This window comes from Ancylomarina longa (assembly GCF_003996985.1).
GTDB classification, from domain to species: domain Bacteria; phylum Bacteroidota; class Bacteroidia; order Bacteroidales; family Marinifilaceae; genus Ancylomarina_A; species Ancylomarina_A longa.
Genome location: NZ_RJJX01000007.1, coordinates 115,343 through 156,669 on the forward strand (window position 1 = coordinate 115,343; position 41,327 = coordinate 156,669).

Consider the following 41,327-nt stretch of genomic DNA (forward strand, 5'->3'; position numbering starts at 1 on the left):
TTAATGCTTATCGCATTAAACTTACATTTGTCCATACATGTACCACATTTGATACATTTAGCTGCATCAATAACGTGAGCTTCTTTTCGTTCACCAATAATACAATCAACCGGACAATTCCTGGCACATAAAGTACATCCAACACAAAGTTCCGGATCAATCACATACTGCATTAAAGCCTTACATTGACCAGCAGGACATTTATGATCTTCAACATGAGCAATATACTCATCATAGAAGTTTTCAATTGTAGAAAGCACAGGATTTGGAGAAGTCTGTCCCAACCCACAAAGAGAGGTATCTTTAATTACAGTACTTAAGTTTCTCAACAGGTCAAGATCCTCTTTAGTACCTTTTCCTTCGGTAATTTTATTAAGCAATTCGTAAAGACGCTTATTTCCAACACGACAAGGAGTACATTTACCACAAGATTCTTCAACCGTAAAATCCAAGTAGAATTTTGCCATAGATACCATACAATCGTCCTCATCCATAACAATCATACCACCCGATCCCATCATGGAACCCACAGCAATCAAATTATCAAAATCGATAGGTGTATCCAGATGTTTTTCGGTTAAGCAACCTCCAGAAGGACCTCCTGTTTGTACCGCTTTGAATTTTTTACCATCCTTGATGCCACCACCAATTTCATAGATCACTTCGCGTAGCGTTGTTCCCATTGGAACCTCAATCAAACCAACATTATTGATTTTTCCTGCCAAAGCAAATACTTTGGTTCCAGCAGATTTCTCCGTTCCAATTTTCTTAAACCAAGCAGCCCCTTTATTGATGATTACCGGAACATTAGCAAAGGTTTCTACATTATTTACATTGGTAGGCTTACCATTGTAACCTGATTCAGCAGGAAATGGAGGCTTTACAGTTGGTTCACCACGAAGACCTTCCATAGAATGGATTAGAGCTGTTTCTTCACCACACACAAATGCTCCCGCTCCGTAACGCATTTCAACATCAAAGCTAAAGCCCGCTCCAAGAATATCATTACCTAATAAACCATATTCACGAGCTTGCTTAATCGCAACCTTTAAGCGTTGAATGGCCAAAGGATATTCAGCACGAATATATATTACCCCCTTAGTTGCGCCCATAGTATAAGCACAAATTGCCATAGCCTCCAATACAGAATGTGGATCTCCCTCTAGGATGGAACGATCCATAAATGCACCTGGATCTCCCTCATCGGCATTACAAACCACATATTTTTGATCAGCTTTATTCTTAGAAGCAAATTCCCATTTTAAACCGGTTGGGAATCCTCCTCCTCCTCGTCCTCGAAGACCAGATGCTTTGATTTCATCTATCACCAATTGAGGAGTCATGTCGGTTAAACATTTTCCCAAAGCTGCATATCCATCACGAGAAATATATTCATCTATATTTTCAGGATTAATAAATCCACAATTCCGAAGTGCGATACGAATTTGCTTCTTGTAAAATTCCATATGCTTGGAATCGCTTACCACTTCTTTCTTTTCAGGATCCACATAAAGTAAACGCATCACCTTACGTCCTTTTACGATATGTTCGTCTATAATTTCTTCGGCATCTTCGGGTTTTACCTCCACATAGAAAGTGTTATCCGGTAAAATCTTAACAATTGGTCCTTTTTCACAGAATCCGAAGCAACCAGTCATCACAACTTGCACTTCATCTTCCAGACCTTTCGCTTTTAAAGCCTCCTGTAAATTATTCTGAATAGTCTCACTTGCAGAAGCACGACATCCGGTACCACCACAAATAAGAATATGCATTTTATACTTTTCCATAATTGTCGTTTCGTTTAGGTTTAGTTGTCAATAGTTTTGTAGTTCACCGGAATAATACCATCAACCAATTCACCGTTCTTAATGTATTTCTCAACAATTTCATCGGCTTTTTTGGTATCTACATCGCCAAAAACGATTGGTTCTTTACCAGGTAATTTCACTTCAATTGTAGGTTCTGCATAACAATAGCCCATACACCCAGTTTGGGTAACTACTGCTTGAATTCCTCTTTTGGCTGTTACGTCAATAAGGAAATCCATCACCTCCTTAGCACCAGAGGCAATTCCGCAAGTTGCCATAGCAACTTTAATCTGAACCAGACCTTCGGGATTGTTGCTTTTCTCCCTAAGATCCATCTTTGACTGCAGCTCTTCTTTTATTCTCTTCAGATCTGCAAGGGATTTAACTTTTGCCATAATCTCTAATTATTAAAGGTTAGAATTTATACTATATTATTATTGTGTTTAGGTTCTCTTTAATTAACTCTTTTAAATATTGCATGATATTCGGATCTGATACAGAAACCTCCTCCAGCACTTCCTTTATTTCTTTTGTATCAAAAATATATTCGCCTTTCTCCGTTCTATGTCGATAAATAAAATCCATTTCCGGATTTGCTCCAAGAAGCAAAACCATAGTTCCTGCAATATCACCCAAAACAGGTCTATCGATATGTGAAAGAGAAAAACAAACGTCCAATCTTGTTCCCTTTCCTTCTTCTGACCATATTTCCATATTACCACCGGTTTGTTCCGCATTTTGTTTCAGCAAGGACAAGCCAAGTCCTACTTTACGCGTAGTTCTTGTCGTAAAAAAAGGATCGCAAACTCTCTCCAATATTTCTGTCGACATGCCACATCCATTATCTTTAATCGTAATGGAATACAGATCCTCTTTTTGATTTTCATTTATATCCAATTCAACAAGTGATGCTTTAGCTCTCACCGAATTTTGGATAATATCCATGATATGCAACGATAAATCTTTCATTAAATAATTAGGTTTAAGCTTTACTCTATCTCTACCAATCTTTTATTCAAACCATGTAAGGCCATTCTTATTTCTGAAAAACTCAGGCTATCCAAATGAAACTTGCTAACAGCATCACCAATATTCTCTATATAATGAGCATCTGAACTTTGAATAAACGTATATGCATTCAAATACTTATTCTTTTTTAAAAATTCACGTTTTGTAATATGTCGTGAAATTTCCAATGCATCAACGTTTAAATCAGGAGGTAAAAAGCCCAACTGACTAATCACACTGTTTTGCATTTTATTGACATGAGCCGGAATAAACAAACCATTCAATTGATGAACCATTTTTTCAATATCATTTATTCCCTTCTTCAGTCCCGAAACCAATAAATTTTCAATTTCTTTAATGATCTCTTCCTTCTCGTTTACCATTACCTGATAGCCAAAATGCTTTATATCATTCGGTATATTTGGCAAATTCTCCTCCAAATAGTACTGAAATTCGGACAAGCATTCTTCATTTTCAAAAAAACACAAACAATGCACTTCCTCGCGAGTAGTTACCTCCGCTCCCATTAGAACCATAATCCCTTCTTTTTCTGCCAATTTCCTAATTAAAGGAGCATGTAAGGTTGAATTATGATCCGTTATTCCCAATATGTCAATAGCACGTTCCTTAGCTTTTCGAACAATATTTACCGGACTCATCTCCAAATCACCGCAAGGAGATAAGACTGTATGCGTGTGCAAATCTGCCCGGTAAACCTTCATGCCCTACTTCGTCCTTTTAATCAAATCATATATTTTTCCCGTCAGCTCAAATGTTTCTTCCTCCGAGGAAAGAATAGGAATTCCTTCCTCATTGCTCTGTGCCGCAGTATCCTCTTCTGGTTGGTATCCTTTTACTAAAATAATGGCAGCTAAATCCTTTAGTGAAGCAATTGCCATGATATTTTTATGCGTTTGTAAGGTGAGCCAAATCTGATTTTCGTTGGCATTTCCCATCACATCGCTAAGCAAGTCAGAAGTATATCCACCGACTATTTCGCGATTTAAGCCTGCGGCTCCACTACATATTTTTAAGCCCAATTGGTCTACAATATCCTGTACTTTCATATTCTATTTTCCCTTAATATTCTTCTTTTCAAATCGTTCTTTTCCCCAAGTCTTTTCGGATATATCAAAAGATTCCTGTGGCGAAATTAATTCTTCTTTCACGAGCATTTTTTGCAGAAAAACACATTGTGTCATCTTCGCCTTACCCTGAACAATATCTTCCGCCAAAGCCTGACAGCGAGGTGCTCCACATGCTCCACAATCGATTCCTGGAAGCACTCTCATTATACGATTTATTTTTTTCATTTTACCCATCGCCACCATCATATCTGTATCAAGGCTGACAATGGATCGGGGCTCAATATTTTTTATCGAGATATTATCCAATAAATAGGAACGGTACTTTTCAATTTCCCTTTCCTTTAAAATTTCTGGTCTATTTTTATGGTGATAAGCTGCACGCTTTCGAAGTCGCTCAATAGCTAAGAATCTATTCTCTGTAGCCAATACACCTCCGGCACAGGAATGATCACAAGCTCTCAATTCCAGAAAATCAACATCTGAGATTACCTCGTTTTCCAGTTTCTCCAGAACTTCTATCACATTGTGAATTTCATCAATAGCCAAACACCGACCGGAATACTGAGAAGCTTCCCCATTCGTAAGTGTCCAACCTATCATCCTCCTTGAAAGATGTCGTTTCAAAGGTACTTCCTTCGCTTTTTCTTTATTTTGTTTAATGCTCAACAGAACTTTATTATAGATAAAATCCATGTTAATAACGCCATCAATCAGCATTTCTTCTGTTCCAACAGGACTCTTTACCGCAGCAATCTTGGCAGCACAAGGAGTAACATAGAATATTCCAATTTCCTCGCGTTGGAAACCCTCATCCATCAATTTTTTACGATAGAATAAAGCAGAAATATCAATAACCGGTTTTAAATGTATGATATGGTCAACAAGTGCAGGGAATTTAACCTGTATCAAACGAACTATTGCTGGACAAAAACTAGATATAAAGGGGCGATTTTGGTAATTCTTGTGCATGTAATTTTTGGTGACATCTGTTAAGATATCTGCTGTTTCATCTACCTCGTACACATGAGTAAATCCCAGCTCTTTAATTACAGCATAGATTTGCTCCTCTTTTATTTCATCAGGAAATTGACCTAGTAAAACTGTTGGAAGTAAAGCTACTCTCTGTTTGTAATTGAATATTTTAGTGAAATCATCCTGTTCTACAAATATGGCATTTACCGGACATGCTTTCAAACATTCCCCACAGTCCACACAGGCATTCTTATTGATATTGGCAATTCCATTTTTCACACGAATAGCAGAAGTAGGACACACATTCATACAATGTGTACAACCAATACACACCTCTTCTACGACTTTTAATGCATGATAAAAATGAATCTTCTCCATCTTAGACTATTTCAAATAGTTAACAATTTCAACTATTGTACCTACATTCACTTTACTCGATATATTTAATTGATCTGAGTTCTTTTTAATATTCGGAAGTCCCATTCCAGCACCAAATCCCATTTCCCGAACCTTCGGCGTTGCAGTAGAATATCCTTCTTGCATTGCCTGATCAATATCCGGAATTCCCGGTCCCTTATCCTGTATTGTAACGCTCACTTTATCCGGAATTATTTCTACATTCATTTCCCCCTCGTAAGCATGTGCAACTACATTTACCTCTGCCTCGTAAAGAGAAACAACCGTCCTTTTAATTATTTTAGGATCAACATTCAATTGTTTCAATATCTTTTTCACCTCGCTGGAAGCTGTTCCCGCTTTAGAAAAATTCCCCCCTTCTATTTCAAATCTAAACTCCATATTAATATACTGGTTTTAAACCCAATTCATTTAGAGCTGCACAAGCACGAAACATCGAATATCCACACTCCAATAAAGCAATACCATGTTCACAAGCCAATTCTTGCATTTCTTTCGATGCTTTTTTATCCCTCACGAATATAATGTGCGATATATCCAACATCTCGGAAGTTCTGATAGTTTGCAAATTATTCATCCCTGTGATTAAAAGAAGATTTTCCGTATCAATTGTAAGAACATCACTCATTAAATCGGAAGCAAATCCAAATTCTAACTTGCGATCTAAATCACATTTACCGCAAACTATTCGTGCATTAAGTTTATTAACTATATCTGCTACCTTAACCATACCCATGAGTGAAATTATGTTTCTTTTTTATTTTTTTTAACGGCACTAAGATAGGTAATTGGAAATTATTAAGGAATGATAGATAAAGGAATAGCGTGATTTTTAAAGAATAAATAATTAATCTAAATAATATTGTACCCTCTAAGAATTCTAAATAAAAATAGCTATTATTTCTGCTGTCAATTATTCAAATGAAAAGCAATTATTTTTTATTCCTGGATTCAAAAAGTAAAAGTAAATTTTTACTTATATTCGTTTATTCAGAATACATACAACCCTCTTGATTAGAGGATTTTTTCTTTATTAGATGACAATAAAAAAGCAACATATACTTGTTATAATACAAGATTTAAAGTCCTTAAATGTGGCAATTAAACATGCTTTTAAATTAGCAGGTATTTTTAAATGCGAAGTAGCCTTCACTTTTTTTCAAAATCATGAAGAACAGCAATTAGACGAGAATACCATTGAATTAATTAAAAATGCTAACCCCAGTGATATATCGTATCAAATAGTTAGGACGGATACACCAAAACGGGGACTTAACAACCTTATACAACAATTAGAAGCAATCTTTATTCTAACTCAATTCCCTGTTCATAGAATCGATCGCTCCTACAAGCTCAATCCAATTTTTAAATGGTTATTTGATGCCAAAATTCCTACAATTCTACTAAGCAGAAATACCAAATTAGAATGTAATTACAAGAACATTATTATCCCTGTAAATTACCGTAAGGAATGTAAGGAAAAAATGATATGGGCTAGTTATTTTGGACGTTTTAATCAAGCGGTACTCCATCTAATTGCAGCAAGTGAACAATCGGAAGATTTAAGTAGAAAAATAAAGGCGACCCTACTCTTTACGAAGAAGATGTTTGAGCAATTTAAATTCGATTATAAGATCATCAAGAGTCAATCCAATAGTTTTTCACTGGAAAAAGAAGCCTATGAATTATCTTCCAGATTGGATTCTGACCTGATGGTACTGATGTTAAATCATCAGGAAGGATGGTTTAGCACCCATTTCGGACCACAGAAGTTGAAAAAATATTTATGCCAAAAGGAAAGTCCAATCCTGTTTATTAATCCCTTAAAGGATTACTTTTTACCCTGTAGTTAATAGAACACATCCCTTACAGTTTATTGGGAAATTTCACTTTATAGCATCTCTAAAATAGGCATAACAAAAAAAGGAATTACCTAATACGGCAATTCCTTTTTTTTATCTCATTAATAATAGAGCGTTATTTCACTAAATTCATTTCATCAAGCAAGTATCCTGCTCCGGCAAATTTGTCGATAATGAACAATGCATAACGAATATCCAAAGTTACATTTCTGCAAATATCAGGATCGTACATTAAATCCGACATTACGCCCTCCCATGCACGGTCGAAATTCAATCCGATTAATTCTCCGTTGGCATTAAGCACCGGACTACCTGAATTTCCACCGGTAGTGTGATTTGTTGCAATAAAACAAACAGGCATCTCTCCCTTTTCATTTGCATATTGTCCGAAATCTTTCTTCGCATATAAATCTCTCAGTTTTTGCGGAACATCGTAATCAAATATCTCCGGATTATCTTTTTCCATGATACCTTCCAGGGTAGTATAGTAGTCGTAATTGACAGCATCGCGAGCTTTAAAGCCTGCCACCTTACCATAGTGAACCCTTAAAGTAGAGTTAGCATCCGGATAAAAAACCTTATCCTTTTGCATCTGCATCAAACCAGCCATATACGAACGCTGTAATTTTTTAATCTCAGTATTTATTTTCTTATAAGATGGATAAATTTCTGAGTCGTAAAAGAAATTAATATTTCTTGCTAGAACAAAAATGGGATCTTTCGCCAATCTTTTGCCTGATGACAATTTATAATTATTGAGCAGCTGTTCTATTTTAGCTTGATTGGCAAACACCGATTTGCTTAATGCTTTTTCTGCATAAGCTTCGAAATCACCTTTATACTTCTCTTTAATAGCTAATATTTCCTTCGGAATATATTTTGCATCCAGATTAGCGCTATACATTTTTAGCATGGCAGCCAATAGCTTTTTATCGGTAGGCAAATTATAATTCTTAAAGAAAGTGGCAGTCGATTTCTTTAAGGTTTTAATCTCCTCATCGAAATTAGCCGTATCCTTTTTCGTGAAATCCACTAACTTCTTAAACTTATAGGCAAAACCAACAGTTTCCGATCCTCTGATTCCCGCTTCGATTGCATAATCGCGTGCAAGACTCACCGGACTAAGTTCCGCATACAAAGATTTCATTTTACCTAGAATACCTGCGTACTTTGCTTTCAATTCTTCTGAAGAATTTGCCCATGTCTCGAAATTTTTCTCCTGCGCGATTTTCTTTGCTATAGCATTTAAACGATGTAAGCCTTTGATTTCTCCTTGCCATCTCTTCCAGGAATTAGCAACACCAGCATATTTTGCTGAATATTGAATACGAACCAATGGAGAAACATCCATATCTGCACGCATCAAATCCAATTTCTTGGTTCTGATCTTAATTTTGTGCGGATTATCCACTTCCGTCATCATTTTAAGTGCATCCGAAGTAAGATATTCAGTAGTTGTCCCAGGATATCCAAATACCATGGTGAAATCACCATCATGTACTCCTTTTAGTGATATTTTAAATGATTTTTTAGGTTTCAATGGAACATTATCCTTAGCGTAAACTGCAGGTTTATTGTCCTTATTGGCATAAATACGAAACATAGAAAAATCACCGGTATGGCGAGGCCACATCCAGTTATCGGTATCGCCACCAAATTTTCCGATTGCGGATGGTGGAGCTCCTACCAAACGCACATCCTTATAAATCTCATAAACAGATAAGAAGTACTGATTGCCATTAAAATATGCTTTTACGCTGGCACGGTAATCCGTACCCTTTTCGGCATCTTTCTGGATAGCTTTAATATGCTTCTTTATAATTTTTTGACGATCCATCTCCTTGGTAGCATCTGTGATACTATCCAAAACCTGAGCGGTAACATCTTCCATGCGAATTAAGAAGGAAGCTGTAATCCCTTCGTTTACTAGTTCCTGCTCGCGGCTCATGGCCCAAAATCCATCCTTCAAATAGTCGTGTTCCAAGCTGGAATGAAACTGAATGGCACCATATCCACAATGATGGTTGGTGATCAGCAAGCCTTCGTCAGAAATTAATTCGGCAGTGCAGAAGTGATGAAAAGGTCTTCCTTCCCTTCCCAAACCAACAACGGCATCTTTCAAACAAGCCTGATTGATACTATAAATATCGTCAGCAGTAAGTTTAAAACCTTCTTTCTGCATTTGCTCGATATTATACTTTTTCAGCAGCATCGGAATCCACATTCCTTCGTCTGCTTTTACTTGTGTTCCTATCAGCAATAAAAATGCGATAAGAAACAAACTCAATTTTTTAATCATGGTTAAGGTATTTTATTACTATTTGTTGTTACTTATTAATGACGAAATTTAAATTACGAATTACGAGATTTTATAGATTTCCAGATACTTCCTATTATTTTTTAAAGTTCATTCGCATCACTTAAAAGACTATGACTTTCCTCTTCGGAAAGATAATCAGTGCCAGTTAATAAACGAATCCAATAATGTGTTTCTCTAGCTTCTTTATAAGAAATTGTTAGTTTGGCAAAAAAATCCTTCTCCCTTTGTCCACCAATAGCCTCTTCAATATTAGCACCAATTGAAGTTCCGGATCGCAATAATTGTTTCCTTAAAAACAAATTCCTTTTTCTCTTCCCGTAAATATCTACAAAGTTTCACTATTCGGATAGCAAAAGCATAACTCTTTTGTTGTACTGCATTTTCGGTTTTCATCGTAGTTCGTAATTTAATATTCGTAATTAGAATATTGATAACTCTTGATAAAGCCTCTGAATAGGGAGTCCGACAACATTAAAATACGATCCTTCAATACCATCGATTCCTATAAACCCAATCCATTCCTGAATCCCATAGGCTCCGGCTTTATCGTATGGTTGATAATTCTCGATATAATAATTGATTTCCTCATCGGATAAGTCCTTGAAGTGAACCTGTGTTGTAGTTGCAAAACTTACTTTCTTCGTCTTACTTAAAATGCAAACTCCGCTAATTACCTGATGCGAGCGATTGGATAATGCTTTCAACATTTTAATTGCTTCGGCCCGACCGGCAGGTTTCCCCAGAATCCAATCATCAATACAAACAATAGTATCGGCAGTGATTACTATTTCCTTTTCGCCTAATTCGGCTTCGAAAGCAGCTGCTTTCAATTCGGACAGGTAAATAGGTATCTGATCTGCCTCCAGATCTTTGGGATAAATTTCGTCAACCTCCTTTGTCTTGATTGTAAAGTTTAAACCCAATTCCTTAAGCATTTGATGCCTGCGAGGAGATTGGGAAGCAAGTATTAATTGATAATCTTTTAGATTATTCAACATATTCTAAAAATTTGAATGATGGATAATGTAATTCACTACAAAAGCATATGCGATTCCGGATAAGATCACCATACGCAATAGCACAATTCCTGTTTTAAATTTATTTCCCTCCTTATATTTATACACCCTATAGGCCAAAAACAGAAGCGGCAAAATTATTAGCAAGCTAAAATACCATGGTGTAATCTTATCCAATGGAGCATTGAGGAACTGATCCCAAACACCAAATACCGAAGAGCACAAAAATAGTAGGAGTGCTATAATAACGACTTTGGCCCATTTCATTCCAATAACTACCGGTAAACTCTTTCTGTTTATTTCCCGATCTCCTTTTGTAGAAACCAGATCTCTTACAAATTGAGAAATTAGTACGCCAAAGAAGGAAAAATAGGAAAAAGCCCCAACCCAATAAAGCAAGTAATTAAAATTGGTTTTAGATGCTATTAAAACTTCCGCATAGGTTTTATTAAGCGGTGGTATTTCGTAAATCACTACCAGAAAAGGAACTGCTGCTGCTAACAGGGAGATTAAAAAGCTGCCTAATAAAAAGTAATATTTGTAGGAAGTAGAATAAAACCAAAACAATCCGCCAGCCATAAAAAAGAGAAAAACGAATTTCCAGTGTCCTACTTTATACGATATATAACCACCCAAAACAATAGAAGTAAATGCAAATAGCTGATGCAGAATCATGGCAACTCTCCGTTTTATTTTTCTGCCAACAATCACATCCTTTTGGTTGATTCTATCTGCTTTAGTGTCGAAGTAATCGTTAATAATATACCCCGCTGCTGCCATACAAACCGTTGCCAATACCAGTAATGCAAAGTCAATATCAGCAAACTGCAATTTTATGCTATTGATTCCCAAAATAGGCTGAATAATAAAATATCGCATCACATATTGCGTCATAGCGATAATCATCAAGTTTGGAAATCGAATTAATTTCAGATAATTGTTCATGCGTTCCGGGTATTAAAGTTGGGATGCGGATCTGTAATACAAATAGAATTAAATACTTTGAATGTTGGTATCGCTTTCGTGCCATTTTTTATGAGCTCTTAATACCTGCTCCACCACATCTCTTACACAGCCAAAACCACCTTTCTTATCGGATATATAATTAGAGATAGCCTTGATCTGCTCTACTGCATTGGCAGGACAAGTAGGCACTCCCACTCGTTTCATCACCTCAAAGTCAGGCAAGTCGTCGCCCATATACATGATGTGGTCGGGGTTCAAATCGTGCTTTGTAATGAAATCTTCAAAGTCCTTCATCTTATTTTTAGAGGCCATATAAATATCCTTCACACCCAAGCCTCGGTATCTTTTCTCTACCGCATCGGAAAAACCGCCTGTAATAATCGCCACAGGATATCCTTTTTTTACCGCATATTGTAAGGCGTAACCATCTTTGGTATTTGCGGTACGCAACATTTCTCCATTGGCATCAATGATGATGCACTCATTAGACAAAACACCATCCACATCGAAAATGAAAGCCGAAACTTTCATCAAATCTTCTTTAAAAAAAGCCATTCAATTTATATATAAGTAGTTTCTAATCTTTATTAAGTATCTATTAAATGGAATAACTGCAAGTCTGTTTATTTCAATTTTTTCTTAGCAGCATGCATATGGCAGATACTTTCACTCACAAATCTATACAATTTTTGAAACTCAGGAGTCTCTTTTAATTCTTCCTCCTGCAAATTCATCGTTTCCTCATCGAATCGAACCGCAGGACCAGTTTGTGCCATTAAGGGATCCAGATATAAAGCTTTATGTGCCGTTTCGCTTATCAGGCCATGCAAGAGTCTAAAATCCATCCCTTTTTCCTTCAAAAGTGCTTGCCCAACACTGTACATATGATTGGTGAAATTACAGGCAAATACAGCTGCCAGATGCAATTGTTTTCTTTGCTCCGAGTTGATTATCTGAACATCGTTTGAAATCCGCTGACCCAATTCCAGCAATTCAGCTTGTAAGTATTCCTCACTGGCTTCCACACAAATAGGAATTGTGGAGAAATCGACCTTTCTATCTTTAGAAAAAGTCTGAAGTGGATAAAACACCCCATAATCTCTGGCGTAGTTCTCGAATACATCCATGGGAATACTACCGGCTGTATGCACCACATTTCCTATCGGCACCGGCATTTCTCCCAATACCGGATACAAGGCTTTATCGCTTAATGCCCAGATATAAAGATCTGCTTTAGGTACCAACTCTCTTAAGGATGTTGTGAATTCACAATGTAATTGATCAGCCAAAGCTTTCGCTGATTTCTCGGTGCGACTGTAAATTTGCAGGATTTCAATTCCATTCTCCTGCAATGCCAATGCCAATTGAGTAGCCAGATTTCCAGCTCCCAGTATTACAATTTTTTGAATCATAGCGATGATTTAATTCCCAGTTCTTCCGGGGATGCAGCAATATTTTTCAAGGGAACTTTACCCTTATCTATCATTCCAAATAGTTTTTCACAAGCCCTGATCAGATCTTCGTACATTTCTTCTGCCACCAACACCAAACGCTCCTCGGAATATTGCAGATGCTCCCCACCTTCGGGCATATTTTCGCGCGAACACAACAATAAAGATTTACTGGGAACGAAGGAATGCGTAAGCTGATTTCGCAGCTTATCGTACAACCAATGATCTTTATTCACCGTACGATATGAATTTCCCATGAGGATGTTTAAGGCTTTTGAGAATCGTTTCGACGACTGTGCTCTGGCCTTTAAAGGCTTATTATCTAAAAAACAACCCAATGCTTCTATTGCCTGTCCCATTATAATAAAGGAGAAAAAGTAGAACCCTTCTTGTTGTAAACGTCCTATTTCATCAATAAAAATACGTTTAATGAACTCCTTTTCCTGTTCTGCCTTTACTCTATCCATCCAACAAAGATAGGTAAATACTCTTTAGACAAAAGGAAATTAGCTACACCATGAATTGAATTAAAGTTTCTTTTTCTATCCAGCCTTATCTCCAAAATCAGACTAGGTGTTTTTCTTAAAATTAGGCTTACACACCAGTCAAAGTCCATTTTAGTGATGATTATTGACTCTGCACACCAGTCGAAGTCCATTTTGATGGTGTTTTTTGATTCTGCATGACGATCAAGGTCGATTTTGATGGCTTTTTTGGCTTTGCACGCCAATCGAAGTCATTTTTGATGGTGATTATTAACTCTGCATGTCGATCAAGGTCAATTTTAATGTTTGTTTTTCGCTTTGCACACCAGTCAGGTCCATTTTAATGGTGATTATTGACTCTGCAAGTCGATCAAGGTCAATTTTAATATTTGTTATTCACTTTGCACACCAATCAAAGCCATTTTCAAAAAATTAAAGGAGATTGTTCACCCAATGGTGTCCATAGCAGCCTATAAAAAGCAGAACAAAGAATGCCCGGGAGGTATATTCATGGAACTGTGTCTGATCAAATTAACAGATCAAGTGGAGCTATAGACAAAAAAAGCTGACCAATCGGACAGCTTTTCAAAAGTAGGTATAATAGTTCTTAGAACTTAAATTCGAAATTCACGAACAGCATAGAATTATCCTTGGCATTTACATCTTTGTGCATAAACGCTTGATAGTTTAAAGCCATCTTCACCCCTTTTACAGGAGCATACTGAATACCTGTAGTTAATGCATCACCATTTTTGGCAAGATTCCATTTCCCGGTTTCGCCACTCAAAGTATTTGAAGTCAGGTAATCGTATCTTCCAAAGATCTCCACTTTTTTATTGAAACTATAAGTAGAATAAAAAGATAAACCTTCCCTATCATGATTATCGGCTACTTTTGAATATTTAGTAGCATTATTCATCTTATTGTATTCCCCCGCGATTCTGAAGTGATCGGAGAATTTATATCCTGCAAAAGCAGAAAATGCAGTAGCTGTAACATCATTTTCGTTTCCTGTTCCGTCCACTACAGTAGCCGAATTTGCATCGATATATAATTTTGCGATCAAGCCTTTATGATGATACACAAGATCGGCTCCAAATCTTTGTTTGCCATCATCATCCTGCACTTTTTTATATCCTTCGCCGTTGATGATAAAGGCATTTGCGAAGAAATCATCGCTAATTTTAAACTTGGCTTTTATTCCCAAATCGGCACTGGGACCAAATCCGTATTCGTCATTAAACGATTTCATGATATAACGATATCCCCAGAATTTTTCCTGATCGCTGAATTGCTCTAATCCGATCATACCCAGAGAAACTTTTACTACTGGTGACATTTTCCATTCTAATTGTGCTTTTTTAAGAAAGGCAGAGTAATCGCTTCCCCCATCGTTTTTACCCACATCGAAAGTAACGCTGGCAGTAAAATTCTCACTAATCTGATATTTATAACCAAAGTAGGTTCTCTTAATTTCGAAACTACTTTCCTGATTGGCTCCATCTGACATATCGTAATGATAGTTGAAGAATACTTTCCCGGTAGCTTTTCCCGATGGTGTAAATGCTGCTTTTTCCTGTGCTACTGCTCCAAGACTCATAGATATTGCTAAAGCAGCGATTAAAAATTGTTTTACTTTCATTATGGTTGTTTTAGTAGTACTTAATATTTTGAGCAATTAATTTGATACACTCTCTTTAATTGTATGCGACAAAACTAAATACTTTTCGGTAGGCTACATTCAAAAATATTTTAATTAAACGTTAATTCAGCTTAACGAAGAATTAACACCAAATGCAAGTGCACCCCTAATTCTGGGCAACCAACAGATTTCGCCTAAAACTTAAAAGGAAATATCCAATCACTATCCCTTACATTTTTTGGATCATTACCGGAAAATTAAAAAAGGAGGCTTCCAAATGGAAACCTCCCTATCTATATTGATGCTTTAATTTTTCTATTTTTTGAAAATTCCCAAATCTTTTAATTCAGAAGTAGCAATATATTCTTTGTGACCAGCAACAACAGCTCTACCCATTTTAATGAATACCTCACAAGATTCGTGATATTTTTCATCACGGGAAGTATCAATTAACAACAAATATCCCAGAATAATGTATCCAGCCATTTCTACTAAACGGCGAGCATGAAAATCAAGAAAATCGTTATGATCTGCCGTTGCATTCTCTTCATTAACCATATCAACAGCTTTTTCGAATTTCTCAGTCATCCCTTTCAGGATAGTTCTCAAATACTCTAATTGAGGGTTTAATTCGGCAGCTTCGTATTCTTTAATCTGAGCAATATATTGTCCGGTTGTTACCCCGCGTATTGCAGCAACTACTTGCAATTGAGAAGTTCCTTCGTAGATATTGGTAATACGAGCATCTCTTACCAATCGCTCGATAGGATAATCTTTCATATATCCCGATCCTGCATGTATTTGCAAAGAATCGTAGGCAACTTGATTACAGAATTCCGAAGCAAATAATTTTAATAATGGAGTGAAAACATCTGCTACACGCTGATATTTTTTCATATCTGCTCTTTCCTCTTTATCCAGAGATCTTTCCTGAGAAATATGGTAATATGCTTTATACACGTCAACAAAACGACATGTTTCATATAAAATAGAACGGGAAGCATTCAATTTTGCTTCCATATTGGTCAACATTTCGTAAACAGCAGGAAACTCAATAATAGCTTTTCCAAACTGACGACGTTCTTTTGCATATGCCAATCCTTCGCGATAGGAAGCTTCAGCAATACCCACAGACTGAGCACCAACACCTAAACGAGCACCATTCATTAAAGACATCACATATTTGATCAATCCCATCTTACGAGAACCCACAATTTCGGCAGGAGCATTCGTAAATACCAACTCACAAGTAGGCGAACCAATGATACCCATTTTATGCTCGATACGACGAACCTTCACGGCCATGTGTTTTCTGTCGTAGATAAACATGGACAAACCACGACCGTCAGAAGTTCCTTCTTCAGAACGAGCTAGTACCAGGGAAACATCTCCATCTCCATTGGTAATAAAACGTTTTACACCATTCAAATACCACTGATCCTCCTCATTATTATAGGTGGCCTTAAGCTGTACTGCCTGAAGATCGGAACCGGCATCCGGCTCGGTCAAATCCATGGCAGCAGTTGCACCTTTTGCAAATCGTGGTAAGTATTCTGTTTTTTGTTCCTTCGATGCAAATTCATGAATTGTTTCAGCACAGTCCTGTAATCCCCAGATATTGGCAAAACCACCATCCGCACGTGACACCAATTCAGCTGCCATCACGTAAGGTACCATAGGAAAATTTAGTCCGTCGTATTCGCGAGGAAGACTCATTCCTATTAAACCTGCTTTTGTTAATGCATCATGATTTTCCTGAGTCCCGCGAGCATAGATTACATGATCGTCAACAACCTGAGGTCCTTCCTGATCAACAGACTCTGCATTTGGTCCAATAATATCACCACAGATTTCACCAACAATCTCTAAGGTGCGATCGTAGCTATCCATTGCATCCTCGAAATCCAAAGGAGCATAATCATACTTTTCTTTATCCCGGTAGTTACGCTCTTTAAGATCAACTATTTTTTTCATTAGAGGATGATCCAAATGGAACTTTAACTCCTCGTTATCTCTATAGAAATTAGCCATTTCTTCGAATTTTTGAATTAATGATATGTAGGTATGTTTAGAAGGAATATTTTCAACACCAAGTGTTTCCTTCCACAGATTCCTACCTTATTATTTGGTGTTCTCCTTGTAATATTTAATCATCTTAGGAACTACCGTAGCAATATCCCCTGTGATTATATAATCTGCTACCGCATTGATAGGAGCATTGGGATCTGTATTTATGGCAATCACCATTGATGATTCTTCCATACCAGCAGTATGCTGAATCTGACCCGAAATACCACAAGCAATATAAAGCTTAGGACGTACGGTAACACCAGTTTGCCCGATTTGACGTTCATGCTCGGCATAACCAGCATCAACAGCAGCACGCGAAGCACCTACCTCGGCACCAATCACATCGGCCAATTCATATAACAAGTTAAAATTCTCTTTAGAGCCAACACCATATCCACCGGAAACAATAATACCGGCATTTTTGATGTTTACTTTGGATTTTTCCATGTGACGCTCAATCACAGTCACCACAAAATCTTCGGGCTTCACATATTTCTCCACCTCCAGATTTTTCACTTTTCCTTTATAAGCATCAGAAAGGATTTCCTTTTTCATCACCCCTTCGCGAACCGTTGCCATTTGTGGACGGCATTCAGGGTTTACAATGGTTGCAACAATATTACCACCAAAAGCAGGGCGAATCTGATACAATAAATCTTTGTACTCTTTCTTTGCCTTCTTATCCTCATGATCACCAATTACCAAACTAGTACAGTCTGCTGTTAATCCGGAATGAAGTGCTGAGGAAACCCGAGGACCAAGATCGCGACCAATACTGGTAGCTCCCATTAATGCAATTTGAGGTTTTTGCTCCTGAAATAATTTTACAATGATAGAAGTATGAGGAAGCGTGGTAAAAGGATATAATCTTTTATCATCGGCAATCCATACCATGTCAACACCGTAAGGAATAATTTGTTTTTCAACTCCTTTTAGATTGGAGCCAATAACCACAGCTTCCAACTGACACTTTAGGTCATCAGCTAGCTTTCTCCCTTTGGTTAAGAGTTCCTGGCTAACATCAGCAACCTTTCCCTCTTCTATTTCGCAATATACAAATACGTTATTCACAGTTTTCAATTTTTTAATTCTACATCAAAAGAAGGACGATATGTCCAGGATATTATCCAATGGTATGGTTGGCAATTAATTCTTTCATTAATTCATCCATATCAGCATCGGTTGGCTCCAGCACTTTGGCTTCTTTAGCCTGAAAAACTACATTTTCAATACTCTTCACCTTTGTAGGAGATCCCGAAAGTCCCAATTCTTCTTCTTTGGTTTCAATATCATTTACACTCCATTCGCCAATATGTAAATAAGGACGATTGTTGTGTAATGCGATATAATCTTCTGCTACATTTTGCATTTCAGAAACAGCTCTGGCATGCTTGTACTTCATTACAAATTTTGCATTACGAGGGCGACAATCAGGTGCGGAAGCATTCACAGTAATCATCATAGGAAGAGCACCTTCCACAACTTCAACTCCACGCTCTAAACGACGTTTTACAGTAACTTTTGCCTTCTCGATGCCAACAATTTCCTCGGCATAAGTAATTTGAGGCATTCCCAATTTTTCCGCTACCTGTGGTCCTACCTGTGCTGTATCACCATCAATAGCCTGACGACCGGCAATAATCACATCTACTTTACCCATTTGCTTGATAGCACACGAAAGAGCATACGAGGTTGCAAGTGTATCAGAACCCGCAAAAGCTCTGTCGGATAAAAGATATCCGTTATCAGCTCCCCGATACAATCCTTCACGAATTATCTCAGCAGCTCTACCCGGTCCCATAGTTAAAAGAGTAACTTCTGTGCCTTCATATTTATCTTTCAAACGTAACGCTTGCTCCAATGCATTCAAATCTTCGGGATTGAAGATCGCCTCCAAAGCAGCTCTATTCACAGTTCCATCAGCTTTCATAGCATCTTTCCCAACATTTCTGGTATCGGGAACCTGCTTGGCAAGAACAACAATTTTTAAACCTTTCATTCTTATATGTATTTTATCATCAGTACTTGATCCAACTCATCCGGGCTAAACAGATAAGATCTTATTATCTGCTTTCGCTGAATGTGTCAAGAATCACTAATTATTATTATTCGGTATTCCGTAATATTCTCCGCGGCAAAAATATTTTACCCGATTTGGAGCCTTTTTTGAATGGCTAAGAATCAAAATTTCCAGTCAAAATAACTCTCATTTTATACAAAATGAGCCTTCCATTCTGAGCTTAGCAAATATAAAGATTAGAGTACTTAAAACAAATCTAGATAGTGATCCCTCCTTTTGCTGATATTTTAAATGATTTTTACTCTAAATAAAGAAGGTAATTCAACAGATTTTCTAGTGTTTACAGACTTTATAAGCAACTAAGCAAATTCTATTATATCTTATATATTACGATCCATGGAAAATGACATCTACAAGATGCAAGCGGAAACCAAAGGAGATTTTCCTCAAAAAGTTTAATTTTGACTTCGAATAATAGAATCTACAAGATATGATTAGTTTTTTGGGTGCAATCACAGCCTTGGTATTGGCTTACTTCTTCTATGGGAAATTCATTGAGCGATTTTTTGGAGCCGATGACAACAAAATAACTCCCGCCATTCGTTTAGAAGATGGTGTTGATTTCATACCCATGCCTACATGGAAAATGTTTACCATTCAATTTTTGAACATTGCGGGTTTGGGGCCAATATTCGGTGCAATTTTAGGCGCAATGTATGGTCCAATGTCGTATATATGGATTGTGTTGGGTTGTATTTTTATGGGAACGGTTCATGATTATTTTTCCGGCATGCTCTCCATCCGTAACAACGGTGCTAGTCTGCCCGAAATTGTAGGTAAATATTTGGGTCCGGCATTTCAAAACTTCCTGAGAGTCTTCACTGTTCTTCTGTTAATTTTTGTAGGCGTTGCATTTGTTACCGGACCAGCTGGCTTATTAAAAGACCTTACCGGTGGTGGGATGCAATGGTGGTTGTATGGTATTTTCGCCTACTATTTAATGGCAACACTACTCCCTATCAATAAAATTATCGGTAAAATCTATCCTCTTTTTGGTGCAGCACTACTTATAATGGCCGTGAGTATAGCCGGAATGATGATTTTTAAAAGCGCAAGCGGAAGTTTTCATCTGAATGAAATATCCTTCTCCCAAATGACAAATATGCATGCTAATCCAGGCAAGAACATCCTTTATCCGATGATGTTTATTGTTATATCCTGCGGAGCAATTTCTGGTTTTCATTCCACACAATCTCCAATGATGGCACGTTGTATGAAAAAGGAAAGCTATGGAAGACCTGTATTTTATGGTGCTATGATAGCAGAAGGAATTGTAGCAATTATATGGGCTACTGCTGCCATGAATTTCTTTGGAGGCGTTAATGGGTTAAATTCAACAATGCTATCTGGACATAACCCTGCATGGGTTGTAAATGAGATTTGTAATTCCTGGTTAGGAAAAGTAGGAGCTGTTTTTGCTATTGTAGGAGTAATTGCCTGCCCGATTACTACCGGAGATACTGCCTTTCGAAGTGCAAGACTAACCATAGCCGACATGTTTCATTTTAAGCAGAAATCACTAAAAAGCAGATTGATCGTTTCTATCCCTTTATTTGCTGTAGGATTTCTTCTTTCTCAATTAGAATTTTCAACCATTTGGAAATATTTAGGCTTATCCAACCAGATATTATCCATGATCATGCTTTGGACAGCAGCGATGTATTTGGCTAAGCAAGGCAAAAACCATTTATTGCTTAGTATTCCTGCGTGTTTCATGACTGCTATTTGTTTTACCTACATACTTGTAGCTCCTTTTAATAATGGAGGCATTGCAATTGATACTAATATAGGATACAGCATTGGAATTGCGATAGCATTTGCAGCCTTTGGTTTATTCGAACATAGCATTAAAAAGAAAATTAAAACTCCGAAACTCAACATTCGATAATCGTACTATTACTGATATACTAAAAGCGGAGAGGCATTGTGGCTCTCCGCTTTTCTTTTTTTTCTTTGGCATTTGGATTCTCTGCTATTCTGTTTTGGTTTTTTAACCTTAATTTCTCGTTCCGGAATATTCCTTTGTAGTTTTGTTACCCTAATTTTGAGGTTCGGAACCTAAAATTTTACGTTCACTAAGGCTGCCGTTGAGGTTCTGAACCCCAAATTATCGGTTGCCGACCGTTCTGTTTCGGTTCGTTATGCTTCCGTTTCCGTTCCCAAACCTTTCGTTGTGGTTTGCTAGTCTAATTTTGGGGTTCGGAACCTAAAATTTTACGTTTATCAACCACTCTGAGTAGGTTAAGAACTGCATAATTTCGCTTTCTGAGTCCAAAATTTCGGTTAACTAAGCCAAATGCTTTGGTAAATAAGCGAAGCATTTCGATACAGAACCATACAATTTCTATTACAAAGCCAATACCTGCAAAAACAAAGCTCTAATTGCTAACAACAAAATACAAACTGACAGGTTAAATTTGCAAGATGTAAATTAAACCTGTCAGCTTTTAGAGTCGTTTAAATTGAATTCAGATTAATTACTCCTTATCAGCTGTCTCCTTTTCATCAACCCTTTTTGCACGGTTAAAGAATTGTTTCAACTCATTGCGTTTGGCTTCGTAGCCCGGAGCAGATGTTCCTGTTTTGTAGTTGGTGTAGGCGTAATCGTCCAAAGCAGCTTGGTAGTTGTCGTAATCGTGCAGGGTTTTGGCATTGTTTATACCTGTAAGCAGATTTTCCAAACGTGCAATAGTGCCTTCCAAAACGGTACGACTATTAAAATCTTTGGCAAACTCTTCCCAATCTACATCAGGACTCCGCAAGACAGGCTGCCCGGTGGCATAGTCGTTCACCTTATTTACAAACAGCTTGTTTTGCTCACTGATGCTGCCATACTTGCGGCGTTCCTCGCTACTCAGGTTGCTCACCTTAGCTGACAATGCTGTTTCCAAAGCTGACAAAGCAGTATTTACACTCTCAATTTGTTCTGTACTTAAATGGGTGTCATTTAGATTTTTTAATGTACTCATGGTGTTTTGTTTAGTAATTATTATTTAGATTTATACCGATATAATTCTCAGGCTATAAATAGCCTAAATTCTTTTGTAAAAAAATATTAAACTAATTGTACAAAAACTGTTTCATCTAAAAAACAGATACGACAATTGTATTGATGTAAATTAAAAACACAAGACAATCAATATTACTCTGAAGCTTCTAAATGCACAAATAGAAATTTTGTATTACTTCTGTAAAACTCCATCTGAACTATCCGAATTATCCAGATTCTTACCTCGGCTCTTATACTGTTTTCCCCAATCTAAATTAAAACTTAAATACAGCTCAAAACTAGGATATTGTTTATTATATATTATGGTTTTATCAGCTACCATAGAATTATAATCGTAAGAATGACTTTCAGATTTCTCTCCAAACAAATTAGTTGAAGAAACACCTACCTGTCCCCATGGAACTTTATAGGTCAAATTATATTCATTATAACTGTTTCGTACCGAAACGGTTTCGCCCCAAAACGGATGCGGCAATTGTACTGATGTAAATGTAAATGTGAACTTTTCATAATCTGCAATCATCTGAATTACATAATACAAACTATTTCGATAATGAGCATAGTCATTTCCTTTTGAAGCTTCATGATTGTATCCTACATAGCCATTAATACTCAAATGCTCATCGATAAAAGAAGCTCCAACATTCCACTGGGCTTTTAAATTATGAAAGCTTTTTTGATTGTTATAACTTCTTATGAAGAGTTGTTTTGCTTCATCGAAATATGTTTCTTCCATAATTGGATTTTTGTACAAATAGGAAGTTAAAGATAAGCTTGTTCTGACCGAAGATTTATTTATACTGAATTTTAGTTCATTCTGATAAGACAAATAGGTCTTCAATTCCGGATTTCCTATTATTGATTGATATTTATTTACAGGAAGTTCCACATCACTTAAATAAGACAACTCTGGATCTATACTGCTCAACTGAGAACTACATCGAAGCGAATATGTTTTATCAAATTTATAGTTCAAACTTATTTTTGGCGTTAGACTCCACTTAATATAGTCATCTTGTCCTTGCTGAGAAAAGTAGTCTCGTGCAAGTCCGAAAGCACCCATATATCCTAATTTTCCCCAAGATCCTTTATACTGTATAAAGCCATAAGTGCTGGCATCATCCATTCTTGTCGTATAAGAAGTAGAGCCTCTATATTCATTAGTTGTATTCCCCTGTGTATGCTTTACGCCTGCAGTTATAGTTCCCAAAGAAAGTTGTTTTTCGTAAAAAACTTCTCCTATTAAAGATTGTCTTTGTCCGTCAACATTGGAAATAATTCTGTATAGTTCATTCTCTTTTAAAAATTCAAAATAATTATAGTCTATTTTGTTTTTACCATAAGTACCCACTAAATTTATTGCAAAAGATTGCTTATTTCTCAATTGCTTAAAATAATAAAGATCAAGCGAAGGTCTTAAAGTTTGGGTATTCTCCCGTATGTTGTTTTGAATGATTTCATTCGCTTCGGTAGTTGTAATTTCATTATCTGAATCTATGTGAGGGTGATTTAGCTCAAATAAATTCATTTTAATATTAAACATATCTTTCTTTCCTGAATAATTATAAGAGATGTTTGCATTTTGATATATCTCTCTCCAATGATAATCGTTTGTTTTTTCAATACGCAAAATATTATTACCATCAGGATAATTATAATTCTGATTTTTCAAGGCAAGAGAATGAATAGCATGATGATTTACTAAATAATTAAATTTTAATTGCGACTTCTTAAAATTAAAACCACCAGAAGCTTGTCCATATCCAGATTCATGTGTTAATGATTCCGTTAAATTAGCCAGCATATACCCCCCGGAAGTAATTCGCTTTGTTTTATAATCTATAATAGCACCAATATTATCTCCATAACGCAATCCTGGATTATCATAATAATCTACTCGTAAGATTTCCTTTGGATTAAGCGCTAATACCTCTTGTGAGGTAGCTTCAATTCCATTTATTAATAATTTTAATTCCTTGCTTCCACCAAGAGATATAGTTCCAGATTTTTCACTCACTATAATTTCAGGTAACATTAGCCGTTGTGTTATTTGTAAGCCATTTGTTGATTTCGCTTTTATTTCCTTTGTTGGAAAGTAGAGTTGTTTATCAATTCTTCTATTATCAGCATGTACCGTAACTTCATCTAACTTTTCTGTATTAGGATTTAGTGCCAAAACGCCTAGGTCTATCTTTTTTGTCATCCCTTTTAAATTAATAAGTTGCTTTGCATATCCAACACTCGAAATTGACAACAAAAATTCTGCAGAAGCAGGTCTATTAAGATGGAATAAGCCCTTTTCATTAGTTATAGTTCCACATACAAAAGTTGAATCTCTATTTAAAACAATAATGTTTGCATAAGGAATAAATTGATTCGTTTTTGAGTCCTTAACTATTCCTTTAATATCAAAATTTTCTCCAAAAAGCGAGAGGACAGATAATAAGCAACTTACAAGTAAAATATATTTTTTAAATTTCATAGGTTTTGTAGTTGGTGTAGGCGTAATCGTCGAGGGCAGCTTGGTAATTGTCGTAATCGTGCAGGGTTTTGGCATTACTAATACCTGTAAGCAGGTTTTCCGAACGTGCAATAGTGGCTTCCAAAACGGTTCGGCTATTAAAATCTTTGGCAAACTCTTCCCAATCTACATCAGGACTTCGCAAGACAGGCTGCCCGGTGGCATAGTCGTTCACCTTATTTACAAACAGTTTGTTTTGCTCGCTGATGCTGCCATACTTACGGCGTTCCTCGCTGCTGAGGTTACTCACCTTAGCTGACAATGCTGTTTCCAAAGCTGCCAAACTTGTATTTACACTCTCAATTTGTTCTGTACTTAAATGAATGTCATTTAGATTTTTTAATGTACTCATGGGTATTTTTTTTAGGGTTAAAAATTAATTATCTTATTAATTGAATTTTAAATTGCTATACTCCTATAAATATATTTTCACCTTCTTCCCATCAACAATAACGATAATATAATCTCTTTCCTCTCCACCTTTTACTAGGGTTAACTCATTTCGACTTAATATCTCAATCGCTTTGCTGCTTTTTTGTGTTCTCATAACTTTACATTTTACGAGCGGTATATCCTTTTAAACGTCCCCAAAACTAAAACATAAAAATGATAAAAACGATTAGTTTCCTAACTGCTTCTGATTAGAAATCTAATCAAATAACAAGCTGTTTTCTAATCAAAAATGAATGAATTATTTCTCTCAAACAGAAATATGTTCTGATAATAAAACCAAATGAGACGTCTAAAAGGATTGTTTACCACAAAAACTTAGTAGGTCTAAAAATCTCTTCAAAGCACAGACATACTAATAAGCAGAAGTTGAGACATCACCCTTTATTAAATATAAAAACACTAGAAAATAGTAATGTGAGGAGTACGACATTATTCTAATCACGTGATTAGATTTCTACAGTACTTTGATTAGAAAAGTCGGTTTGTTTTAATTAGATAAAATGCATTCTTTTTTTGATAAAAGCATAATTTAGAACTATTCTAACAAGAAAGAGTCATTTTTTTATGAAAAGAAAAATAACTTTGTTTTATGGAAAGCAATTTATTCAAAAGACTCAGCCTAATAGCAATAATTATACTTGCCATGCTTATTTTTTCGCAAGGACTGTGGTTAGTACAGCAATTAAAGCAGGAGAAACAAGCATTTGCATTGCGAGTGAAGCAGGAATTGAATAATGTAATGAGTCTGAATTCATTAAAGTTATTTGGAGGAGACAATAAGAAAAATAACTTTACAGTTGAAGAGATCTCAGACAAAGAGCTTGCTCAAGCTCCTCCGTCAAAAATCTATAGAATAGACACCGAAAAGTATCCTACCGATAAGTCAATGCTACAGCGACTGGAAGCTGCTCTTGCAGATGGGCTATTAGAAAAGGGGCAGATAAAATTAAATAGCTTGGATTCGTTATTTACCTGTTATTTTCCCGAACTTGAAAAGATACAATCCTATCGCATGCAGCTTCTTAAAAATAACAAAGCGATCGATAGTTTGTATCAAGGCAAGGAAACATCAATTTTTTGGTCGGATTCTCCCTCTGTACTACACATTCAAATTCCTTTGGGCACAAAGAAGATTTATATTTTTACTGCGGATTTTCAGTTAAAAACCTTCTCTTTTTTGCAACAAATAGTGTTTTCCATAGGCATATCCGGACTAGCTGTTGTTTTGGTAGCAATTTTTATGCTATGGCTGTTATGGGCATTACAACAACAAGTAGCACAGCTACGCTGGCGAGAACAAGCCGTGAGCGGTATTGTACACGATTTAAAATCTCCCCTATCGTATGTCTATACCTTTTTAGATTACCTCGCCAGTAAAGAACAGCAAGCTGCTATGCAAGAACAGCTCCGAAATACAAGCACTAATGTCTCCAAATTAACCAACAAAATGGAAGTATTACTTACGCTATTTCGCGGCAAGAAAAAAAAGATTGTAATGGAGCCTATTCCCTACAAACTGGAGGAAAAGTGCAGAGAATTACTATCAGAATTGAAAGTCATCTACCAAGAAAAAGAGCCGGAATGCAGCCTATCCATTCCTGAAAAGTTAGAGATTAATGTGGATATGCTTTATTTTGATGCAGCTTTGCGCAATTTGTTAGATAATGCCTTTAAATATTCCGAGGCTCCTGCAAAGGTGAAAATTACAGTAAGGAAAGAGCAAAAAAAACTATACATTTACATAATAGATTCGGGTAAGGGTATTCCACAAAGAGAGCATAAGAAGATTTTCCAAGAGTTTTACCGTGCGGATAGCAATAGTAAAGGCCACGGCATTGGTTTGGCTTTTACCCAACAGATCGTAAAAGCTCACAAAGGACAGATCAAGCTGCAAAGTGAGCTCGGAAAAGGAAGTTCGTTTTGTATCGTTTTACCCGCAAAAACAATAGTGTAGTTTAGCCATAAAGAAATAATAATAATGGAACAGTTGAGAATTTTATTTGTAGATGATGACATTAATTTAGGAGGGTTCATCAGTACCACATTAGAAACGGATTACAATTATCGTTTGCATTTTCAAAACACATTATTAGGAATTGATACGATTATCCAAAGTTTCGAGCCAGATATTATCATTTTGGATGTAGAAATTGGAGATCAAAACGGGATTGAAACGGCAAAGGACATCATTACAAATTATCCTAAAATTCCCATCCTATTTGTATCCTCGCATACCGAAGAAGAAATGATTACCAAAGGAATAGATGTTGGTGGTAATGCTTACATTCCAAAACCTTTATCGATTCCTGTACTTGTATCTTACATTAGACGTTTTACCTCAAATACACGACAACAACAAATAATAGAGGTAGCTAATTATCAACTAAACTTGCTCACGAACGAGGTTTCTCACAAAAAGCAGTTGATTAAGAAACTTAGTCCTTTTGAAAAAAATGCTTTGGAATTGCTCATGCGACATCCTAACGAAATTGTAAGCAAAGAACAATTAGCAGAAAAGCTGTGGGAACATTCTCTGGATACACAAAACATTGCAAGTTTGAATAATACTTTGTCTAAACTAAGAAACTTGTTTAAAGATCATGCTTCCCTAAAAATTAGCACAATAAGAGGAGTTGGGTATAGCTTACATTCCTAAGAAACTATCCGATAAGGTTTGCGAATTACAATTAGTGAGGTATTCTGAAGAAGCCTAAACATACTGGAGACGATTCCCGGATATCCCATAAAAAAAGTGGAAAGCCCTTATAGCTAACCACTTTTAATATTTTACTTTCAAGATTAAGCTTGCCCGGTTGGTCCAAAACTCATTGGCATTATCGGCCCCTCGTGTCCTTGATTTTCATCGACATTTTTAATAGGTCCGTGTAGTGATTCAAATTTTCTAATATTATCTTTTAATGCTAACATCAGTCTTTTAGCATGTTCGGGGGTAAGAATAATTCTCGATTTAACATCAGCCTTAGGTATTCCCGGCATAATCCGAACAAAATCCACAACAAATTCAGAACTGGAATGTGTTATTACTGCCAAATTTGAATAAATACCCTGTGCGACATCTTCTTTTAATTGAATGTCTATTTGATTAGCTTGTTTTTTTTCACTCATGATAAGCTGTTTTGATTAAATTAATAGTACTAGCGCTAAATTAGGAATTATTAACATTTATTGCTTCATCCCCCAGACAGATTATGTGTAATCTTTTTAAACCATCATTTTTAGCAAAAAAAAAGGTGCTTCCCGAAAGAAACACCCTTTATATATCAAATAATAAAATTAAAAGTCCGGATTGGAATCAAGAAGTTTTTCATATTCATCCTTAGCTCCAACAACTACGTCTTTATATTCACGTAAACCAGTACCGGCAGGAATCAAGTGACCACAGATCACATTTTCCTTCAATCCTTCTAATAGATCTACCTTACCTCTAATTGCGGCTTCGTTAAGAACTTTAGTAGTTTCCTGGAAGGAAGCGGCTGAAATAAAACTCTTGGTTTGAAGAGATGCACGGGTAATTCCCTGCAAAATCTGTGTAGATGTAGCAGGAATTGCCTCTCGAGCTTCAACCAACTTCATATCCTTACGCTTCAATACCGAGTTTATATCTCTCAACTTTCTGGCAGTTACTATTTGACCTGCCTTCAAATCTCCCGAATCTCCTGGATCTACAACGATCTTTTGTCCGAAAATCTCATCATTTTCACGCATGAATAGCAATTTATCAACGATCTGTTTTTCGAGAAATTTAGTATCTCCCTGATCTTCGATAACAACTTTACGCATCATTTGTCGAACGATTATTTCAAAGTGCTTATCATTAATTTTCACACCTTGCATACGATAAACATCCTGAACCTCATTCACGATATATTCCTGAACTTTTGTTGGTCCTTTAATAGATAGAATATCAGCTGGAGTAGTAGCACCATCAGAAAGCGGCGTACCTGCTCTCACATAGTCATTTTCCTGAACGAGGATTTGCTTAGAAAGAGGTACCAAGTACTTCTTCACATCACCAGCTTTAGTAGTCACGACTACTTCGCGATTACCACGCTTAATTTTACCAAATGTGATCTCCCCATCAATCTCGGAAACAACAGCTGGATTTGATGGATTACGAGCTTCAAATAATTCGGTAACACGAGGTAAACCACCAGTGATATCACCAGCTTTACCAACCGCTCTTGGAATCTTAACCAAAGACTGACCTGCAAGCATCATTTCGCCATCGGCTACTGAAACGTGTGCTCCTACTGGTAAGTTGTAAGCTTTAAGAACATCTCCATTAGCATTTACAATCTTCACACTAGGGTTTTTAGTCTTATCCTTCGTTTCCACAACAACTTTTTCAGCAAAACCAGTTGCTTCATCCGACTCTTCTTTGAAAGTAATACCTTCAATAAGATTTTCGAATTTAACCTTACCCGAAAATTCTGTAATGATCATTGCATTATATGGATCCCATTCACAAATTAGGTCACCATTTTTAACATCCTGGCCATCTTTAATATACAATTTAGCTCCGTAAGGAATTGTATGAGTGGTAAGTGTAATATTTGTATTTCTGTCTATGATTCGCAATTCTGCCAATCGACCAATCACAACATCATATTTTTCACCTTCTTCAGAAGTATGCTCTACAGTTCTCAACTCTTCAAATTCCGCATAACCATCATATTTGGATTCTACTGAATTTTCGGCTGACACGTTACCTGCTGTACCCCCAACGTGGAAAGTACGCAAAGTCAACTGCGTTCCTGGTTCACCAATAGATTGCGCCGCGATTACACCAACAGCTTCACCTTTCTGAACAGATTTTCCTGTTGCAAGGTTACGACCGTAACATTTCGCACATACACCTTTTCCTGATTCGCAAGTAAGCACCGATCTAATTTCAACTCTCTCTAATGGAGAATTTTCAATTATCTGAGCGATTTCTTCGGTAATTTCCATACCGGACTTAATGATGAGTTCTCCAGTTAATGGTTGATAAACATCATGTACGGTAGTTCTACCAAGAATTCTCTCATAAAGGGAAGCAACTACTTCTTCCTGATTTTTAATTGCTGTTGCAGTAAGTCCTCTCAAAGTGCCACAATCATTCTCATGAATAATGACATCTTGAGCAACATCAACCAAACGACGAGTTAAGTATCCAGCATCTGCAGTTTTAAGTGCTGTATCCGCCAAACCTTTACGTGCACCGTGAGTAGAAATAAAGTACTCTAATACCGAAAGTCCTTCCTTAAAATTAGATAGAATAGGGTTTTCAATAATTTGTCCACCCGTAGCACCTGATTTTTGAGGCTTAGCCATCAATCCACGCATACCACCTAACTGTCTAATCTGTTCACGAGAACCACGAGCTCCAGAATCAAGCATCATATAAACAGAATTGAATCCCTGATTGTCAGTGGCTAATTGATTCATTAGTGTTTGAGTCAAATTAGCATTAACATGCGTCCAAATATCAATAATTTGATTGTAACGCTCGTTATTGGTAATGAAACCCATATTATAATTACTCAATACTTCTTCAACCTGAGCATAACCTTCAGCAACCAATACCTCTTTTTCAGGAGGAACAATTACGTCAGCAAGATTAAAGGAAAGTCCCCCTTCAAATGCTTTTCGGTATCCAAGATCCTTGATATCATCCAAGAATTTAGCACAAACATCAACACCACACTTCTTGTATATATACCCAATTATATCACGAAGAGCTTTTTTGGTTATTAACTGATTTATGAAGCCAGCCTTTTTAGGTGTATATTGATTCAGAATAATTCGACCAACCGTTGTTTCAATAATGGTATCAACCAATTCGTCATTGTCATTAAGATCCTGAACCTTTACTTTAATTTTACTATGCAAACTCACAGCTTTCTCATTGAAAGCAATCATAGCTTCCTCTGCAGAATAAAAAATGAGTCCTTCACCTAAACCACCTTCTCTTTCCTTGGTTATATAATATAAACCAAGTACCATATCCTGAGAAGGAACTGTTACTGGTGCACCATTTGCAGGATTTAGAATATTGTGAGAACACAACATCAACATTTGAGCCTCCAAAACAGCCTCATTACCTAAAGGTAAATGAACTGCCATTTGGTCACCATCAAAGTCAGCATTAAATCCTGTACAAGCTAAAGGATGAAGACGAATCGCTTTACCTTCAATCAATTTAGGCTGGAATGCTTGAATACCTAAACGGTGAAGTGTTGGAGCCCGGTTTAAAAGCACAGGATGTCCTTTTAATACATTCTCCAAAATATCCCAAACTACAGGATCTTTACGATCAACTATTTTCTTAGCTGATTTAACAGTTTTTACAATACCACGTTCAATTAGTTTCCGAATTACAAATGGTTTATATAATTCTGCAGCCATACCCTTAGGTAAACCACATTCATGCATTTGCAAATCAGGACCAACAACAATTACTGAACGAGCAGAATAGTCTACACGTTTTCCTAATAAGTTTTGACGAAAACGACCTTGCTTACCCTTCAATGAATCGGAAAGAGATTTTAAAGGTCGATTATTTTCAGTCTTAACTGCGTTAGATTTACGTGAGTTATCAAATAATGAATCTACAGCTTCCTGTAACATCCTCTTCTCATTACGAAGGATAACTTCAGGAGCTTTAATTTCAATCAATCTTTTCAAACGATTATTACGAATAATAACTCTTCGATACAAATCGTTCAAGTCAGAAGTAGCAAAACGCCCACCATCCAATGGAACCAATGGACGCAATTCTGGAGGAATAACAGGAACTACTTTAACAATCATCCATTCCGGACGATTGATTCCCTGCGATTCACGAAATGCTTCAACAACCTGAAGTCTTTTCAATGCCTCGTTCTTACGTTGCTGAGAAGTTTCTGTATTTGCCTTATGACGCAAATCATATGACAAAGTATCAAGATCTAAACGTCCCAGTAGACTATATAATGCATCCGCTCCCATTTGAGCGATAAACTTATCTGGATCATCATCATCCAAATGCTGATTTTCAACAGGAAGTTCATCCAGAATATCCAAATATTCTTCTTCTGTTAAAAAATCTAAATACTTAATTCCATCTGTTGCTTTTATACCAGCATTAATTACCACATATCTTTCGTAATAAATGATGGTATCTAACTTTTTAGTCGGTAATCCTAATAGATATCCGATTTTATTTGGTAATGATTTGAAGTACCAGATGTGTGCGACAGGAACAACTAACTGAATATGTCCCATACGTTCACGTCTCACCTTTTTCTCGGTTACCTCAACTCCACATCGGTCACAAACAATACCGCGATAACGGATACGCTTGTATTTACCACAATGACACTCATAATCTTTTACAGGACCAAAAATTCTTTCACAGAATAATCCGTCTCGCTCTGGCTTATAAGTACGATAGTTGATGGTTTCAGGCTTTAAAACTTCTCCACTTGATCTTTCTAAAATCTCTTCAGGAGAAGCAAGACTGATAGAGATTTTTGTAAAACTGCTCTTTACTTTGTTATCTCTTCTGAATGCCATATGTTGAAAATTAGGAAATTAACAATTTTATTCAAGAAAAGTGAATGATGAAAATCCTCATCATTCACTTTATAAAAGGACTTATATTAATTTAACGCTTAGACCTAAACCTCTAAGTTCATGTAATAACACATTAAGAGATTCCGGTATTCCCGGGCTAGGCATTGGATCACCCTTAACAATTGCTTCGTAGGCTTTTGCCCTACCAACAACGTCGTCCGATTTAACGGTAAGGATTTCCTGAAGTATATGAGCAGCACCGAAAGCTTCGAGTGCCCAAACCTCCATCTCACCAAAACGCTGACCACCAAACTGGGCTTTACCACCAAGAGGCTGCTGTGTTATAAGAGAATATGGTCCAATAGAACGTGCGTGCATCTTATCATCAACCATATGGCCTAGTTTCAGCATATAAATAATACCAACTGTAGCCGGCTGATCAAATCGATCACCTGTTCCACCATCATAAAGATACGCTTTACCATATGCTGGAACACCAGCTTTGTCAGTATAAGCAGTAATCTCATCAAGAGAAGCACCATCGAAAATAGGAGTTGCAAACTTTAATCCAAGTTCCTTTCCTGCCCATCCCAATACCGTTTCAAAAACCTGTCCAAGGTTCATACGAGAAGGTACTCCAAGTGGATTCAAACAAATATCCACGGTAGTTCCATCCTCAAGAAATGGCATATCTTCTTCTCTAACCACACGAGAAACAATACCTTTATTACCATGTCGACCAGTCATCTTATCCCCAATCTGAAGTTTACGTTTCTTTGCAACATAAACCTTAGCCATTTGAATAATACCTGCTGGCATTTCGTCACCAATGGTTACATTATATTTTTTGCGTTTATTACTACTATCAAGTTCTTTATATTTGATAATATAATTATTCAGCAGCTTTTTAATAACCTCGTTTTTATCTTTATCTGTAGTCCATTTATTAGGATTTATTTCCAGATAGTTGATATCTACTAAAAGCTTTTGAGTAAATTTCATACCCTTTGGTATCACATCTACGCTCAAATAATCCTGAACTCCCTGTGATGTCTTTCCATTTACCAGTGTAAATAATTTCTCAACTAGACGATTTTTCAAATCAGATTCCTGAGCAAGTAACTCTTCATCAAGTTTCTGAATTAAAGGTTTGTCTGATTGTTTAGATTTACGGTCTCTTATGGAACGAGAGAACAATTTCTTATTAATGATAACACCACGAAGTGAAGGGGAAGCTTTCAACGAAGCATCTTTCACATCACCTGCCTTATCACCAAAAATAGCTCTCAATAATTTCTCTTCGGGAGAAGGATCTGATTCCCCTTTAGGAGTAATCTTTCCAATTAAGATATCGCCTGGTTCAACATTAGCACCAATACGAATCAATCCATTCTCATCAAGATTTCGAGTTGCTTCTTCGCTAACATTAGGAATATCAGAGGTTAACTCTTCCATTCCTCGTTTAGTATCTCGAACTTCAAGAGTATATTCATCAACATGAACAGATGTAAATACATCATCTTTGACAATACGCTCAGATATTACGATCGCATCCTCATAGTTGTATCCTTTCCAAGGCATAAAAGCAACCTTTAGATTTCGACCTAGAGCAAGCTCTCCTAATTGTGTAGCATATCCTTGGGTTAATATCTGTCCTTTAACTACCCTATCACCTTTAGCAACAATTGGTTTAAGGTCAATTGTAGTACCTTGGTTTGTTTTTTGATATTTTGGAAGATTATAAGTTTTACTATCTCCTTCGAAGCTTACAAACTTATCTTCTTCAGTTCTCTCATAACAAACAATGATCTTAGTGGCATCTACGAATTCAACAATTCCTTCTCCTTCAGCACTCACCTGAGTTCTTGAATCCTTAGCCAAAATTCCTTCCAAACCTGTACCAACGATAGGTGACTCAGGATTGATAACCGGTACAGCTTGACGCATCATATTTGATCCCATCAAAGCACGGTTAGCATCGTCATGTTCCAAAAATGGAATAAGCGAAGCAGCGATCGAAGCGATCTGATTAGGTGCAACATCCATCATATCAAGATTACCTACTTCCTCAAATGGAAAGTCACCATCTTTACGTGATTTAGCCTTAGGATTAACAAAACTTCCATCTTCATTCACCGGAGCATTTGCCTGGGCAATAACTAAACCTTCCTCCTCCTCAGCTGAAAGATATTTTATAGCACTTGGATCTAAGTTTACATTTCCCTCCACTACCTTTCGATACGGAGTCTCAATGAATCCAAGATTATTAATTTTTGCAAAAACACATAAAGAGGAAATCAAACCAATATTTGGTCCCTCAGGTGTTTCAATTGGACAAAGACGACCATAGTGAGTATAGTGAACATCTCGAACCTCAAATCCGGCTCTTTCACGAGAAAGTCCACCAGGTCCAAGAGCAGATAATCTACGTTTATGAGTTATCTCTGCTAATGGATTCGTTTGATCCATAAATTGAGATAGTGCATTAGTACCGAAAAATGAATTAATTACGGAAGATAAAGTTTTTGAATTGATCAAATCAATTGGTGTAAAAACCTCATTGTCACGTACATTCATACGCTCCCTGATTGTACGAGCCATCCGTGCCAAACCAACACCAAACTGGGTGTGAAGTTGTTCTCCAACTGTACGAACACGACGGTTGCTTAGATGGTCAATATCATCCACATCAGTACGCGCATTTAAAAGTTTGATCAGGTACTTAATAATTTCAATAATGTCTTCTTTGGTCAATACCTTTGTAGCACCATCAGTATTAAGACCTAATTTCTTATTAATTCGGTAACGACCAACATCGCCCAAATCATAACGCTTATCAGAGAAGAATAATTTATCAATTACATCACGAGCGGTAGATTCATCTGGCGGCTCGGAATTCCTTAATTGTCTGTAAATATGAAGAACAGCTTCTTTCTCGGAGTTACAAGGATCTTTTTGCAAAGTGTTATAAATAATAGCATAATCAGCTAAATTTTGCTCCTCCTTGTGAAGCAAAATAGTTTTTGCCCCTGACTCAAGAATTTCTTCTATATGTTCTGGTTCGATTATTGTCTCACGATCAATAACGATCTCATTACGCTCAATAGATACAACCTCACCGGTATCTTCATCAACAAAGTCTTCAATCCATGACTTCAAAACACGAGCAGCAAGTTTTCTTCCCACTACTTTTTTTAAGCCAGTTTTTGAAACCTTCACCTCATCAGCAAGATCAAATATTTCCAGAATTTCTTTATCACTTTCATAACCAATTGCACGCAACAATGTTGTTACTGGAAGTTTTTTCTTTCTATCGATATAAGCAAACATTACATTATTAATGTCTGTTGCAAATTCGATCCAGGAACCTTTAAATGGTATAATTCTGGCAGAATATAATTTAGTTCCGTTTGCGTGTACACTTTGACCAAAGAATACACCAGGTGAACGGTGAAGTTGGGACACAACAACACGTTCTGCTCCGTTAACAACAAAGGTACCTTTCTCAGTCATGTACGGTACCGTTCCCAGATAGACATCTTGAATAACAGTATCAAAGTCCTCATGTTCAGGATCAGTACAGTAAAGTTTGAGTTTAGCCTTAAGAGGAACACTATAAGTTAGGCCTCTTTCGATACATTCTTCTATTTCATAACGGGGCGGATCAACAAAATAATCAAGAAATTCCAGCACGAAGTTATTTCGTGTATCAGTAATTGGAAAATTCTCGCTAAATACTTTAAATAATCCTTCGTTCTTTCTCTTTTCCGGGGTTGTTTCCAGTTGAAAAAAGTCTTGAAAAGATTTTAATTGAACCTCAAGAAAATCAGGGTATTGTAGCTGATTTTTATTTGAAGTAAAACTAATTCTCTGACTAATAGTATTTGAAGACATTTACTTAAAATTAATTGAACCTAAACGATAATAAACAACAAAAAGGCTTAGAGTCCCGAGTAGGAACTCTAAACCAAAATAACCCTATATATAGGTTTTAACGCTTCTATTTAAGTTCAACTTCAGCTCCAGCTTCTTCTAATTGTGCTTTAAGTGCTTCAGCTTCTTCTTTAGAAACTTTTTCTTTCAATGCAGCTGGGGCAGCATCTACTGCAGCCTTAGCTTCTTTTAGTCCAAGACCCGTTAATTCCTTAACTAATTTTACAACAGCTAGCTTAGAACCACCAGCAGCTTTAAGAATAACGTCGAACTCAGTTTGCTCAGCAGCGCCACCTTCAGCACCAGCAGCAGCTGGACCAGCAACAACTGCAGCAGCAGCAGGTTCAATTCCGTACTCTTCTTTTAAGATCTCAGCCAATTCACTTACTTCCTTAACAGTCAAATTAACTAATTCTTCTGCAAACTTTTTTAAATCTGCCATTTTCCTTCAGTTTTTAAAATTTAATTTACTAAATATATTACTCTTTTTCTGAAAGTGTTTTCACAACACCAGCTAGGATATTCTTTCCTGATTCCAAAGAAGATATAACATTCTTGATTGGTGATTGAAGCAATGCAACAATATCTCCAACAAGTTCTTCTTTAGATTTAATATTAGTAAGAGTATCTAACTCATTATCACCAATATATAGCGCTTCTTCAACATACGCTGCTTTCAGGATAGGTTTATCATGTCCCTTTCGGAACTCTTTGATAAGCTTTGCAGGAAGATTTCCTGTGTCTGTAAGCATAAGGGATGTCGCACCCTTAAGTACATCAGTCAACTCTTCAAACTCACCATCTGCTTTTTCTAAAGCATTTCTAAGTAAGGTGTTTTTAACTACCACCAACTTGATCTGCTTTTCGAAACATGCTCTTCTCAATGCTGAAGTATCTTCTGCATTTAATTCAGAGATGTCTGTCAGATAAAAATGGTTTGAAGCATTGATTTCTTCCGTCAAGCTATCAATAATCTGAACTTTTTGTTCCTTTTTCATGATTACTAAGGTCTTGATTAAAAATTAAAATTAGTCAAGTGATTTAGTATCCAACTGAATACCAAGACTCATTGTGCTTGACAGGTAAACACTCTTGACATAAGTTCCTTTTGCAGAAGATGGCTTTAACTTATTGATAATACCAAAAAACTCTTTAGCATTCTCAGCAAGTTTATCTACTTCAAAAGATACTTTACCAATAGAGGAGTGAATAATACCATATTTATCTACCTTAAAATCAATCTTACCAGCTTTCACTTCGGCAACTGCTTTCGCAATGTCCATAGTTACGGTACCTGATTTAGGATTTGGCATTAAACCACGAGGTCCTAAAATTCGGCCTAACGCACCTACTTTTGCCATAACAGTTGGCATGGTAATGATTACATCAACGTCTGTCCAACCTCCTTTGATCTTAGCAACATATTCGTCAAGACCAACATAGTCGGCACCGGCAGCCTTTGCTTCTTCCTCCTTATCTGGAGTACAAAGAACCAAAACGCGTACTTCTTTACCAGTACCGTGAGGAAGGGTAACCACGCCTCGAACCATTTGATTAGCTTTTCTTGGGTCAACTCCTAAGCGAACATCCATATCCACTGAGGCATCAAATTTGGTAGATGTAATCTCCTTAACCAATTTTGCTGCTTCATCGATAGAATATAGCTTACCAGTTTCAAGTTTTTCTGCAGCTAACTTTCTATTTTTTGTTAGTTTACCCATTTTAATTGCAGTGTTTTAAATTATTGATTAAGAGGACTATCACCTGAAATTGTGACACCCATACTTCTCGCTGTTCCAGCAACCATACTCATGGCGCTTTCCACTTCAAAAGCATTTAAATCTTTCATTTTCCCCACAGCAATTTCCCGGACTTGATCCCAAGAAATTGAACCAACCTTTTTCCGGTTTGATTCAGGAGAACCTGATTTTAATTTAGCAGCTTCCAAAATTTGAACAGCAACAGGAGGAGTTTTTGTAATAAATTCAAAAGAACTGTCTTTATAGACAGTAATCACAACTGGAATTACTTTTCCGGCCTGATCCTGTGTTCTTGCATTGAATTGTTTACAAAAATCCATGATATTAACCCCTTTAGCACCTAACGCAGGTCCTACTGGGGGTGAAGGATTTGCAGCACCACCTTTGATCTGCAATTTGATTAATCCTGCAACTTCTTTAGCCATAGCTTTACTTTTCTAAAGGATTTAATTATTCTTTTTCTACTTGCATGAAACTTAACTCTAGAGGAGTCTTACGTCCGAAGATTTTTACCATAACTTTCAGTTTCTTCTTCTCAGTATTAACCTCTTCAATCACGCCCGTAAAACCATTAAATGGTCCATCAGTCACTTTAACCATCTCACCAACAAAATAAGGAATACTAATTTCCTCATCTTTGCCAGCCAATTCATCAACCTTTCCTAAAATGCGATTCACTTCTGACATTCGCATTGGAGTTGGGTCTCCGCCTTTAGTATCCCCCAGGAAGCCAATAACATTCGTAACATTACGAAGAATGTGGGGAATCTCACCAACGAGTGCTGCTTCAACAAGAATATAGCCCGGAAGAAAAACCCTTTCCTTGCTAATCTTCTTACCGTTACGCACTTGAAATACTTTTTCGGTAGGAATGAGAACCTGTGCTACATATTCCTCCAGACCAAGATTAGAAATTTCACTATCAATATATTCTTTAACCTTTTTTTCTTTTCCTCCAACGGTCCTAAGAACATACCATTTTTTATCAATTTCAGCCATCTTTATCTTAAGGAATTAGTAAAACAAACCGTATATAAAATCCATCATATTTCTGAACCCTAAATCCATAGCGAAAATTGCAATCGCAATAATTGCAGATGCAATCATTACCACAATTGCGCTATTTTGGAGCTCAGACCATGATGGCCAAGATACTTTGTGAACTAGCTCTTTATAAACTTCTTCTATATAAATTTTCAGTTTCATCGTATACTGTTTTTTTTTAAAAGTCGTATGAAACTTACCAGATAAATTTTATTCCAGGAATAAAAAATGTATAGAGTTTCATAAGGCAATTTTGTCTTCGCACGGGAGGAGAGACTCGAACTCCCGACACCTGGTTTTGGAGACCAGTGCTCTACCAACTGAGCTACACCCGTCTATAAGAAGATTGACCCATAAAATATGGATCAATCCTTATATATGAAATTACTCAACAATTTCAGTTATCTGACCAGCACCAACTGTTCTACCACCCTCACGGATAGCGAAACGTAGACCTAAGTCACAAGCAACAGGAGTAATTAATTCAACATTAATTGTTACATTATCCCCAGGCATTACCATCTCAATTCCTTCTGGAAGAGTGATTTCACCAGTAACATCAAGAGTTCTAATATAGAACTGAGGACGATATTTATTATGGAATGGAGTATGACGACCACCCTCTTCTTTTTTCAATACGTAAACCTCAGCTTTAATTTTGGTGTGAGGATGAATTGTATTAGGGTGACAAATAACCATACCACGTTTAATTGCAGCCTTATCGATACCTCTTAATAGAAGACCTACATTATCACCAGCCTGACCTTCATCAAGAATCTTACGAAACATTTCTACTCCAGTAATTACTGATTTCATTCCTTCAGCACCAAGACCGATAATTTGAACTTCTTCACCAGTTTTAACAATACCTGTTTCGATACGACCAGTAGCAACTGTTCCACGACCAGTAATAGAGAAAACATCCTCTACCGGCATTAAGAATGGTTTTTCAACATCACGAGGAGGAAGTGGAATCCACTCATCCACTGCAGTCATCAACTCCATTACTTTCTCTTCCCACTCAGCTTCACCATTCAATGCACCAAGAGCAGAACCAGCAATAATAGGAGTGTTATCACCATCGAATTCATAAAAATCCAACAATTCACGAACTTCCATTTCTACTAACTCTAGCATTTCTGGATCGTCAACCATATCAACTTTATTCAAGAAAACTACCATTCTAGGTACGTTTACCTGGCGAGCTAATAGGATATGCTCGCGAGTTTGAGGCATAGGTCCATCAGTTGCAGCACAAACCAAAATAGCACCATCCATCTGAGCAGCACCAGTTACCATATTCTTCACATAGTCAGCGTGACCTGGACAGTCAACGTGAGCATAGTGACGTTTATCTGTTGAATATTCTACGTGAGCAGTATTAATGGTAATACCTCTCTCTTTTTCTTCAGGAGCGTTATCAATCGAATCGAAAGACTTCACTTCACAAAAACCTCTTTTCGCCAAAACTGTGGTAATAGCGGCAGTCAAAGTAGTTTTACCGTGGTCTACGTGACCGATGGTACCAATATTTACGTGTGGTTTTGACCTGTCAAAATGTTCTTTAGCCATAACTCCAAATGTTAAATTATATTAGACAACAATTAAAAACAATATTTTCAAATTTCTGAGCCATTGATGAGAATTGAACTCATGACCTCTTCCTTACCAAGGAAACGCTCTACCCCTGAGCTACAACGGCAAACATATAAATGAGCGGGAAACGGGACTCAAACCCGCGACCCTCAGCTTGGAAGGCTGATGCTCTATCAACTGAGCTATTCCCGCATGGTAATATTTTTATTGATTGAACGTTTTCAATCAAAATCAAAGTGGGGAGAGCAGGATTCGAACCTACGAA

37 protein-coding genes and 3 tRNA genes (1 of these 40 cut by a window edge) are annotated in these 41,327 nt (G+C 36.7%); 4 read left to right on the plus strand and 36 right to left on the minus strand.

Annotated elements, in window-relative coordinates:
• The 8 genes in view from DLK05_RS07330 to DLK05_RS07365 are tightly spaced (at most 31 nt apart) and all read right to left on the minus strand, a layout consistent with a single transcriptional unit that may run on beyond the window.
• On the minus strand, positions 1–1,790 hold the 5' portion of the coding sequence (locus DLK05_RS07330) for an NADH-quinone oxidoreductase subunit NuoF (protein ID WP_127343361.1). It extends 4 nt beyond the left edge of the window; the window shows 1,790 of its 1,794 coding nt (coding positions 1–1,790); the start codon lies at positions 1,788–1,790; its stop codon lies off the left edge, out of view.
• Positions 1,791–1,810: 20 nt separating this feature from the next.
• Positions 1,811–2,206, minus strand: a complete 396-nt coding sequence (locus DLK05_RS07335; RefSeq protein ID WP_127343362.1) for a (2Fe-2S) ferredoxin domain-containing protein — start codon at positions 2,204–2,206, stop codon at positions 1,811–1,813.
• Positions 2,207–2,237: 31 nt separating this feature from the next.
• The gene (locus tag DLK05_RS07340) at positions 2,238–2,780 is read right to left on the minus strand and encodes an ATP-binding protein (protein ID WP_127343363.1); all 543 of its coding nucleotides are present in this window, start codon (positions 2,778–2,780) and stop codon (positions 2,238–2,240) included.
• Positions 2,781–2,800: 20 nt separating this feature from the next.
• Positions 2,801–3,541, minus strand: coding sequence for a PHP domain-containing protein (locus DLK05_RS07345; protein ID WP_127343364.1), 741 nt, complete (start codon positions 3,539–3,541; stop codon positions 2,801–2,803).
• 3 nt (positions 3,542–3,544) lie between these two features.
• Positions 3,545–3,886: a DRTGG domain-containing protein gene (locus tag DLK05_RS07350; RefSeq protein ID WP_127343365.1), complete on the minus strand. Its 342-nt coding sequence runs from the start codon at positions 3,884–3,886 to the stop codon at positions 3,545–3,547.
• 3 nt (positions 3,887–3,889) lie between these two features.
• Complete coding sequence (locus DLK05_RS07355) at positions 3,890–5,257, minus strand: [Fe-Fe] hydrogenase large subunit C-terminal domain-containing protein (protein WP_127343366.1); 1,368 nt, start codon at positions 5,255–5,257, stop codon at positions 3,890–3,892.
• A gap of 6 nt (positions 5,258–5,263) precedes the next feature.
• On the minus strand, positions 5,264–5,677 hold the full coding sequence (locus DLK05_RS07360) for an ATP-binding protein (RefSeq protein ID WP_127343367.1): 414 nt from the start codon (positions 5,675–5,677) through the stop codon (positions 5,264–5,266).
• A gap of 1 nt (position 5,678) precedes the next feature.
• Positions 5,679–6,026, minus strand: coding sequence for a DRTGG domain-containing protein (locus DLK05_RS07365; protein ID WP_127343399.1), 348 nt, complete (start codon positions 6,024–6,026; stop codon positions 5,679–5,681).
• A gap of 364 nt (positions 6,027–6,390) precedes the next feature.
• Between DLK05_RS07365 and DLK05_RS07370 the strand changes: the two genes are divergently transcribed.
• On the plus strand, positions 6,391–7,149 hold the full coding sequence (locus DLK05_RS07370; RefSeq protein WP_127343368.1) for a hypothetical protein: 759 nt from the start codon (positions 6,391–6,393) through the stop codon (positions 7,147–7,149).
• A gap of 124 nt (positions 7,150–7,273) precedes the next feature.
• Here DLK05_RS07370 and DLK05_RS07375 read toward each other — a convergent pair whose 3' ends face one another.
• The 11 genes from DLK05_RS07375 to DLK05_RS07425 all read right to left on the minus strand — a co-directional run bounded on the left by DLK05_RS07375 (position 7,274) and on the right by DLK05_RS07425 (position 19,107).
• Positions 7,274–9,457: a S46 family peptidase gene (locus DLK05_RS07375; RefSeq protein ID WP_235831971.1), complete on the minus strand. Its 2,184-nt coding sequence runs from the start codon at positions 9,455–9,457 to the stop codon at positions 7,274–7,276.
• A gap of 101 nt (positions 9,458–9,558) precedes the next feature.
• On the minus strand, positions 9,559–9,777 hold the full coding sequence (locus tag DLK05_RS07380) for a four helix bundle protein (protein ID WP_209319774.1): 219 nt from the start codon (positions 9,775–9,777) through the stop codon (positions 9,559–9,561).
• A 120-nt stretch (positions 9,778–9,897) separates the two neighbouring features.
• Positions 9,898–10,476: a Maf-like protein gene (locus DLK05_RS07385; protein ID WP_127343369.1), complete on the minus strand. Its 579-nt coding sequence runs from the start codon at positions 10,474–10,476 to the stop codon at positions 9,898–9,900.
• A 3-nt stretch (positions 10,477–10,479) separates the two neighbouring features.
• Entirely contained in the window at positions 10,480–11,439 is a 960-nt protein-coding gene (locus tag DLK05_RS07390) for a UbiA family prenyltransferase (protein ID WP_127343370.1), read from the minus strand.
• Positions 11,440–11,487: 48 nt separating this feature from the next.
• The gene (locus DLK05_RS07395; protein ID WP_127343371.1) at positions 11,488–12,015 is read right to left on the minus strand and encodes a KdsC family phosphatase; all 528 of its coding nucleotides are present in this window, start codon (positions 12,013–12,015) and stop codon (positions 11,488–11,490) included.
• A 68-nt stretch (positions 12,016–12,083) separates the two neighbouring features.
• Positions 12,084–12,872: a Rossmann-like and DUF2520 domain-containing protein gene (locus DLK05_RS07400; RefSeq protein WP_127343372.1), complete on the minus strand. Its 789-nt coding sequence runs from the start codon at positions 12,870–12,872 to the stop codon at positions 12,084–12,086.
• Positions 12,869–13,378 (minus strand): hypothetical protein, encoded by a 510-nt coding sequence (locus DLK05_RS07405; RefSeq protein ID WP_127343373.1) that lies wholly within the window; start codon positions 13,376–13,378, stop codon positions 12,869–12,871. The genes DLK05_RS07400 and DLK05_RS07405 overlap by 4 nt, the downstream gene beginning before the upstream one ends.
• 625 nt (positions 13,379–14,003) lie before the next feature.
• Entirely contained in the window at positions 14,004–15,038 is a 1,035-nt protein-coding gene (locus DLK05_RS07410) for a hypothetical protein (RefSeq protein ID WP_127343374.1), read from the minus strand.
• Between the two features lie 315 nt (positions 15,039–15,353).
• A complete protein-coding gene (locus DLK05_RS07415; protein ID WP_127343375.1) occupies positions 15,354–17,069 on the minus strand; it encodes an acyl-CoA dehydrogenase family protein in 1,716 nt (571 codons plus the stop codon).
• A 90-nt stretch (positions 17,070–17,159) separates the two neighbouring features.
• Positions 17,160–18,179, minus strand: coding sequence for an electron transfer flavoprotein subunit alpha/FixB family protein (locus tag DLK05_RS07420; RefSeq protein ID WP_127343376.1), 1,020 nt, complete (start codon positions 18,177–18,179; stop codon positions 17,160–17,162).
• A gap of 52 nt (positions 18,180–18,231) precedes the next feature.
• Complete coding sequence (locus DLK05_RS07425) at positions 18,232–19,107, minus strand: electron transfer flavoprotein subunit beta/FixA family protein (RefSeq protein WP_127343377.1); 876 nt, start codon at positions 19,105–19,107, stop codon at positions 18,232–18,234.
• A 511-nt stretch (positions 19,108–19,618) separates the two neighbouring features.
• On the opposite strand from DLK05_RS07425, the gene DLK05_RS07430 reads away from it, so the two are divergent.
• A complete protein-coding gene (locus tag DLK05_RS07430; RefSeq protein ID WP_127343378.1) occupies positions 19,619–21,076 on the plus strand; it encodes a carbon starvation CstA family protein in 1,458 nt (485 codons plus the stop codon).
• 589 nt (positions 21,077–21,665) lie between these two features.
• Here DLK05_RS07430 and DLK05_RS07435 read toward each other — a convergent pair.
• The 4 genes from DLK05_RS07435 to DLK05_RS17915 all read right to left on the minus strand — a co-directional run bounded on the left by DLK05_RS07435 (position 21,666) and on the right by DLK05_RS17915 (position 25,266).
• Complete coding sequence (locus DLK05_RS07435) at positions 21,666–22,157, minus strand: hypothetical protein (RefSeq protein ID WP_127343379.1); 492 nt, start codon at positions 22,155–22,157, stop codon at positions 21,666–21,668.
• Between the two features lie 213 nt (positions 22,158–22,370).
• Positions 22,371–24,680, minus strand: coding sequence for a carboxypeptidase-like regulatory domain-containing protein (locus tag DLK05_RS07440; RefSeq protein WP_209319775.1), 2,310 nt, complete (start codon positions 24,678–24,680; stop codon positions 22,371–22,373).
• A complete protein-coding gene (locus tag DLK05_RS07445; protein ID WP_127343381.1) occupies positions 24,670–25,071 on the minus strand; it encodes a hypothetical protein in 402 nt (133 codons plus the stop codon). Before DLK05_RS07445 ends, DLK05_RS07440 begins: the two co-directional genes overlap by 11 nt.
• Before the next feature lie 63 nt (positions 25,072–25,134).
• A complete protein-coding gene (locus tag DLK05_RS17915) occupies positions 25,135–25,266 on the minus strand; it encodes a hypothetical protein (protein ID WP_262707813.1) in 132 nt (43 codons plus the stop codon).
• Between the two features lie 495 nt (positions 25,267–25,761).
• Here DLK05_RS17915 and DLK05_RS07450 point away from each other — a divergent pair, with 495 nt between their 5' ends.
• Positions 25,762–27,126: a sensor histidine kinase gene (locus DLK05_RS07450; RefSeq protein WP_127343382.1), complete on the plus strand. Its 1,365-nt coding sequence runs from the start codon at positions 25,762–25,764 to the stop codon at positions 27,124–27,126.
• Between the two features lie 24 nt (positions 27,127–27,150).
• Positions 27,151–27,828: a response regulator transcription factor gene (locus tag DLK05_RS07455; RefSeq protein WP_127343383.1), complete on the plus strand. Its 678-nt coding sequence runs from the start codon at positions 27,151–27,153 to the stop codon at positions 27,826–27,828.
• A 143-nt stretch (positions 27,829–27,971) separates the two neighbouring features.
• Here DLK05_RS07455 and DLK05_RS07460 read toward each other — a convergent pair whose 3' ends face one another.
• The 13 genes from DLK05_RS07460 to DLK05_RS07520 all read right to left on the minus strand — a co-directional run bounded on the left by DLK05_RS07460 (position 27,972) and on the right by DLK05_RS07520 (position 41,254).
• Positions 27,972–28,298, minus strand: a complete 327-nt coding sequence (locus tag DLK05_RS07460) for a DUF3467 domain-containing protein (protein WP_127343384.1) — start codon at positions 28,296–28,298, stop codon at positions 27,972–27,974.
• 168 nt (positions 28,299–28,466) lie between these two features.
• Positions 28,467–32,729, minus strand: a complete 4,263-nt coding sequence (rpoC, locus tag DLK05_RS07465; RefSeq protein ID WP_127343385.1) for a DNA-directed RNA polymerase subunit beta' — start codon at positions 32,727–32,729, stop codon at positions 28,467–28,469.
• A gap of 81 nt (positions 32,730–32,810) precedes the next feature.
• Entirely contained in the window at positions 32,811–36,623 is a 3,813-nt protein-coding gene (rpoB, locus tag DLK05_RS07470) for a DNA-directed RNA polymerase subunit beta (protein ID WP_127343386.1), read from the minus strand.
• Between the two features lie 106 nt (positions 36,624–36,729).
• The gene (rplL, locus tag DLK05_RS07475; RefSeq protein WP_127343387.1) at positions 36,730–37,104 is read right to left on the minus strand and encodes a 50S ribosomal protein L7/L12; all 375 of its coding nucleotides are present in this window, start codon (positions 37,102–37,104) and stop codon (positions 36,730–36,732) included.
• 37 nt (positions 37,105–37,141) lie between these two features.
• Positions 37,142–37,660 carry a 50S ribosomal protein L10 gene (rplJ, locus tag DLK05_RS07480; RefSeq protein ID WP_127343388.1) on the minus strand — a complete coding sequence of 173 codons (519 nt, stop codon included), beginning with the start codon at positions 37,658–37,660 and terminating at the stop codon, positions 37,142–37,144.
• A 30-nt stretch (positions 37,661–37,690) separates the two neighbouring features.
• Positions 37,691–38,383: a 50S ribosomal protein L1 gene (gene rplA / locus DLK05_RS07485; RefSeq protein ID WP_127343389.1), complete on the minus strand. Its 693-nt coding sequence runs from the start codon at positions 38,381–38,383 to the stop codon at positions 37,691–37,693.
• A 20-nt stretch (positions 38,384–38,403) separates the two neighbouring features.
• The gene (gene rplK, locus DLK05_RS07490; protein WP_127343390.1) at positions 38,404–38,847 is read right to left on the minus strand and encodes a 50S ribosomal protein L11; all 444 of its coding nucleotides are present in this window, start codon (positions 38,845–38,847) and stop codon (positions 38,404–38,406) included.
• A gap of 25 nt (positions 38,848–38,872) precedes the next feature.
• Positions 38,873–39,421 carry a transcription termination/antitermination protein NusG gene (nusG, locus tag DLK05_RS07495; RefSeq protein ID WP_127343391.1) on the minus strand — a complete coding sequence of 183 codons (549 nt, stop codon included), beginning with the start codon at positions 39,419–39,421 and terminating at the stop codon, positions 38,873–38,875.
• Positions 39,422–39,436: 15 nt separating this feature from the next.
• The gene (secE, locus tag DLK05_RS07500; protein WP_127343392.1) at positions 39,437–39,628 is read right to left on the minus strand and encodes a preprotein translocase subunit SecE; all 192 of its coding nucleotides are present in this window, start codon (positions 39,626–39,628) and stop codon (positions 39,437–39,439) included.
• A gap of 100 nt (positions 39,629–39,728) precedes the next feature.
• Positions 39,729–39,801: transfer RNA gene (locus tag DLK05_RS07505), tRNA-Trp, on the minus strand.
• 49 nt (positions 39,802–39,850) lie between these two features.
• Entirely contained in the window at positions 39,851–41,038 is a 1,188-nt protein-coding gene (gene tuf / locus DLK05_RS07510) for an elongation factor Tu (protein WP_127343393.1), read from the minus strand.
• Positions 41,039–41,096: 58 nt separating this feature from the next.
• A tRNA-Thr gene (locus DLK05_RS07515) sits at positions 41,097–41,168 on the minus strand.
• Between the two features lie 13 nt (positions 41,169–41,181).
• Positions 41,182–41,254, minus strand: a tRNA-Gly gene (locus tag DLK05_RS07520).
• Positions 41,255–41,327: the final 73 nt, after the last annotated feature.

Excerpts from the sequence above, each read along its gene's own strand:
- rplL (WP_127343387.1), bottom strand. The coding sequence starts at position 37,104 with ATGGCAGATTTAAAAAAGTTTGCAGAAGAATTAGTTAATTTGACTGTT.
- DLK05_RS07360 (WP_127343367.1), bottom strand. The coding sequence starts at position 5,677 with ATGGAGTTTAGATTTGAAATAGAAGGGGGGAATTTTTCTAAAGCGGGA.
- DLK05_RS07445 (WP_127343381.1), bottom strand. The coding sequence starts at position 25,071 with ATGAGTACATTAAAAAATCTAAATGACATTCATTTAAGTACAGAACAA.
- DLK05_RS07365 (WP_127343399.1), bottom strand. The coding sequence starts at position 6,026 with ATGGTTAAGGTAGCAGATATAGTTAATAAACTTAATGCACGAATAGTT.
- rplJ (WP_127343388.1), bottom strand. The coding sequence starts at position 37,660 with ATGAAAAAGGAACAAAAAGTTCAGATTATTGATAGCTTGACGGAAGAA.
- DLK05_RS07350 (WP_127343365.1), bottom strand. The coding sequence starts at position 3,886 with ATGAAAGTACAGGATATTGTAGACCAATTGGGCTTAAAAATATGTAGT.
- DLK05_RS07450 (WP_127343382.1), top strand. The coding sequence starts at position 25,762 with ATGGAAAGCAATTTATTCAAAAGACTCAGCCTAATAGCAATAATTATA.
- tuf (WP_127343393.1), bottom strand. The coding sequence starts at position 41,038 with ATGGCTAAAGAACATTTTGACAGGTCAAAACCACACGTAAATATTGGT.
- DLK05_RS07440 (WP_209319775.1), bottom strand. The coding sequence starts at position 24,680 with ATGAAATTTAAAAAATATATTTTACTTGTAAGTTGCTTATTATCTGTC.
- DLK05_RS07460 (WP_127343384.1), bottom strand. The coding sequence starts at position 28,298 with ATGAGTGAAAAAAAACAAGCTAATCAAATAGACATTCAATTAAAAGAA.
- DLK05_RS17915 (WP_262707813.1), bottom strand. The coding sequence starts at position 25,266 with ATGAGAACACAAAAAAGCAGCAAAGCGATTGAGATATTAAGTCGAAAT.
- rpoB (WP_127343386.1), bottom strand. The coding sequence starts at position 36,623 with ATGTCTTCAAATACTATTAGTCAGAGAATTAGTTTTACTTCAAATAAA.
- DLK05_RS07390 (WP_127343370.1), bottom strand. The coding sequence starts at position 11,439 with ATGAACAATTATCTGAAATTAATTCGATTTCCAAACTTGATGATTATC.
- nusG (WP_127343391.1), bottom strand. The coding sequence starts at position 39,421 with ATGGCTGAAATTGATAAAAAATGGTATGTTCTTAGGACCGTTGGAGGA.
- DLK05_RS07410 (WP_127343374.1), bottom strand. The coding sequence starts at position 15,038 with ATGAAAGTAAAACAATTTTTAATCGCTGCTTTAGCAATATCTATGAGT.
- DLK05_RS07375 (WP_235831971.1), bottom strand. The coding sequence starts at position 9,457 with ATGATTAAAAAATTGAGTTTGTTTCTTATCGCATTTTTATTGCTGATA.
- DLK05_RS07345 (WP_127343364.1), bottom strand. The coding sequence starts at position 3,541 with ATGAAGGTTTACCGGGCAGATTTGCACACGCATACAGTCTTATCTCCT.
- DLK05_RS07400 (WP_127343372.1), bottom strand. The coding sequence starts at position 12,872 with ATGATTCAAAAAATTGTAATACTGGGAGCTGGAAATCTGGCTACTCAA.
- rplA (WP_127343389.1), bottom strand. The coding sequence starts at position 38,383 with ATGGGTAAACTAACAAAAAATAGAAAGTTAGCTGCAGAAAAACTTGAA.
- DLK05_RS07385 (WP_127343369.1), bottom strand. The coding sequence starts at position 10,476 with ATGTTGAATAATCTAAAAGATTATCAATTAATACTTGCTTCCCAATCT.
- rpoC (WP_127343385.1), bottom strand. The coding sequence starts at position 32,729 with ATGGCATTCAGAAGAGATAACAAAGTAAAGAGCAGTTTTACAAAAATC.
- DLK05_RS07395 (WP_127343371.1), bottom strand. The coding sequence starts at position 12,015 with ATGGCTTTTTTTAAAGAAGATTTGATGAAAGTTTCGGCTTTCATTTTC.
- DLK05_RS07425 (WP_127343377.1), bottom strand. The coding sequence starts at position 19,107 with ATGAAAGGTTTAAAAATTGTTGTTCTTGCCAAGCAGGTTCCCGATACC.
- DLK05_RS07455 (WP_127343383.1), top strand. The coding sequence starts at position 27,151 with ATGGAACAGTTGAGAATTTTATTTGTAGATGATGACATTAATTTAGGA.
- DLK05_RS07415 (WP_127343375.1), bottom strand. The coding sequence starts at position 17,069 with ATGGCTAATTTCTATAGAGATAACGAGGAGTTAAAGTTCCATTTGGAT.
- DLK05_RS07355 (WP_127343366.1), bottom strand. The coding sequence starts at position 5,257 with ATGGAGAAGATTCATTTTTATCATGCATTAAAAGTCGTAGAAGAGGTG.
- DLK05_RS07340 (WP_127343363.1), bottom strand. The coding sequence starts at position 2,780 with ATGAAAGATTTATCGTTGCATATCATGGATATTATCCAAAATTCGGTG.
- DLK05_RS07335 (WP_127343362.1), bottom strand. The coding sequence starts at position 2,206 with ATGGCAAAAGTTAAATCCCTTGCAGATCTGAAGAGAATAAAAGAAGAG.
- DLK05_RS07435 (WP_127343379.1), bottom strand. The coding sequence starts at position 22,157 with ATGAGTACATTAAAAAATCTAAATGACACCCATTTAAGTACAGAACAA.
- DLK05_RS07430 (WP_127343378.1), top strand. The coding sequence starts at position 19,619 with ATGATTAGTTTTTTGGGTGCAATCACAGCCTTGGTATTGGCTTACTTC.
- rplK (WP_127343390.1), bottom strand. The coding sequence starts at position 38,847 with ATGGCTAAAGAAGTTGCAGGATTAATCAAATTGCAGATCAAAGGTGGT.
- DLK05_RS07405 (WP_127343373.1), bottom strand. The coding sequence starts at position 13,378 with ATGGATAGAGTAAAGGCAGAACAGGAAAAGGAGTTCATTAAACGTATT.
- secE (WP_127343392.1), bottom strand. The coding sequence starts at position 39,628 with ATGAAACTGAAAATTTATATAGAAGAAGTTTATAAAGAGCTAGTTCAC.